The sequence below is a fragment of the Streptomyces sp. NPDC029041 genome (assembly GCF_040637515.1).
In the GTDB taxonomy this organism is placed as follows: Bacteria; Actinomycetota; Actinomycetes; order Streptomycetales; family Streptomycetaceae; genus Streptomyces.
In genome coordinates this window covers 129755-187425 of record NZ_JBEZWO010000011.1, presented here as the reverse complement: position 1 = coordinate 187425, position 57671 = coordinate 129755, and the positions used below count along the sequence as shown (strand labels likewise).

The 57671-nt window shown below is 72.0% G+C and carries 40 protein-coding genes and 1 pseudogene (1 of these 41 cut by a window edge); 23 read left to right on the top strand and 18 right to left on the bottom strand.

Features of this window, described 5'->3' with window-relative positions; translation table 11 throughout:
• The first annotated feature begins 62 nt into the window (after nt 1–62).
• The 3 genes from AB0F04_RS27825 (at nt 63) to AB0F04_RS27815 (ending at nt 4072) form a co-directional block, all read left to right on the top strand.
• Nucleotides 63–791 carry a hypothetical protein gene (locus AB0F04_RS27825; RefSeq protein WP_362045944.1) on the top strand — a complete coding sequence of 243 codons (729 nt, stop codon included), beginning with the start codon at nt 63–65 and terminating at the stop codon, nt 789–791.
• Between the two features lie 42 nt (nt 792–833).
• A complete protein-coding gene (locus tag AB0F04_RS27820) occupies nt 834–2438 on the top strand; it encodes a peptide-N4-asparagine amidase (protein ID WP_362045940.1) in 1605 nt (534 codons plus the stop codon).
• Between the two features lie 173 nt (nt 2439–2611).
• Complete coding sequence (locus AB0F04_RS27815) at nt 2612–4072, top strand: cation:dicarboxylase symporter family transporter (protein WP_362045937.1); 1461 nt, start codon at nt 2612–2614, stop codon at nt 4070–4072.
• 366 nt (nt 4073–4438) lie between these two features.
• Here AB0F04_RS27815 and AB0F04_RS27810 read toward each other — a convergent pair whose 3' ends face one another.
• Entirely contained in the window at nt 4439–4888 is a 450-nt protein-coding gene (locus AB0F04_RS27810; protein ID WP_362045934.1) for a MarR family transcriptional regulator, read from the bottom strand.
• Nucleotides 4889–4974: 86 nt separating this feature from the next.
• On the opposite strand from AB0F04_RS27810, the gene AB0F04_RS27805 reads away from it, so the two are divergent.
• Nucleotides 4975–6777, top strand: a complete 1803-nt coding sequence (locus AB0F04_RS27805) for an ABC transporter ATP-binding protein (RefSeq protein WP_362045932.1) — start codon at nt 4975–4977, stop codon at nt 6775–6777.
• 43 nt (nt 6778–6820) lie between these two features.
• Nucleotides 6821–7675, top strand: a complete 855-nt coding sequence (gene mltG, locus AB0F04_RS27800) for an endolytic transglycosylase MltG (protein ID WP_362045929.1) — start codon at nt 6821–6823, stop codon at nt 7673–7675.
• A 21-nt stretch (nt 7676–7696) separates the two neighbouring features.
• Here mltG and AB0F04_RS27795 read toward each other — a convergent pair whose 3' ends face one another.
• Nucleotides 7697–8773: an NAD(P)-binding domain-containing protein gene (locus tag AB0F04_RS27795; RefSeq protein ID WP_362046249.1), complete on the bottom strand. Its 1077-nt coding sequence runs from the start codon at nt 8771–8773 to the stop codon at nt 7697–7699.
• A gap of 172 nt (nt 8774–8945) precedes the next feature.
• On the opposite strand from AB0F04_RS27795, the gene AB0F04_RS27790 reads away from it, so the two are divergent.
• The 8 genes from AB0F04_RS27790 (at nt 8946) to AB0F04_RS27755 (ending at nt 20956) form a co-directional block, all read left to right on the top strand.
• Nucleotides 8946–9368, top strand: coding sequence for a YjbQ family protein (locus tag AB0F04_RS27790; RefSeq protein WP_344464665.1), 423 nt, complete (start codon nt 8946–8948; stop codon nt 9366–9368).
• Between the two features lie 144 nt (nt 9369–9512).
• Entirely contained in the window at nt 9513–12485 is a 2973-nt protein-coding gene (locus AB0F04_RS27785) for a SpoIIE family protein phosphatase (protein WP_362045925.1), read from the top strand.
• Between the two features lie 88 nt (nt 12486–12573).
• Nucleotides 12574–14127 carry a sugar ABC transporter ATP-binding protein gene (locus AB0F04_RS27780; protein WP_362045922.1) on the top strand — a complete coding sequence of 518 codons (1554 nt, stop codon included), beginning with the start codon at nt 12574–12576 and terminating at the stop codon, nt 14125–14127.
• A complete protein-coding gene (locus AB0F04_RS27775; protein ID WP_362045919.1) occupies nt 14124–15176 on the top strand; it encodes an ABC transporter permease in 1053 nt (350 codons plus the stop codon). Before AB0F04_RS27780 ends, AB0F04_RS27775 begins: the two co-directional genes overlap by 4 nt.
• Nucleotides 15177–15221: 45 nt before the next feature.
• Nucleotides 15222–16385: a substrate-binding domain-containing protein gene (locus AB0F04_RS27770; protein ID WP_362045916.1), complete on the top strand. Its 1164-nt coding sequence runs from the start codon at nt 15222–15224 to the stop codon at nt 16383–16385.
• Between the two features lie 167 nt (nt 16386–16552).
• Nucleotides 16553–17659 (top strand): FAD-dependent oxidoreductase, encoded by a 1107-nt coding sequence (locus tag AB0F04_RS27765; RefSeq protein WP_362045913.1) that lies wholly within the window; start codon nt 16553–16555, stop codon nt 17657–17659.
• Nucleotides 17660–17789: 130 nt separating this feature from the next.
• On the top strand, nt 17790–19193 hold the full coding sequence (locus AB0F04_RS27760) for a cytochrome P450 (RefSeq protein WP_362045910.1): 1404 nt from the start codon (nt 17790–17792) through the stop codon (nt 19191–19193).
• Nucleotides 19194–19474: 281 nt separating this feature from the next.
• Nucleotides 19475–20956 (top strand): MFS transporter, encoded by a 1482-nt coding sequence (locus AB0F04_RS27755; protein WP_362046246.1) that lies wholly within the window; start codon nt 19475–19477, stop codon nt 20954–20956.
• Between the two features lie 28 nt (nt 20957–20984).
• On the opposite strand, the gene AB0F04_RS27750 is transcribed toward AB0F04_RS27755, so the two are convergent.
• On the bottom strand, nt 20985–22076 hold the full coding sequence (locus AB0F04_RS27750; RefSeq protein WP_362045907.1) for a GDSL-type esterase/lipase family protein: 1092 nt from the start codon (nt 22074–22076) through the stop codon (nt 20985–20987).
• A 221-nt stretch (nt 22077–22297) separates the two neighbouring features.
• Between AB0F04_RS27750 and AB0F04_RS27745 the strand changes: the two genes are divergently transcribed.
• Nucleotides 22298–25726, top strand: coding sequence for an NACHT domain-containing protein (locus AB0F04_RS27745; RefSeq protein ID WP_362045904.1), 3429 nt, complete (start codon nt 22298–22300; stop codon nt 25724–25726).
• 66 nt (nt 25727–25792) lie between these two features.
• Here AB0F04_RS27745 and AB0F04_RS27740 read toward each other — a convergent pair whose 3' ends face one another.
• The 5 genes from AB0F04_RS27740 to AB0F04_RS27720 form a co-directional block, all read right to left on the bottom strand.
• Entirely contained in the window at nt 25793–28705 is a 2913-nt protein-coding gene (locus AB0F04_RS27740; protein WP_362045901.1) for an AAA family ATPase, read from the bottom strand.
• 204 nt (nt 28706–28909) lie between these two features.
• Nucleotides 28910–29914, bottom strand: a complete 1005-nt coding sequence (locus AB0F04_RS27735; RefSeq protein ID WP_362045899.1) for a (-)-alpha-amorphene synthase — start codon at nt 29912–29914, stop codon at nt 28910–28912.
• On the bottom strand, nt 29898–31199 hold the full coding sequence (locus AB0F04_RS27730; RefSeq protein WP_362045897.1) for a cytochrome P450: 1302 nt from the start codon (nt 31197–31199) through the stop codon (nt 29898–29900). The genes AB0F04_RS27735 and AB0F04_RS27730 overlap by 17 nt, the downstream gene beginning before the upstream one ends.
• Nucleotides 31200–31632: 433 nt before the next feature.
• Nucleotides 31633–32103, bottom strand: a complete 471-nt coding sequence (locus AB0F04_RS27725; RefSeq protein ID WP_362045895.1) for an SRPBCC domain-containing protein — start codon at nt 32101–32103, stop codon at nt 31633–31635.
• 74 nt (nt 32104–32177) lie between these two features.
• Nucleotides 32178–32579: a DUF779 domain-containing protein gene (locus AB0F04_RS27720; protein WP_362045893.1), complete on the bottom strand. Its 402-nt coding sequence runs from the start codon at nt 32577–32579 to the stop codon at nt 32178–32180.
• A gap of 157 nt (nt 32580–32736) precedes the next feature.
• On the opposite strand from AB0F04_RS27720, the gene AB0F04_RS27715 reads away from it, so the two are divergent.
• Nucleotides 32737–33663: an aminoglycoside phosphotransferase family protein gene (locus AB0F04_RS27715; RefSeq protein ID WP_362045891.1), complete on the top strand. Its 927-nt coding sequence runs from the start codon at nt 32737–32739 to the stop codon at nt 33661–33663.
• 6 nt (nt 33664–33669) lie between these two features.
• On the opposite strand, the gene AB0F04_RS27710 is transcribed toward AB0F04_RS27715, so the two are convergent.
• Both AB0F04_RS27710 and AB0F04_RS27705 read right to left on the bottom strand, forming a co-directional pair.
• Nucleotides 33670–35709 carry a CocE/NonD family hydrolase gene (locus AB0F04_RS27710; protein ID WP_362045888.1) on the bottom strand — a complete coding sequence of 680 codons (2040 nt, stop codon included), beginning with the start codon at nt 35707–35709 and terminating at the stop codon, nt 33670–33672.
• A 16-nt stretch (nt 35710–35725) separates the two neighbouring features.
• Nucleotides 35726–37039 (bottom strand): ATP-grasp domain-containing protein, encoded by a 1314-nt coding sequence (locus AB0F04_RS27705; protein WP_362045885.1) that lies wholly within the window; start codon nt 37037–37039, stop codon nt 35726–35728.
• Between the two features lie 210 nt (nt 37040–37249).
• Here AB0F04_RS27705 and AB0F04_RS27700 point away from each other — a divergent pair, with 210 nt between their 5' ends.
• A complete protein-coding gene (locus tag AB0F04_RS27700) occupies nt 37250–38155 on the top strand; it encodes an SDR family oxidoreductase (protein ID WP_362046243.1) in 906 nt (301 codons plus the stop codon).
• Between the two features lie 6 nt (nt 38156–38161).
• On the opposite strand, the gene AB0F04_RS27695 is transcribed toward AB0F04_RS27700, so the two are convergent.
• The 3 genes from AB0F04_RS27695 to AB0F04_RS27685 form a co-directional block, all read right to left on the bottom strand.
• Entirely contained in the window at nt 38162–40558 is a 2397-nt protein-coding gene (locus tag AB0F04_RS27695) for a SpoIIE family protein phosphatase (RefSeq protein WP_362045882.1), read from the bottom strand.
• A 55-nt stretch (nt 40559–40613) separates the two neighbouring features.
• Nucleotides 40614–40787, bottom strand: a complete 174-nt coding sequence (locus tag AB0F04_RS27690; protein ID WP_362045880.1) for a hypothetical protein — start codon at nt 40785–40787, stop codon at nt 40614–40616.
• Nucleotides 40788–41080: 293 nt separating this feature from the next.
• Nucleotides 41081–41707 (bottom strand): LysE family translocator, encoded by a 627-nt coding sequence (locus AB0F04_RS27685; RefSeq protein WP_362045877.1) that lies wholly within the window; start codon nt 41705–41707, stop codon nt 41081–41083.
• Between the two features lie 109 nt (nt 41708–41816).
• Here AB0F04_RS27685 and AB0F04_RS27680 point away from each other — a divergent pair, with 109 nt between their 5' ends.
• Nucleotides 41817–42269 (top strand): Lrp/AsnC family transcriptional regulator, encoded by a 453-nt coding sequence (locus AB0F04_RS27680; RefSeq protein WP_362045875.1) that lies wholly within the window; start codon nt 41817–41819, stop codon nt 42267–42269.
• Nucleotides 42270–42293: 24 nt separating this feature from the next.
• Here the strand turns inward: AB0F04_RS27680 and AB0F04_RS27675 are convergent, their stop codons facing one another.
• A complete protein-coding gene (locus AB0F04_RS27675; protein WP_362045872.1) occupies nt 42294–43232 on the bottom strand; it encodes an aminoglycoside phosphotransferase family protein in 939 nt (312 codons plus the stop codon).
• 182 nt (nt 43233–43414) lie between these two features.
• Between AB0F04_RS27675 and AB0F04_RS27670 the strand changes: the two genes are divergently transcribed.
• The 3 genes from AB0F04_RS27670 (at nt 43415) to AB0F04_RS27660 (ending at nt 46196) form a co-directional block, all read left to right on the top strand.
• Entirely contained in the window at nt 43415–44251 is an 837-nt protein-coding gene (locus AB0F04_RS27670) for an alpha/beta hydrolase (protein ID WP_362045869.1), read from the top strand.
• 110 nt (nt 44252–44361) lie between these two features.
• Entirely contained in the window at nt 44362–45438 is a 1077-nt protein-coding gene (locus AB0F04_RS27665) for a helix-turn-helix domain-containing protein (RefSeq protein ID WP_362045866.1), read from the top strand.
• 95 nt (nt 45439–45533) lie between these two features.
• A complete protein-coding gene (locus AB0F04_RS27660) occupies nt 45534–46196 on the top strand; it encodes a DUF5701 family protein (protein WP_362045863.1) in 663 nt (220 codons plus the stop codon).
• 6 nt (nt 46197–46202) lie between these two features.
• Here the strand turns inward: AB0F04_RS27660 and AB0F04_RS27655 are convergent, their stop codons facing one another.
• The gene (locus AB0F04_RS27655) at nt 46203–48539 is read right to left on the bottom strand and encodes a helix-turn-helix domain-containing protein (RefSeq protein WP_362045861.1); all 2337 of its coding nucleotides are present in this window, start codon (nt 48537–48539) and stop codon (nt 46203–46205) included.
• Nucleotides 48540–48594: 55 nt separating this feature from the next.
• On the opposite strand from AB0F04_RS27655, the gene AB0F04_RS27650 reads away from it, so the two are divergent.
• Entirely contained in the window at nt 48595–49353 is a 759-nt protein-coding gene (locus tag AB0F04_RS27650) for a DNA alkylation repair protein (RefSeq protein WP_362045859.1), read from the top strand.
• Nucleotides 49354–49402: 49 nt separating this feature from the next.
• Nucleotides 49403–50386, top strand: coding sequence for a BtrH N-terminal domain-containing protein (locus AB0F04_RS27645; RefSeq protein ID WP_362045856.1), 984 nt, complete (start codon nt 49403–49405; stop codon nt 50384–50386).
• Nucleotides 50387–50465: 79 nt separating this feature from the next.
• On the opposite strand, the pseudogene AB0F04_RS27640 reads toward AB0F04_RS27645, so the two are convergent.
• The 3 genes and pseudogenes from AB0F04_RS27640 to AB0F04_RS27630 all read right to left on the bottom strand — a co-directional run bounded on the left by AB0F04_RS27640 (nt 50466) and on the right by AB0F04_RS27630 (nt 53994).
• A pseudogene (locus tag AB0F04_RS27640) lies at nt 50466–51474 on the bottom strand (AI-2E family transporter).
• 95 nt (nt 51475–51569) lie between these two features.
• Nucleotides 51570–51794 carry a hypothetical protein gene (locus tag AB0F04_RS27635; RefSeq protein WP_362045854.1) on the bottom strand — a complete coding sequence of 75 codons (225 nt, stop codon included), beginning with the start codon at nt 51792–51794 and terminating at the stop codon, nt 51570–51572.
• Between the two features lie 295 nt (nt 51795–52089).
• Nucleotides 52090–53994, bottom strand: coding sequence for an SMI1/KNR4 family protein (locus AB0F04_RS27630; RefSeq protein WP_362045851.1), 1905 nt, complete (start codon nt 53992–53994; stop codon nt 52090–52092).
• Between the two features lie 268 nt (nt 53995–54262).
• Here AB0F04_RS27630 and AB0F04_RS27625 point away from each other — a divergent pair, with 268 nt between their 5' ends.
• Nucleotides 54263–57671: the 5' portion of a family 43 glycosylhydrolase gene (locus AB0F04_RS27625; RefSeq protein ID WP_362045848.1), read on the top strand. Its footprint extends 1808 nt past the window's final position; only the first 3409 of its 5217 coding nucleotides appear in the window; it begins with the start codon at nt 54263–54265; its stop codon lies beyond the right edge, outside the window.

Here is a 57671-nt window from a genome sequence, read left to right as displayed (position 1 = left end):
CGTCGCGAATCCACGGTCCGGGGCTGCGCCGACCGCCCGGGCCCCGGTGCGACCATGGAGCGATGCACACTGGCGGCGTACGACGATCGGTGGCCGCGACGGCGGTCCTCGCCTCTTTCCTGACGGCTCTGGCCGCCTGCGGCCCGGAGGGCACCGGGGGTACGGATGCCGCGGGCCGGGCGACCCGCGCCCCCGCGGCCACGGCCGCCCCGACGCGCATCCCCGGCGTCGGCGAGCGGCTCCAACGGCGGATCCCGCCCGCCGCACGTCAGGTGGTCGCGGTCTACGGCGACGGGAAGGACTCCGCCGACTCCACGGTCGTGCTCTACACGAAACACGGCTCGACTTGGCAGCGGGAGCGCGGCTGGGCCGGGCACAACGGCAAGAAGGGCTGGACCACGGACCACCACGAGGACGACGACCGCAGCCCCGTGGGGGTGTTCACCCTCAGCGACGCAGGCGGCGTGCTGCCGGACCCGGGCTCCGGGCTCCCGTACACCCGCTCCGCGGCCTTCGCCGCGCCGCGCTGGTGGCCGAAGTCGTACTGGCACGACTTCGACTACGTCATCGCCATCGACTACAACCGCGTGAAGGGCACCCCGCCGAACGACCAGACCCGCCCCGAGGGCGAGAAGAAGGGCGGCGGGATCTGGCTGCACATGGACCACGGCAGCGGCACGTCGGCATGCGTCAGCGTGCCGAAGCCGGCGATGAGATACCTGCTGCGCACGCTCGACCCGCGGCAGCGTCCCGTGGTGGTGATGGGGGACCGGTCGGACCTGGCGGCCTAGGCCTCATTGCGCGGGTGGCCGACTCCCCGTAGAACACCGCCCATGAAGAGACGGATCGTCATGTCCATGCTCGCGGGGGCGACCCTTCTGGCGGGCACCTTCCTCGGCACCGTTCCCGCCGGGGCGGCGGACCTCCCGGCCCGGCCGGCCGGTGTCCCCGCCGAGTTCGGCACCGACTGGCACGACCCGGTCACGGCCGCGCCGCCCGTCGCGAGGCCCGCCGGCAAGTCCTGCGAAGTCACCCTCGCGCAGGCGCAGTTCCGGGACTTCACCCCGTACCGCGGCACCTACACCCCGCCCGGCGGCTGCGGCGACCGCTGGGGCAAGGTGGTGCTGCGGCTCGACGGCAAGGTCAAGGGGCGTCAGTACGACCGGCTCGGCTATCTCCACGTCGGCGGCGTCGAGATCTTCCGGACGTCGACGCCGCAGCCCTCACCCGACGGCATCGAGTGGTCCGTGGAGAAGGACGTCACGCGCTACGCCGACACCTTCCGCAGGAGCCGGGACGTCGAGATGCTCATCGGGAACGTCGTCGACGACACCTACACCGGCGTCCTCGACGTCAAGGTCACCCTGACGTTCTACCCGGGGCGACCCGATCCGAAGGGCCCCGACCGGGTCCTCACCCTCGACGGCGGATCGGCCCTCACCACCCCGCGCAACAGTGAGCGCATCCTCGCCGAGGTGTACGCGACCGGCTCCGGCGGCGGCTGCGAGGAGTACTGGTACCTGACGGTGCCCGATCCGGCGCCCTATTCCTGCAAGGCCGGTCAAGGCCCCTACCGGGAGGTGCAGATCAGCGTCGACGGCCGGCTCGCCGGCATCGCGGCCCCCTTCCCGACGGTGTGGACCGGGGGCTGGTCCAACCCCTTCCTCTGGTACGTGATCCCGGGCCCGCGGGCCTTCGACATCAAGCCGATCACCTACGACCTCACCCCCTTCGCCGGGATCCTCAACGACGGCCGCCCGCACCGCGTCGAGGTCTCGGTCGTGGGCGTGCCCGAGGGGCAGAGCGGCTGGAGCACGCCCGTGAACGTCCTCGTCTGGCAGGACGAGCGGCGCGAGCGGGTCACCGGGAGGCTCACCGTACACAAGGCGGAAGACCTCTCCAACTCCTCCGAATACACGCCGGGTTCGGAGCATCGGGTGGAAACGGAGGGCGCCCACCGGCTGATGGTCGGCGGTTACGTCGACACGTCGCACGGCCGCGTCAGAACCACCGTCAGCCGCGCGCTGACCGGTACCTCCACGCACCGCTGGACCGACGGCGAGACGCGTGACGCTCTCGAAGCCACCTGGACCGACGACGAGTCGGTGACCGTCGGCGCACGCACCACGCGCACTCACCGCACGTACACGATGGACGGCACGACCACCCTCGGCGCGGGTGACCGCCTGCGCACGGTCCTGACGCTCGTCGACCGCGCCACGGTCGTCGGGACGAACGGCGGGCGGCGTACCGGGTGGTCACGGCTCGACGACTCGTACACGGGCGACGCGACCTATACGGCGAACGTGCCGCGCGACCAGCGCCACGCGGTCGGCACCACGAGCGAGCGCTACCGGCTGTACGGCTCGCGCGGCTGCTACGACCGCACCCTGACCACCGTGCAGGGAGTGCTCACGGAGGACCGGAGCCGTTGCTGAGGTGACCTCCCGGGGGTGTGTGACGGGTGTCAGGCGCGACGTTTTACTTGGCTGAAACGTCGCGGTCTTGTGCGCGATCAAGACAGCCTTCAGGGTGTCGGAAGTGGAATCCCCGTTCCGCATCACAGAAGTCCCCTCCGGCTTCTCTGTGTCCCGTCCCCCTAGGAGGCTTCGTGCCGCCGTCCGTACCGTCCCTCCCGCGACGCGTCGCACGCACCCTGCGCACCTCGCTTTTCGCGCAGGTCTGCTGCGCGCTCGTCCTCGGAATCGTCGTCGGAAAGCTGTGGCCGGACACGGCCACGGCTCTCCAGCCGCTCGGCGACGGTTTCACGCGGCTCATCAAGACGGTGATCTCGCCGCTGGTGTTCTGCGTGGTCGTCGTCGGCATCGCCAAGGCCGGTGACCTGAAGGCCTTCGGCCGGATCGGGGTGAAGGCCCTCATCTGGTTCGAGATCGCCTCCACCGCCGCCTTGGTCATCGGTCTCGTCGCCGCCAACGTCGTCGGCCCGGGCAAGGGCATGAACGTCGACCCGTCCTCGCTGGACACCGCGGCGGTGAACGAGACGACGGGCGGTGGCCATCTGCCCACGACGACCGAGTTCGTGCTGAACGCGCTTCCGCAGAGTTTCCTGGGCGCCTTCGCCGAGAACGAACTGCTCCAAGTCCTCATCCTGGCCTGCCTGGTGGGCGCCGCGCTGTTGCACCTCGGGCACACCAAGGTGCCGAAGATCCTGCCGGCGATCGAGCAGGCACAGGAGATCATCTTCGCGATCGTCGGCTTCATCATGCGGCTGGCCCCGCTCGCGGTGTTCGGTGCGATGGCCCACCTGGTCGGCAACTACGGCCTGGGCGTGATGAGGACGTACGCCAAGCTCATCGTGCTCTGCTACGTGGCCGCGGCGCTGTTCGTCGCGCTGCTCGCCATCGCCCTGAAGGCCGTCACCGGGCTCAGCCTGTGGAAGTTCCTGCGCTACATCCGCGAGGAGATGCTGCTGGCGCTCGGCACCGCGTCCACCGAGTCGGTGATGCCCCGCGTCATGCAGAAGCTGCGCCGGGCGGGCGCCCGCGACGACGCCGTGGGGCTGGTGCTCCCCACCGGCTACTCCTTCAACCTCGACGGCGCCTCGCTGTACCTGTCCATCGGCACGCTGTTCATCGCCCAGGCGGTGGGTGTGGATCTCAGCCTCGGCCAGCAGATCACCGTGGTCCTGGTGCTGATGCTGACCAGCAAGGGCATGGCGGGTATTCCGGGTTCGGCGTTCCTGGCCCTCTCGGCGACCGCGTCATCCCTCGGGGCGATCCCGGCCGGGGCCGTCGCGCTGCTGCTCGGAGTGGACCGCATCATGGACTCGATGCGCGTCGTCACGAACCTGCTCGGCAACTGCGTCGCCGTCTTCGCGGTGTCCCGCTGGGAGGGGGCCCTGGACATCGATCAGGCGAAGAGGACGCTGGACGGGGAGGGTGCTCAGGCGCCGGACGACGCCGGGAAGGGCGCCGGTGACACGGAGGACGCCCTCGTGCCGGCCGGCATCCAGAAGGGTGCCGCCGCCGGGGCCGGCATCGCGGCTCCGGTGCCGGACATCCCGGCCCAGAAGACCGAGGACCTCAAGGAGCCCGCCCCCGAGGCCGGTTGACCGAAACGGCGACGGACCGCGCCCACCGCACCGGCAGGACGAGCGGCGGCCGCGGCCCGCTGCCGTGCTCCCACCGGTCGGCTGGGGCGTGTCGGCTGTCGGCTGTGGTGCTCCCGCCGGTCGGCTGGGCCGTGCTGGTGTCCCCTGTGTTCCCGTCGGTCGGCTGGGGCGTGCTGGTGTCCCCTGTGGTGTTCCCGTCGGTCGGCTGGGGCGTGCTGGTGTCCCCTGTGGTGTTCCCGTCGGTCGGCTGGGCCGTGCTGCTGTCGGCTGCGGTGTTCCCGTCGGTCGGCTGGGGCGTGCCGTCCGCTGTTCTGCTCCCGCCGGTCGGCTGGGCGGCGTCGGTGGCCGCTGGCGTGGCTGGCGCCGTCAGCAGGACTGCACCGGCGTCCCGTCGATCAGCGTGTCCAGCAACCCTCCGAGCGCTTCGCGCTGATCCTCCGTCAGCGGGGCGAGGATTTCCTCCGCGGCCGACCTGCGTGCCGCCCGCAGCTCGCGCAGCGCGCCCCGGCCGTCGTCCGTCAGCTCGATGCGGATCACCCGCCGGTTCGCCGGGTCGGGAACCCGCCGTACCTTGCCGCTCGCCTCCAGACCGTCGACCAGTGTCGTGACGGCCCGCGGCACCACCTCCAGGCGCTCGGCCAGATCGGCCATGCGCGGCGGCGAGCCCCAGTGCGCGAGCGTGCGCAGCAGCCGGGACTGGGCCGGGGTGATACCGAGCTCGCGGTGCTCCATATGGCGCTTCTGGATGCGGTGCACCCGACGGGTGAGCCGCAGCAGCTGCTCGGCGAGCAGACCGTCGGAATCGGGCATGGTCATGCGGGAACAATATCAGGATGCCGTTCATTGTGAGTATAGGTAACAATGAGCTGTGATCCGATCCTCCGCATCCCTCGTAGGAGCCCATGCATCCCGACCGTGAAGCCTCCTGGACCCCGCCGGCCGACTCCAAGGAGCAGCCCCGGCAGGTCCGCCGCATCCTCGGCCTCTTCCGCCCCTACCGGGGCCGTCTCGCGATCGTCGGCCTGCTGGTCGGCGCCGCGTCCCTGGTCTCGGTCGCCACGCCTTTCTTGCTGAAGGAGATCCTGGACGTCGCGATCCCCGAGGGGCGCACGGGTCTGCTCAGCCTGCTCGCCCTCGGCATGATCCTCAGCGCCGTCCTCACCAGCGTCTTCGGGGTCCTGCAGACGCTGATCTCCACGACGGTCGGCCAGCGCGTCATGCACGACCTGCGCACCGCCGTCTACGGCCGGCTCCAGCGCATGTCCCTGGCCTTCTTCACTCGCACCCGCACGGGTGAGGTGCAGTCCCGCATCGCCAACGACATCGGCGGCATGCAGGCCACCGTCACCTCCACCGCGACCTCCCTGGTCTCCAACGTCACCAGCGTGGTCGCCACGATCGTCGCGATGATCGCCCTCGACTGGCGCCTGACGGTCGTCTCGTTGCTGCTGCTGCCGGTGTTCGTGTGGATCAGCCGCCGTGTCGGCGACGAACGCCGGAAGATCACCACCCAGCGTCAGAAGCAGATGGCCGCCATGGCCGCCACGGTCACCGAGTCGCTCTCCGTCAGCGGCATCCTGCTCGGCCGCACGATGGGCCGCTCCGACTCGTTGACCAAGTCCTTCGCCGACGAGTCGGAGAAACTCGTCGACCTGGAAGTGCGGTCGAACATGGCCGGCCGGTGGCGCATGGCCGTCATCACGATCGTCATGGCAGCCCTGCCCGCCGTCATCTACTGGACCGCCGGCATGGCCCTCCAGCTGGGCGGCCCGGAGGTTTCCATCGGCACCATCGTCGCCTTCGTCTCGCTCCAGCAGGGCCTGTTCCGCCCGGCCGTGAGCCTGCTGTCGACCGGGGTGCAGATCCAGACGTCGCTCGCGCTCTTCCAGCGCATCTTCGAGTACCTCGACCTGCCGATCGACATCACCGAACGCCCCGACCCGGTGCGCCTCGACCGGATCAAGGGCGAGGTCCGCTTCGAGAACGTCTCCTTCGGCTACGACGGCAAGGGCGGCCCGGTCCTCGACGCGATCGACCTCACCGTCCCGGCCGGCGGCAGCCTCGCGATCGTCGGCCCGACCGGGGCCGGCAAGTCCACCCTCGGCTACCTCGTGCCCCGGCTCTACGACGTCACCGGCGGCCGCGTCACCCTCGACGGGACCGACGTCCGCGACCTCGACTTCGACACCCTGGCGCGCGCGGTCGGCGTCGTCTCGCAGGAGACGTACCTTTTCCATGCCTCGGTCGCCGAGAACCTGCGCTTCGCCAAGCCCGACGCCACCGACGAGGAACTCCACCAGGCGGCGAAGGCGGCGCAGATCCACGACCACATCGCAGCCCTGCCCGACGGCTACGACACCGTCGTCGGCGAGCGCGGCCACCGCTTCTCCGGCGGTGAGAAGCAGCGGCTGGCCATTGCCCGCACCATCCTGCGCGACCCGCCGGTCCTCATCCTCGACGAGGCCACCAGCGCGCTGGACACCCGGACCGAGGCGGCCGTCCAGGACGCCATCGACGCCCTGTCGGCCGACCGCACCACCCTCACCATCGCCCACCGGCTGTCCACCGTGCGGGGGGCCGACCAGATCGTGGTCCTCGACGCCGGGCGCGCGGTCGAACGCGGTACGCACGAGGACCTCCTGGAGGAGGGCGGCCGGTATGCGGCACTCGTACGCCGGGATGCCCAACTGGAACCGACAAGATGAAAATATGCCGGGTTTCTGGCGATATGCCAGTTACCGTGCCCGCATGGAGAAGAACACTCCGCCACGGAGCACGATTCGACTGACGCGCCGGGGCCGCATCGCCCTCGTCGCGACCGGAGCCGTCGTGGTCGGTACCGCCGTGGCGGTGCCGTTGCTGACCCTGCGGCCCGGGACCGAGGAGAAGAGGAGCCGGCCCGCGACCCTGACCGTCCCGGAGGGCCGTCGCGCGAGCCAGGTCTACGCGGCCGTCGACAAGGCCCTCGCCCTGCCTGCCGGCAGTACGCGGAAGTCCCTGGACAAGGCCGCGCTGAAACTGCCCAACGAAGCCGAGGGCAATCCGGAGGGCTACCTCTTCCCGGCCACGTATCCGCTCCAGGCGAAGACCACTCCGGACAAGCTCCTCGCGCTGATGGTCGACACCGCGAACGCGAAGTTCAACGGTGCGCCCATCGCGGCCGGGGCGCAGCGCAACGCCATGAACGTGTATCAGGCCGTCACCATCGCGAGCATCGTCCAGGCCGAGGCCGTCACCGGGGCCGACATGGGCAAGGTGGCCCGGGTCGTCTTCAACCGCCTCGAACGCGGGATGCCCCTGCAGATGGACTCCACCATCAACTACGCCCTCAACCGCTCGGCCCTCCGTACGTCCGAGAGCGACACCCGGATCGAGAGCCCCTACAACTCCTACCAGCGCATGGGCCTGCCGCCCACGCCGATCGGCAGCCCGGGCGAGGAGGCGATGCGCGCGGCCGTCAACCCGACCGCGGGCGACTGGCTGTACTTCGTCACCGTCCGCCCGGGCGACACCCGGTTCACGGCGGACTACCGGCAACACCAGCGCAACGTCGCGGAGTTCAACGCGCAGAGCAAGAAGAGCGGGACCCGGGCGGCCGGGTGACAGCCCTGTGGCGCCGCCCGCTCATGCCGCGGCCGGCTCGCGCTCGAGCAGTCGCCTGATGTCCCGTACGGCCGCGCGACCGGCCCGGTTGGCTCCGATGGTGCTGGCCGAAGGCCCGTAGCCGACGAGGTGGATGCGGGGGTCGGCGGCCGCGTGCGTGCCTTCCATGCGGATGCCGCCGCCGGGGGCGCGCAGCCGTAGCGGAGCGAGGTGGTCGATCGCGGGGCGGAAGCCGGTGGCCCAGAGGATGACGTCGGCGTCGAGGCGCCGCCCGTCCGCCCATTCCACACCGGTGGGAGTGATCCGGTCGAACATCGGCTGCCGGTCCAGCACTCCGTCCTCGATGCCCTGCCGGATCGCGTCGTTGAGCGGCAGCCCGGTGACCGAGACGACACTGCGGGGCGGCAGTCCCCGTCGTACCCGCTCCTCGACGAGCGCCACCGCCGCGCGGCCCGCGTCCTCGTCGAAAGGCCCCTCCCGGAAGACGGGCGGGCGCCGCGTGACCCAGGTGGTGGCCGACGCGTGCGAGGCGATCTCCAGCAGGTGCTGGGTGCCCGAGGCGCCGCCGCCCACCACCACGACCCGCTGCCCGGCGAACTCCTCGGGCCCGGGGTACTGCGCGGTGTGCAACTGCCGCCCCCGAAAGGTCTCCTGGCCCGGATAGCGCGGCCAGAACGGCCGGTCCCAGGTGCCGGTCGCGTTGATCAGCGCCCGTGCCGACCACACGCCGTCCGAGGTCTCCACGATCAGCCGTCCGTCCGGCCCTTCGCGCACGGCCCGTACGTCCACCGGGCGCCTGACCCGCAGGTCGAAGGTCCGCTCGTAGCGGTCGAAGTAGGCGCTGATCACCTCGGCCGACGGCCGGGACGCGTCCGCGTCCGTGAGCTCCATGCCCGGCAGCGCGTGCATGCCGTGCACCTTGCCGTACGTCAGTGACGGCCAGCGGAACTGCCAGGCGCCGCCGGGGCCGGGGGAGTGGTCCAGCACGACGAAGTCGCGGTCCGGCTCGAAACCGGAACGCCGCAGGTGATAGGCACCGGCGAGACCGGCCTGACCCGCGCCTATGACGACTACCTCGACCTCGCGTGTGTTGTTCACATTTCTACTAACCGTGGCGGGGTGGTGGATCTTCCCGTCGCGGATCTTGAGGCCGCCGCGGATCTTGAGGTCGAGGCCGTTCGGTTCCCCGGCGGCCCGCAGGATGGCCTCCGGATCACCGCCGGCCCCGGGGCTGCCCACCGGAAGTCTGCGCGTGCGTCACGATGGGGGCATGTCAGATGTCTTCACCACCCGCGTCCTGAACGTCAGCACCGGTGCCGCCGAGAGGGTCCTCGACATCACCGGCGACTGCGAGTCCTTCCTGCGTGAGGCGGCGGCCGGCCGAGACGGCCTGCTCAACGTCTTCGTGCCGCACGCGACGGCCGGCATCGCCGTCCTGGAGACCGGTGCCGGCAGCGACGACGATCTCCTGGCCGCGCTGCACAGCCTGCTGCCCGCCGACGACCGCTGGCAGCACCGGCACGGCAGCCCCGGCCACGGCCGCGACCACGTCCTGCCCGCCCTCGTGCCGCCCCACGCGACCCTTCCCGTGCTGGGAGGGCGGCTGGAGCTCGGCACCTGGCAGTCGGTGTGCCTGGTGGACACCAACAAGGACAACCCGGAACGTAAGGTGCGCCTGAGTTTCCTGGGGTGAGCACGGTCCCGCCGCCCCGGCGCCCGGCGGTGGGACCGGCGTGACCCGGGCGCGCCGTGACGCCCGCCCGTAATGCCCGTATCCTCATCAATGCCAGATTCTCTTCCGAGCAGCGGATTATCGCGGGCGCAAGTGAGGCGAAGCGTGGTTCGGTCCGGCGAGGAACCCAGGCCGGCGGGGCGTGCGACGAACGGCACGGGGCCCGCCAGTCTGCGTGAGCTCTTTCTGCAGGGTGAGCCCGTCGAGGCGGGCGTGCGGACGTCCATCCTGAACTCCTGGCAGCGCTGCCGGTCCCTGGGGCTGTCGCCGGACACCCTCGACCTGCCCTACCGGGAGGACTTCGACGCGAGCGGCCGGATCGTCCGGGCGGCCGTGCCGGTCCTCGACCGGCTGCAGTCCACCTTCGCCGGCAGCCAGGTCAACATCTCGGTCGCCGACGTGAACGGGACGGTCCTGCTGCGCCGCTTCGGGGACCCGTCGATGGCCCGGAGCCTCCCCGCCATCCAGGTCGTCCCGGGCTTCGTGTTCGCCGAGCAGGTCGCCGGCACCAACGGCATCGGACTGGCCCTGGCGGAGCGGCAGCTCATCCGCGTCTACGGCGCCGAGCACTTCGCGCAGCGCTCCCAGCAGAACGCCTGTGTGGCGATGCCCGTCCGGGACCCGCTCAGCGGGCGCATCGAGGGCGTCCTGTGCCTCGGCTATCCGCGTACCTTCGAGCGGCCCGCGCTGGGTGTCGCCATCCGCCGGGCCGCCGAGGGCATCGAGCGGCGGCTGCTGGGGCAGAGCTCCGCGCGCGAGCAGGCCCTGCTGCGGAGGTACCTGGCCACCGGGGCCGGGACGGCCGGTCCGCGCCGTGGCATGGCGCTGGATGCGCTGGCGAACCAGTTCCACCCCCGTGACCAGGAGATCCTCCGCGCGACGGCCGCCGAGCTGATCTCCGGTGCGCAGCGCGGCGCCGTCGAGGTGACCCTGCCCGACGGCCGGCGGGTGACGCTGGTGAGCCGTCCGGTGACGAGCGGCTCCGGGGTGCGGGGGTTCGCCATCGAGGCCCTGCTGCCGGACTTCCCGGTGGGGGAGCCGCTCGTCATACCCCACCAGACGGACGAGCTGTCCGGACCCGGCGCCTTTGCCGCCGCCCTCTCCGCCAAGCGCCCGGCGCTCACCCTTCCGGCCGGGCATCTCACCGCATCCTCCCGTCCCGTCGTGCCGCCCGACGGAGACGGTGCAACGGCGGGCCCGGGCGGCACCGACGGGCTCCGCGCGGCCACGGGTGCCGAGAGCGCCGTCCCTCTCCGCGCGGCCACGGGTGCCGAGAGCGCCGTCCCTACGGACGGCGATCCGCCCCCCGCCGTGCGTGGCGCGGCGGACCACCCGCCGAGCGTCGCCGCGGGCGGAGGGTCCGAGGACGCCTTCCCCGCCCGGGGCCTGGTGATGCTGGGGGAGCCGCAGGTAGGGGCCTATGCCCTTGCGGCGCGCCGGCGTCTGGAGTTGCTGTCCGAGGCCAGCACCCGCATCGGTACCACCCTGGACGTGCGTCGCACCGCCGAGGAACTGGCCGAGACAGCGGTCCCCGGACTGGCCGACTTCGTCACCATCGACCTGCCCGACGCGGTGCTGCGCGGCGAGGAGTCCGCCGACCCGCTCGCCGACCTGCGCCGCACCGTCGTCCACGGCATCCGTGAAGGCCTGCCCTTCACACCGGCCGGCAAGCGCATCGACTTCGGCCCGGCCACACCTCAGCTGCGCTGCCTCAGCAGCGGTGAGGCCGTGCTGGAACCGGACCTGAAGGCCGCCGAGGGCTGGCTCTCCCAGGACCCCGAGCCCACCGCACGGCTGCTGGCCCACGTGCACTCGCTCATCGCCGTGCCCCTGCTCGCCCGCGGTGTCGTCCTGGGCGTCGCCTGCTTCTACCGCGCGGAGGGCTCGTTCGGCGACGACGACCGCTCCCTCGCCCAGGAACTGGCCTCCCGCGCCGCCCTGTCCGTCGACAACGCCCGGCGCTACACCCATGAACGCACCATGGTCCTGGCCCTCCAGCGCCGTCTCCTCCCGCACGGCCTGCCCGACCAGGACGCCGTCGAGGTCGCCCACCGCTACCTGCCCGCCGAGTCGGACGTGGGCGGTGACTGGTACGACGTCATCCCCCTGCCCGGCGCCCGGGTCGGTCTCCTCGTCGGTGACGTCGTCGGCCACGGCATGCTCTCCGCGGCCACCATGGGCCGGCTGCGCACGGCCGCCCGCAGCTTCGCCGAGCTCGACTTCCCGCCGGACGAGGTCCTCACCCACCTGGACAACCTCGTGGGCCGCCTCGACCGGGAGGACCCCGACGGCAAGGGCGCCGGCGTCATCGGTGCGACCTGCCTCTACGCGGTCTACGACGCGGCGGCCCAGACGTGCCTGATGGCCCGCGCCGGCCACCCGCCCCCCGCACTCGTCCGCCCCGACGGCACCGTGACGTACCCCGACCTGCCGGCCGGCCCTCCACTCGGTCTCGGGGGCCTGCCCTTCGACGCCGTCGAGGTCGGTCTTCCCGAGGGCAGTCAGCTCGTGCTGTACACCGACGGGCTCATCGAGGACCGGCACCGCGACGTCGACGTGGTCCTGGAGCAGTTGCGCGAGGCCCTGGCCCACCCCGGGCGCGCCCCCGAGGAGACCTGTCAGGCGGTCCTTGACACCGTGGCGCCCGCACACCCGCACGACGACATCGCCCTGCTCGTCGCCCGCGTGCACGCGCTGGACCCCGACCGGATCGCCACCTGGGAGCTGCCCGCCGACCCGGCCCTCGTCGGCGAGATACGGACATCCGCCGTACGGTGGCTGTCCGGCCGGGGGCTCGAGGAGACCGGGTTCGCCGCGGAGCTGATCCTCAGCGAGCTGATCACCAACGCCGTCCGGCACGGCGCCGAGCCCATCCGGGTGCGGCTGCTCCACGACCGGAGCCTGATCTGCGAGGTCTCCGACGCCAGCAACACCGCACCGCACCTGCGCCGGGCGGCCAGTACGGACGAGGGCGGCCGCGGTCTGTTCCTCGTCGCGCAGCTGTCGCAGAGCTGGGGCACGCGCTACCTGCCCGAGGGCAAGGTCATCTGGGCCGAGTGCGGGCTCGACGCTGTGTGAGGCGACCATCGGCGGGGCGCCGGGGAGGCCACTCCCGGTCGGAGCCGCAGCAGGCTGGAAAATGCCCGGAATGCTGTAATTTGATCGAGTGCGCGACGTTCCTGACACGCCCCCGGAGACGGCTTCGCCCTTCGGGCCGGAACCCCTGGTCCGGATCCGCGGACTCAGCAAGCGGTTCGGCGGCACCGTCGCGCTGGCCGGGGCCGACCTCGACGTCCACCCCGGCAGCGTCCTGGCCCTCCTCGGGCCCAACGGCGCCGGGAAGTCCACCCTCATCAAGATCCTCGCCGGGGTCCACGACCCCGACGCGGGGCAGGTCACCGTCGCCGGGGAACCCCTCGGCAGCCCCACCGCCACCGGGGCCATGTCCTTCATCCACCAGGACCTCGGCCTCGTGGAGTGGATGACGGTGGCCGAGAACATCGCCCTGACCACCGGATACGGGCGGCACCGGTCCGGGCTGATCTCCTGGCGGCGCACCCGCGCACGCTGTGTCGAGGCCCTGCGGATCGTCGCCGCACACCTCGATCCGGACACGCCGGTCTTCGATCTCGCGCCGGCCGACCGCTCGCTGGTGGCGATCGCCCGGGCCCTGGCCGCACGCGCCCGGCTCATCGTCCTCGACGAGCCGACCGCCCGCCTGCCCGCCGCGGACTGCGACCGGCTCTTCCGCGTCCTGCACGACCTGCGCGACCGAGGGCACGCGGTCCTCTACGTCAGCCACCGCCTGGACGAGGTCTACCGGGTCGCCGACGCCTTCGCCGTCCTGCGCGACGGCCGGCTCGTCAGCCACGGCCGGCTCGCCGACCGCAGCCCCGCACATCTGGTTCACGACATCGTCGGTGAAGCGGAGGAATCGGCCGCCCACCGCCCTGCCGGACCGGCAGCCGGTGCACCGCCCGTCCTGACCCTCGACGGCGTGCGTACCGCCCGGGCGGGGCCCGTGACCTTCGGCCTCGCCGCCGGCGAGGTCCTCGGTCTGGTCGGTCTCTCCGACGCCGGGCACATGGACCTGGGCCGCGCTCTCGCCGGTGCACGCCCCCTCCTCGACGGGCGGGCCGTGCTGTGCGGACGGCCGTACCACCCCCGCACGGTCGCGGAGGCCGTCGCCCTCGGGGTCGGCCTGGTGCCAGGCGACCGGCTGCGGGAGGGCTGCCTCGCCGAGCTGACCGTGAGGGAGAACCTCCTGGCCAACCCCCGCGTGGGAGGCCCGCCCGCACCGCGCTGGATCGGCCCCCGCGGCGAACGCGCCCGGGCCGCCGCCCTCATGGACCGCTTCTCGGTGCGCCCCCGCGACAGCGAGACGCCCATCGCCACGCTGTCCGGCGGCAACCAGCAGAAGGTCATGCTCGGCCGCTGGCTGCGGACGGATCTGCGGCTGCTGATCCTGGAGGAGCCGACCGCGAGCGTCGACGTCGGCGCCAAGGCCGCGATCCACCGCCTGCTCCACGAGGCGCTGGAGTCGGGCCTCGCGGTGCTGCTGCTGTCGACCGACTCCGAGGAGGTGGCGGCCGTGTGCCGGCGCACGCTGGTCTTCGTGCGCGGAACCGTGACGGCCGAGCTGAGCGGCCCCGCCCTCACCGTCGCCGGACTGACCCGGGCGGCCTCGGCCATGCCCCCCTACCCGGCCGGGCACCCGTGACGCCCCCGCCCCGGCGCCGGCCCGGCGGCCACCACATCGGCGCCTACGGCCTGCTCGCCCTCACCGCCCTGCTCTACCTGGCTTTCTCCCTCGCCCTGCCGGACACCTTCCCCACGCTGGACACCGTCGACTCGATCCTGTCCACCCAGTCGATCCCGGCCGTCCTGGCGCTCGCCGCCATGGTGCCCATCGTCACGGGCGCGTTCGACCTCTCCATCGGCTACGGCCTCGGCCTGGCCCATGTGATGGTGCTCCAGCTCGTCGTCCACGCGGGCTGGCCCTGGCCGCTCGCCTGCCTCACCGTGCTCGCCGGAGGGCTGGTCGTGGGCGTCCTCAACGGCGTCATCGTCGAGTTCGGCCGCATCGACTCCTTCATCGCCACCCTCGGCACCGGCAGCATGATGTACGCCGTGACCGGCTGGATCACCGACGGCGGCCGGATCGTCCCCGGCCCGCAGGGCCTGCCGCCCGCGTTCACCGACCTCTACGACTCCTCGTTCCTCGGTCTGCCGGTCCCCGCCTTCTACGTGCTCGCCCTCGCGGCCGTCCTCTGGCTGGTGCTGGAGCGGCTCCCGCTCGGCCGGTACCTGTACGTCGTCGGGTCGAACCCGCGCGCAGCCGACCTCGTGGGAATCCCCACCCGCAGGTACACCGTCCACGCGTTCGCCGCCTCGGGCCTGATCGTCGGCTTCGCCGGGGTGCTGCTCGCCGCCCAGCAGCAGATCGGCAACCCGAGCGTCGGCCTGGACTACCTGCTGCCCGCCTTCGTCGGCGCCCTCCTCGGCTCCACGGCGATCAAACCCGGCCGGCCCAACGCCCTCGGCACCGTCGTCGCCGTCGCCGTCCTCGCCGTCGGCCTCACCGGCATCGCGCAGCTGGGCGCCGAATTCTGGACCGTGCCGCTGTTCAACGGCGGCACCCTGCTCATCGCCGTGGGCCTGGCCGGATACGCCGCCCGCCGCCGGCTGCGCGGCGGCGCGGCCCGCGACACGCCCGCCGCGCCGCCCCCGTCCCCTCCCGAACGGGAGGGCGGCACGGCCCCGCCCTGACCCTACGGCTCGCCCCGCCGCGTCGATCCCCTCACTGGAGCTCCCGTGCACCACATCCGCAAGGCCGCCCCCGCAGTCCGCGCCGTGCGGCTCGCCTCCTGCGCCCTGCTGGCCACGGCCGCCGTGCTCACCGGCTGCGAACGCGGTTCCTCCGACGGCGCCGACGAGAGCACGACGGGCCCGAGCGGCTGCCCCGCCGTCCTCACCCGGGCCCGGGAAACCGTGGCCCGGGCGGAGCGGACCGACATCCCCTGGGGCGGACCCACCAGCGGCCCCCGCGCGGTGTCCGGAAAGACCCTCGTCTACGTCGCCCAGACCATGACCAACCCCGGTGTGGCGGGCGCGGCGAACGGAGTGCGCGCCGCCGCCCGGGCCATCGGCTGGAACGTCCGGGTGATCGACGGCGGCGGCACCCCGGCCGGTATCCAGGCGGCCATGAGCGAAGCCGTCGCCCTGCGGCCCTCGGGCATCGTCATCGGCGGTTTCGATCCCGACTCGACGGCCCAGCAGACCGCCCGGGCCAACGCCCAGCGCATCCCGCTGATCGGCTGGCACGCGGTCCCCGACCCCGGCCCCAGCAGCCGGCCCGACCTGTTCACCAACGTCACCACCCGCGTCGAGGACGTGGCCCGCATCAGCGCGCAGTGGATCATCTCCGACTCCAACGGCCGCGCCGGGGTCGTGCTCATCACCGACGCGTCGATCCCCTTCGCCCGGAACAAGTCCGACCTGATCCGCGAGGAACTGGCCGACTGCCAGGGCGTGAAGCTGCTCTCGGTGGAGAACATCCCGATCCCCGACGCGAGCAGCCGTACCCCCCGGGAGATCTCCTCCCTGCTCTCCCGCTTCAAGGACCGCTGGACCCACTCCGTGGCCATCAACGACCTGTACTTCGCCGACGCGGCCCCCGCGTTCCGCGCGGCCGGCGAGAAGGGCTCCGGTCCGCCCTTCAACATCGGGGCCGGGGACGGTGACCCGTCCGCCTTCCAGCGCGTCAACAGCGAGCAGTACCAGGCCGCCACCGTGCCCGAACCGCTGTCCCTCCAGGGCTGGCAGATCGTCGACGAGTTCAACCGTGCCTTCTCCGGCCGTCCCGACAGCGGGTACGTCGCCCCCGTGCACATCGCGACGGCCGACAACAGCGAAGGGGCCACGGCCTGGGACCCCTCGGGCTACCGGGAGGCCTACCGCGAGATCTGGGGGAAGTGACGGGCGTTCAGGTGCCGATCCCTTCACGGAACATGCACGGAACCCCGGGATTCCTTTAAGTCTCAAGCGCTACTGTCGCGTCAGTCGAGTGGCCGCCGGGGGTCGATCCGAGCGGGGCCCGTCCGCGGCGGCCCTCGCTTCCCCCGACCCGGCACAGGAGACTCGGTGTGTTCGACGGCGACGTAGTGGTGATCGGCGGTGGCTATGCCGGTGTCCGGCTGGCCAGGCGGCTCGACGGCACGGCCCGGGTCACGCTGGTGGACCGCAAGGAGGTCTTCTTCCACCGCGTCGCCTCCCTGCGCGCCGGGGTGCACCCCGCATGGACGCACACGCCCTTCATCCCCTACGACCGGCTGCTGCGGCACGGCCGCCTGGTCACCGGCAAGGCCCTCCGCATCGACACCGCCGAGCGGCAGGTCGTCCTCGCCACCGGCGAGCGGCTGCGGTACGACGTGGTCGTGATCGCCACCGGCGCCGACTACCCCGAGCCGGCCCGTTTCACCGGCACCACCGCAGAGGAGGCGGCCACGTCGTTCGCCGAGCACCAGCGCGACGTGGCCACGGCCGAGCACGTCCTGGTCGTCGGCGGCGGCCCGGGCGGCGTCGAACTCAGCGCCGAGATCCGCCTCGCCCGCCCGGACGCCCGGGTCACCCTCGCCCACTCCGGGTCCGAGCTGCTCGGCTCGGCGGGCCACGCCCGCCCGGGGCGCAAGGCCCGGGCCTGGCTGGAGTCCCACGACGTCGAAGTGCTGCTCGGCTCTTTCATGTCGCCCGGCACCGACTTCGGCACCTACCGCGACGCCCGCGGCACGATCGTCGAGGCCGACCTGTCCTTCTGGGCGACCGGCACCACCCCCAACACGCTCTGGCTGCGCCTGGCCGGACACGGCGCCTGGCTCAACGCGGCCGGCCGTGTGAAGGTCGACCGGACGCTCCGGGTGGCGGGCCGGCTGGACGTGTTCGCCGTCGGCGACGTGAACGACGTCAGCGAACTCAAGGTCACCCCCGCCGCCCTCGCCCAGGCCGACACAGCCGCCCACAACATCCGCACGTACCTGCAGAGTCCGGGCAGGCACCGCAGGGAACCGCGCCTCTACCGCCCGACCCGGCGCACCCCGCTCATCGTGCCCTTCGGGTCGGCCGACGGACTGACCGTGCTGCCCGTGCCGGGCGGCGAATCCGCCATCCTCGGCAGCCGTACCACCACCCTGGCCAAGGCGAAGAGCCTCATGACGCCCTACATGCGCCGCCAACTCGGGTACACGGCCGCCTGACCCGGACCGGCCCGTCCCCGCCACCCACCCCGGTCGTTACCCGCGAGTTCGGCCTGGGGTAGGGTCCCCACCGTTTCGGTTACCGGCTGATGGTGTGCCGGTACAGGGCGTGTCGGAGGGTGGCAAGAGGATGGAATCCCAGCGGGATGACGGCGGATCCGTGGACCTGCACGACGCAGGGCTGGAGACGCTCGCTCCCGAACCGCTGCTGACCAGGGACTACGAGACGCGTCCCGCGCTCGTGTACGAACGGCTGCGGCAGCAGCACGGCCCCGTCGCGCCGGTCGATCTGCTGGGAGTGCCGGCCTGGCTGGTCCTCGGCTACCGCGAATCGCTCCAGGTGCTCCAGGACGACGACGGCTGGCCCAAGGGCCTGGAGAACTGGCGGGCCCGCACCGAGGGCAGGGTGCCGGCCGACTGGCCGCTCGGACCCTCCCTGGAGGTCAACCACATCCTGATCCAGGGCGGCCCCGGTTACCGGCCGCTGCGCACCGCGTGGGACGTCGCCCTCAAGCCCTTCCAGGACCCCCGCCACCCCCAGGCCAAGCGCCTGAAGGCCGCCGTCACCGCCTACGCCGACGAACTGATCACCCTCGTCGGACAGGGCGGCAGGACGGGGGTGGCGGACCTGTCCGCGCAGTTCTCCCGGCCGCTGCCCCTGATGGTGGCCAGCCATCTGCTGGGCTTCCCCGGCTCGCAGGGCGACGACGCGCTGATGGACATGTGGCGGGTGCTCGACGCGGGCCAGGACGCCGAGGCCGCGCTGGAGCGCCTGCTGGCGACACTGGCCGAACTGGCCGAACTGAAGCTGCAGAAGCCGGGCGATGACTTCCCCTCGTACCTGCTGGCCGCCCACCCGGACCTCTCACTCGACCAGCTCGCCCGCGAGCTGTTCATGCTGCTCGGCATGACGTCCGACCACGTCGGCATCCTCATCTCCAACACCGTCGTGGAGGTCATCTCCGGCGAGGGCAGCGTGCGCGCGAGCCTCTCCGCAGGGATGGTCAGGGAGAGCATGAACCGGGTCGTCATGCGCAAGCCGCCGCTGGTCAACTTCGTCCCGCGCTTCGCGGCCCGCGACACTCCCCTCGGCAACTACACGATCCGGGCCGGTGACCCCGTGTGGGTCTCCCCGGGCGCCGCCCACGCCGACCCGCTCTTCGCCGACCACGTCGCCCCGGGCACCACCATCAGCACCCGGGCCCACCTGTCCTGGGGAGCCGGACCACGACAGTGCCCGGCACGGGAGCTCGCCTCGGCGGTCGCGGCGGCCGGGGTGGGGCGCCTGTTCGAGCGGTTCGACCACCTCGACCTCGCCCTGCCCGCCGACCAACTGCCGTGGCGATCCTCGCCGTTCATGCGCGGTCTGCGGTCCCTGCCCGTGCACTACGAACTCGCCTCCGCGCCGCCCCCGCGGCCCTGGGCGGACGACCCCGCACCCGGGGTGGCCGAAGAGGTCCTGCCGGACCCGTCCGCCCGGCAGCGCTCCTCGCTGTGGCGGTATCTGACGGGCCTGATCCGCGGCGGCCGCTGAGCCGCGGGACCGAGCCGAACGCCCGGGCCGCATCGGCGTTCCCCCACGGGCCCGGGACAGGGCGCGATCGCCGCGCGGCTGTGCCCGCCCTGCGGCGACGGTCCGCACTCACCTGACGGCGATCACCCCCCACACCGGCCGCTGCCCGGGGGGACGGAGATCGATTGGTGGGGTGCGGAGGCCGGGCGTACGGTCGAACGGTGGACACCGCAGGCAGCAGCCCGCAGCCGGCTTCACCACAGGCGACCACCACCAGGGAATCCGGTGGTGGCGGCAACACGATGGCACTTCTCGTCATCGCCTCGTGCCAGTTGATGGTGGTCCTCGACATCACCATCGTGAACATCGCGCTGCCGCACATCCAGAGTGCGCTGGATTTCTCCACCACCAGCCTGTCCTGGGTGGTCAACGCCTACACCCTCACCTTCGGCGGTCTGCTGCTGCTCGGCGGCCGGGCCGGCGACATCCTCGGCCGGCGGCGCGTCTTCATCTTCGGCGTGCTGCTCTTCGCGCTCGCCTCCCTGCTCGGCGGATTCGCCCAGAACTCCGGCCAACTCCTCGGCGCACGCGCCCTGCAGGGCGTGGGCGGCGCCATCGCCTCCCCGACCTCCCTCGCCCTGATCAGCACCACCTTCCGCGAGGGACCGGAACGCAACCGCGCCTTCGGGGTGTTCGCCGCGGTCTCGGCCGGCGGCGGCGCGATCGGCCTGCTCGCCGGCGGCATGCTGGTGGAGTGGCTGGACTGGCGGTGGGTGCTGTTCGTCAACGTGCCCATCGGCCTGCTCATCGTGCTCGCCACCCCGCGCTTCATCAGGGAATCCGAACGCCACCCCGGACGCTTCGACATCGCCGGCGCGCTCACCTCCACCGCGGGCATGGTGCTGCTCGTCTACGGCTTCATCAGAGCGGCACAGGAAGGCTGGCGGGACGCCCTGACCCTCGCCTCGTTCGCCGGGGCGGTCGTTGTCCTGGCGGTCTTCATCATGATCGAGCGGCGTTCGAAACAACCCATCACGCCGCTGCACATGTTCGCCGACCGCAACCGTGCGGGCACCTACGGCATCATGCTGTGCCTGGCCGCCGCCATCTTCGGCATGTTCTTCTTCCTCACGCTCTTCGTGCAGGACGTGCTCGGGTTCAGCCCGCTCGCGGCCGGACTGGCCTTCCTGCCGGTCAGTGCGGTCATCGCCGTCGGAGCCGGACTGGCCTCGCGGTTCCTGCCCGTCTACGGGCCCAAGCCGTTCATGGTGGTGGGCGCGATCCTGGCGGCGGCGGGCCTGGCCTGGCTGACCCTGACCGACGTTCACTCCACCTACGCGGGCAGCGTCCTCGGCCCGATGCTCGTCTTCAGCCTGGGCATGGGCATGGAGTTCGTGTCGCTGACCCTCATGGCGCTGTCCAACGTGGCCACGCCGGAGACCGGTGCGGCCTCCGGACTCCTCAACGCCACCCAGCAGGTCGGCGGCTCCCTCGGTCTGTCCATCCTCGTCACGATGTTCGGCACCGCCAGCACCAACGAAGCGAAGCAGCAGGTCCCGGATTTCCTCCAGCAGGCGACCCCGGCCGAGCGCATCCGCTTCCAACGCACCGGCGAACTGCCCAAACCCTGGTCCGACGAGATCCTCACCGCCGGTGTCTCGGCCGCCTTCATCATGGCGGCGATCTTCACCGCCGTGGCCGCGCTGATCGCCCTGCTCGTCATCCAGGTCCGCCCCTCCGACCTGGAACGCCTCAAGGGGGGAGCGGGCCCCGGCCCGATGTGAGGTCCGCCCCCGCCGCCCGGAGCCCCCGCTACGAACCGATCCGCGCCGCGATGACCGGCGCCAGCCGGTCGGCGATGACCCGGTGTCCCCGGTCGTTGGGGTGCACCGCGTCCGTCAGGTCACCCGACGCCAGCCAGCCGGTCGTGTCGACGAAGGAGACCCGGGCGTCTCCACCCGCGACGGCGGCCTTCACCGCGGCCTCGGTCTGCGGGACGAACCGCCCGCGGAAGGTCTCCAGAGCGAAGATCCACGCCTGCGGATACGCGGCCCGCACCTTGCGCAGCAGGCTGCTGTACCCCGACTGGAACTGCGCGGCGCTCACCCCGTGCCCGACATCGTTGGTGCCGAGGTTGATGACGACCGCGTCGGCCCGGTAGCGGGAGAAGTCCCAGTCGGGCGTCGCCACGTTCGGGTTGAGCTTGGTGAACTGCCGCTCCAGCCCGACGCATCCGTCTGCCGCGGCGACCAGACACGCCCCGCCCTGCGCGATCTGCGTGTGCTCAGCGCCCAGCCGCTCCCCGATCAGCCAGCCGTACGCGGTACGGGCGTTCTGCGAGCTCGTCGTGCCCACAGTGATCGAGTCGCCGACGAACTCGATCGTCCTGGACGGGGCCGGCGGTGCGAACGTCGTCGCGGAGCCGTCCAGGACCAGGCCCTGGAAGACGGCGTCGCCCTTGTACGACCCCGCCACCACCTGGTAGTTGACCTGGAGGGTGTGGTTGCCGGGGGACAGGGCCGTGGGGGTCAGGTTCACCGTCCCCTTGACGTCGTCGTAGAACCGTACGGGACCGTTGTCGATCCGCGCCCACAGGTCGATCGTGTTCCGCTGCTTCAGCTTGACCGTGCGGCCGGTGAAGCCGACCCGGTAGTAGGCGCCCGCCCAGTAGGGGGTGTAGGCGGTGGCCGAGCTGGTGGTGTCCCAGCGGCCGACGAACTTGATGTTCGGGTCGCCCGGCTGCCCGGGGGCGGCGGCGTTCACCGTGGTGCCGGTGGAGCCGGTCCGCACAGCGGCGGCCCGCGCGGGCGAACCGTCGGCCCAGGAGAGCAGGCACGCCATGAGCGCGGCCGCGAGGAGGGCCGGCAGGGCGCGTCTCGGGACGGTGTGGGGGGAGGTCTGCACGGGGTTTCCCTTCACGTGGGGGTGGTAGGGGAGCGCTCCCATAGGCAGCCGTTCGAGGGAAGCAGTGAAACGGTTCAGCGTCAAGGGCGCGGCGCTGAGGCAAGCCGAGGGGCGCGGCACCGCCGCCATACGCCCGGGTGGCGGGTGCCCATGGCGCTTCCGTCGGGTGAATCTGAGGTCGCCGGTGCCCGGATCACCGCTCGCGGCGGAACCCTCACAGGGTGAGCGAAGGAGGAGTACCGCCCCGGCGGCTCGGACGAGCGCTGCTCGACGGGCTCGGTGTCCGCGGCGCCCTGCACCGGCGCCGGCTGATGCGGCAGGGTTACGACCGGACCAGGACCTGGCGGGTCCGCAAGAACGGCACGTACGTGGCACTGCTGGTGCTGACGTTCACCGGGGCGCTGGTTCTGCTGTTCCTGGTCGTCACGGCGCTGATCAGCCTGCCGCAGGAGAAGAGCTTCGACTCGCCCGTCCGGTGGATCAGCAGGCAGTGCAGCGGTGACGACAGTTTCAGCTGCGCTGTCCTGCAGTCGCTGTTCATGCCGTTCCTCACCCTCGCCCTGGCCACCGTCACCTATCTGTTCTTCCGCTTCAGCCACGTGCGCCGGGCGTACGTGCGCAAGGCCCTGGAGGACCCCCACGAACTCGTGGAGACCGCGGGCGGCATCTTCGGCCGGGTCGTCGGTCGCGACCAGCTCTGCTCCGTCCTCATGGAGGACCTGCGCGACCGCCGCTTCCGCCGTACACACGTCGTCGTCGGCGGCATCGGCACCGGCAAGACGGCGCTGGTGGTGCTGCTCACCCAGCGGCTCGCCGAACGCGGGGCCGTGCCGGTACCGCTGCGGCTGCGCGCCGCCGACCAGGATCTGGACTTCCGCGAGCTGGCCTTCGAGCGCTTCTGCCGGGAGGTGCAGGGCCACATCCGGTCCGCCGCGGAAGCGGAGAAGGTGTGGCGGCGGCTCAGCCAGCAGGGGCGGATCGTGGTGCTCGCTGACGGCCTGGACGAGGCGCTCACCGCCGCTGACCTGACGGAGGAGCGCGACACCATCATCCGGCTGGCCATCCGCCGGGCCAACGAGGAGGGGCTGCCGCTCATCATCACCTCCCGGCCGCACGACTCACTGCGCGGCATGGAGGCCTCCCTCACCGAGCTGGAGCCGCTGAGCGAGGAGGCCGCCCTCACCTACATCTCCTCCGGGGGCGCCGGAGAGGACCGCCAGCGGCTGGACTGGATCGTCGAGCGGGCCGGCATCGCGGAGGCCCCGACCTATCTGGAGATCGCGGCCGAACTGCACGAGCAGGGCCTGCTGGAGCGGGCCCTCAGCGTCCCCACGGAGGAAGAGGCCGTGGAGACCCGGGGCGGCGACCGGGCGTCCTTGCGGTTCCATCTGTTCGAGACCTGGCTCAGCGCCCTCATCAGCGGCCGCTTCCGGCCGCACCTGCCGCTCTCCCCGGAGGAGCGCCGCTCGACCGTCCACTACCTGTCCGCGCTCGCCTGCGTGGGTCTCGCCCTCGACACTTCAGAGGTGCGGTTCGCCGACGTCGTCGACGAGCAGGACCCCGCCAACTCCCGCTTCCCCGAGATCGTCCGCGAACTGGCCCGCAGGGTCGGCGACAGCGGCATCGACCTCAGGCTCGCCGCCCACTGGGGCGCCCGGATGGAGCTGGTCGAGCTCGGCGGGGACCGCGTCCGCTTCCAGCACAGCGTCATCCAGGCCCAGCTGGGGGCCCGTTTCCTGAACGCGGTGATCCACCCCGACGTCCCGGACGAACCGCGCGAGGGGTCGTTCTTCCCGGCGGCCCTGCGGAGTCCGGGCCGGGAGCTGCTGATCGCCATGGTGCTGCACTCCCGGCTGCCCGACGGCGCGTGCGTCCACGACGAGCCGGGCGCGGTGGGCCCGGACGGGACCTGCTGGTGCCCGGTGAGCGCGGCCCGCGACCTCCTGATGGAAGCCGCCTGCCAGGCGCAGTCGGTCCGCGCCTGCGGACAGGGCGACGACGACAAGCAAGAGGCGCGCCCGCTCTTCGGCCGCACCCTGCACAGCAAGGCCCTGGAGCTCTACGCGGCGGCCCTCGAGATCGACAGCGTCGACGCCGAGCCGGAGCAGCACCTGATCGCCATGCGGCTGTGCACCTCCTGGCCCGAGCTGCGGGCCCGCGACCCGCACACCCTGCGAACCGCCAAGGCCCTGCTCGTGACCCGGTTCGGCGAGGCCATGCGCGGTGTCGCCCAGCGCCAGACCCTCCGGCCCGCCTACCTGGAACTGTTCGAGATCGCGCGCCTGGAGCCCTCGTACGCCGTCCGTCTGGCCATCGCGCAGGAGATCGGCGCCGGCGGCGACCTCGCCTTCGGGGCGCTCCAGCCCAGGCTGCGCGGACCGCAGGTGGTCGAGAGCGGGCGGGTGGAGCGGGAGTCCGACTGGGCGGAGGAGATGTGGGGCGGTCAGCAGCCCGAGGTCGTCGGCGAGCGCGAGAGCCGTCGCCGCAGGCAGGGCGAGGGGCAGGTCGCCCGTATGAAGAGGGAACTGAAGGAGCGTGAGCAGCAGCGGCGTCAGGAACGCCGGCGGGAGCGCGAGGACCGCGAGGCCGAGGAACGGCAGTGGCGGGACAACACCCTGTGCGCCTGGCTGGTTCCGCTGCTCGTCGGCTCGGTCACCACCCACCGGCACCAGGACACGCCGTACGCCTTCCTGGAGAGCTGGGTGCGCCGCGTCGGCATTCCCGAGGACAGCCCGGACGCGCGCGCCCGACTCGACCTCAACGTGGAAGTGGCGCTCGCCCAGGGCTTCAAGTACGCGGCGAACCGGCGGCACCGGCATCCGCACGCACGGTCCGAAGCCCGCGAGTACCTCAGCGAGCAGGCCTGGGACATGCTCAAACGCACCCGGTTCTGGTTCACCCGTCTGACACTGCTGCACGCGCTGACCCTTTGGGACCTGCCCGACGGTGCCACGGCCTCCCGCCCCTCGAACGGCCACGGTTCCGACCCCGCCCAGCAGGTCCGTCAATGGCTGGCCCGGCCGGACGGCGAACCGGAGCATCCCTTCGTGACGGCGGCGGGGAATCTGTGCGTGTGGGCGCTCGAGACCCGGCAGCCCGAACGGTTCCTGTGGATCGACGAGTCGGGCGTCGCCGCACACGTCGGCTCCCAGACGTCCCGGGGCGAGGCGCGCAAGCACAACCTCTGGATCCCGCCCTCCACCGGCTGGAGCGCCCTCCACCCGAGTGCCCAGCAGCTCCTCGCCGACGTGCTGCTGCTGCTCAATCTGGCCGAACGCGGCGACTGGCCCACCGACCGCATCCGCCGACTGCAGCACACCGCCCGCCCCGACCTGCCGCCCTGCCTCACCCTCGACCGCAGTCCGCTCGACCCCGGCCGTACCACCGTCCGCACGGCCTCCTCCCAGGCGGGCTCCAACTGCCGCGACGACTGCGCCTTCGAACTGTGCCCGTACCCGCCCAAGGGTCTCGACGGCCAGCGCGTCGAACTCGGCGAGGCCTTCTGCCGCGCCCAGGCCACGCTCCTGTCCCACTCCCGCTCCGGCCTGCACCCCAAGGCTTCCTGGCAGCGCCGGACGAGCATCGCGGAGCTGCGGGCGTTCTGGGAGTCGATGGGGCATCGGGCGCAGCACAACTCCCGGCCGCGGTGAGCGGGCGACCCACCGACGCGCGGACCCGGCCGGGACACCCGGCGGCCCGCCCGTGGCGGGCATCTGTCACGGCCGCGGCCGGGGGAACGTCTCCAGCGCCGCGGCCAGGCCCGCCGCGTCCGTGCCGATCTTGCGGTAGACGGACGAGAGCAGCTGCCGCACGCCCTCCTCGGTGAGGTGCAGCTGCTCGGCCACGACCGCCGAGCCCTGACCCCTCACCGTCATCTCGGCGGCCCTGCGCTCCTGCGCGGTGAGTGTGTCCGTCTGCGGGTAGCGCAGGGGCAGCGGTCGCAGTCCGGCTGCGGACAGTTCCTTCCTGGCCCGGGCGGCGAGGCCCTCGGCGCCGCAGTGCACCGCGCCCTCCAGACCTTGGTAGAGCCGGTCGGCGGCCTGGTGCAGACGGCCGTCGCGGGCCAGCGCTGCACCGTGGCCGACCAGGGCACGGGCCAGTTCGTACGCCGCGGGCGACTGTTGCAGATGGTCGACGGCCTGCGCGTGCAGATCGAGCCCCGCCTCACCGCCCGTCACCTCCGCCTGCGTGTGGAGCGCCTGGCCGATCGCGGATGCCGCACCGAAGTCCCGGGCCCGCTTCACCGCGTCCCGGGCGTGGCGCACCGCCCGGTCGGGGGCGCTGCGCGACAGGGCCGAGGCCAGCCCCAGCTGCCAGCAGCACCACGCGGGGTTGCGCCATTCCCTGCCCTCCAGCCACTCCCCGACGTCGGTCAGCAGGGCGGCCGCCTCCTCGGTCCGGCCCTCCGCCAGGAGCAGCTCGGCGTAGACGGTGCGCGGGTCGGGGTAGATGACGGCGTTGGGGATGACGTCGCCGTAGCGGTACGAGTCGGCGAGCCGGCGTGCCGCCACGACGCGGCCGCGGGCCAGGAGCGTCTGGATGAGGATGCCGACGGCGAACCACTGGGCGGGCACCGCGCCTTCCACCCGGTCGGCGATGCGCAGACCCTCCCGCACGAGGTTCTCGGCCTCGGCCAGACAGCCGCGGCGGTAGCGGATGTATCCGGAGAGCGTCTGCCCCAGTGCCAGGTGGGAACCGCGCCACCCCTTCGACTCGCACTCGGCCATGCCCTTCGCGAACAGTTCCTCGGCACGTCGCGGCTGGTCGCAGTACATGAACACCAGCGCGACCGAGACGGGCACCTCGAAGCCGTGGTTCTCATGGGTCCAGCTCAGCCCGCCGTGCAGGGCCTTCTCGGCGTACGCGAGGGCCTTCTGACGGGGCTCGCCGCACATCATCGCGTCCCAGGCGCGCGACCCGAGGATGTAACGCTCCTCCAGACCACGCCCGGGCAGGCGGTCGGCGAGCCGGGCCAGCTTCCGCGAACGGCCCGACGAGTCCGGCTCGTCCGTACGGAAGGCGCTCCACACGAAGTGGTCGGCCTGCATCCGCAGCCGGATCCGGGGATGCGCGGCAGCCCGGCGCGCCTCGTCCGCGGCCACCGTCGCGGCCTCCGCCATCCGGTCGGTGTGGGCCAGCGCCTGGGTCAGCCGGTACACCATCGAAGCACGCAGCTCGGGGTCGATGCCCGGCTCCGCGAGCGCCTGACGCAGATGCGTCACGGTCGCCGTCGGCTCGATGAGGAAGGTGGCGCAGGCGAGTTCGTGCAGCAGCGCGGCGCGCTCCTCCGGCATCGGTGGCTCCTGCAGGGCCCGGTCCAGCAGCCGCCGGGCCGCCTCCGGGGCGCCGGAGTGCAGCGCCTCCCGGGCGGCCTCCCGCAGACAGGCCACGGCCTCGGCGCTGCCTTCGCAGGGGACTTCCAGCAGATGGCGGGCCGCGGCGGCGGGGCCGAGCCCGGCCGCCCGGATGGCCTCCGCGGCCGAGTTGTGCAGTCCCTCCCGCAGGCTCGGCCCGATGGACCGGTAGATCGTGGTGGCGATCAGCGGGTGGAGGAACTCCAGATTCCCTCCGGGCACGTCGCCGTCGGCCAGCACACGGGCGCCGCGCAGCTTCTCCGTGGCCTCGGCCGCCGCGGTGCTGCCGATCGCGGCGATACGGGCGGCCAGTTCCGGTGCGATGGCCTGCCCGAGGACGGCCGCGGCGTAGGCGAAGCGGACGGTGCTGGGGCCGAGCCCCTGGAGCCGCTCGATCAGTCCCGGCCCCTTCACCGCGGCGGCCAGGTCGCGCATGGCGGGCAGGTCCTCGCCGGTGCCCCTCAGATTGCGTTCGCCGAGCCTGATGGAGAGTTCCACCGCCTCGAACGGGCTTCCCCCGGTGACCTCCCAGCATTCCTCGCAGAACGCGTCCTCCGCCTCTTCGCCGACCTCGTCTCGGACGATCCGGGCCACAGCTGTGGCACTGAGCGGCGCCAGGGTGAAGGGACGACTCCCCAGGTCGCCGGACGGGGAGCCGAAGGCCGCTGCCTCGAGCGGCAGTTCGTCGGGCCGGAAGGCGACCACGATCAGCATCGACAGGTCCAGCGCCCGTGGCGCGAACGAGGCCAGCCAGGTCAGCGACTCGACGTCGGCCCAGTGCAGATCGTCCAGCAGCAGCACCACCGGCGCCTTCGTCACCGCCAGGCGCGTCATCACCCAGTCGAGACCGTCCCGGACCCCGGTCGGGTCCGGGGCATGGCCGTTCGGCGCGGCGACCAAACCGAGAGCGGCGGCGACGATGTCGTACCAGCCGCCCAGGAAGGTACGGAGCTCTTCTGCGTCCATCGACGCCAGCGCGGGCTGGACGACCTGTCGCACCAGGTGGAACGCCAGCTCCTGCTCCTTCTCACCGCCTTGGCCCGACAGTACGGTGAACCCCAGGTCCCGGGCCCGGGCGCGGGCCTCGGTCAACAGGGCGGTCTTGCCCATCCCGGCCGGACCGGTGAACGCGAGGAGTCCACCGCGCGGTGCCTGGGGCACGCCGTCCACGGTGTCCCGCAGGCCCCGCAACCCCGAGTCCAGTGCGCGGAGCTCCTTGCGGCGCTCGAGCAACGGCCGGGTCTCGGGCGTGGGTTGCCGCAGCTCGTTCGCCATGTGCCGTACCGCTTCCTGTCGTCGGTCATCGGGAGGCAGCGCGAGCGTACGCCTCCCGATGGACACCGTTCCGGAATCCGGAACGAGCACGACGAAGAAGGGTGAATGACCTGCTACAGCCGCGTGAAGTGCGGGCCGGGCGGGTACCGTGGCCCGAATGGGCACCCGCCCCGCCCCCTGACGACGTTCCTCCTCAGGTCCTTCTCACCGCAGGCCCAAAGCCGCCGCGTCCGCGTACCGCGGCACGGTGCGGGACCAGTAGTAGCAGCCACGGATCCAGCCGGCCATGCCGTCCACGTAACCGACGCCCGAAGGGCTCAACTCGGGTTCGATCTCGGCGTAGAGGCCCTCGAACTCGCGGATCGTGCGGTTGATCTGCTGGATGGCCAGGGTGACGGCCACGGGCAGGGGGCACCGGTGGGCCCGCTGGTAGGCGAGCGCCAGGTTGATCATTTCGCCGGACCGCTGCTCCTTGACCGCGGAGAAGAGGTCGGGGATCCACACCGCGGCGTCGGCCGACAGCCGGCTCAGCTGCCGCATGACCGGGTGGTGGAGTTCCGCGGAGGTCAGCTCGCACGGCTGGGCGGCCTCGCACAGCGGGTGGAAGGGCTCGACGCCCGCGGTGAGGGACCGTATCGACGTGCACAGCCCGGAGCGCGGGGGTGAGGGGTGGGGCTGGGCCACCGACTCGTACAGCAGCCCGTGCACGTACTCGCGGCTCTTCCAAGCCCAGCGGGCGGCCTGGGCGGGGGTGCACCGTGCGCGGACCTGCCGGTAGAGGTCGGACAGGGCCGCGCCCAGCGGAGTGCTGGGCGGTGCGCCGTCCCGCAGGATCGCGATGCTCTCGCCCAGCATGGGGAGCAATCGGCCGGGCCGGTGCCGGCCGACCTCCTCGGCCCGGTCGTCGAAGACGAACTGGTAAGCGATCTGGTGAGCGACGAGCTGCAGGAGGCCGGGATCCGCGTCCGGGCTGTTGTAGGAGGCGAGTTCGGCCGGGCGCGTGTGGGAGATCATGGTCTGGACGCCCGGTTCGTCGCTCAGCCCCGTCGCGCGCAGCCACTCGTCGACTCCCGCCCTGGCGGCCGCTTCGTGCGGACTGCGCCGGAACGGGAAGGGCATGTAGAGGTGAGCGTCGATCAGCTCCACCAAGGTGGACGCGGGAAGCATGTCCTGCGCAACGGCCGCCCTTTCCTCATGCGTGGTGGACACCGTTGTCACCGTCCCTCCGGGTCTTCTCCGTCCCGTACGCCGCTCGCACGGCGCCGGGGGTGAGGGCGAGGCCGTGCGGCGCGGTGCCGCCCGGTGCGTCCGCCCGTGCTGTGCAGATCATCGTCAGGGACCTCGGTCCCAGCGTCGCCCCGGGGCGCGGTGACGGGACACGCCCGGCCGGATGCCGTAGCCGCCAGCGGCCGGCCACGGTCGCCAGCGCCACCGTCATCTCGGCCATGGAGAACAGGTCGCCGATGCACTTGCGGTTGCCGGCCGCGAACGGGATCAGCGCCCCCTGCGGGCGGGCGGCGGCCGCGCCCTCCAGCCAGCGCTCGGGCCGGAACGCCTCGGGGTCGGGGAACGAGGCGGGGTCGTGGTGCAGGAGGTAGGGGCTGTACAGGACCGTGGTCCCCCGCGGCAGCCGGCGTCCGGCAAGCTCCGTCTCCCGGGTGGTGACCCGCGTGAAGAGCCAGCCGGGCGGGGAGTGGCGCAGCGTCTCGGTGAGGACGGCCCGGGTGTAGACCAGACGCGGCAGATCGTCGGCGTCCGGTGACCGGCCGGCGAGGACGGTGTCGACCTCGGCGTGCAGCCGCCGCTCCGCCTCCGGGTGCCGGGCCAGGAGACTGAAGGTGGAGGCCAGACACATCGAAGGGCTCTCGGAACCGGTGAGCAGGAGGGACACCAACTGGTCGTGGACCTCCCGTTCGGTGACCGAGGGCCCGCCGTCCGCGTCCGCCGCGGCGTTCAGCAGGAGCCCCAGCAGGTCGTCGCGGGGAGTGCCCCGGCGGCGCTCGTCGATGGCCGTGCCGATGAGCTCGCGCACCCGCTCCACGGCCCGCCGGTAACGGCGGTTGGCGGGTGTGGGGAGACGGAAGAGGGCGTCGACCGGTATCACCGTGCGCACGAACAGGCCCCGGACGATGACGGCGAGGCAGTGCCGCACCTCGTCGGTCGCGGCGGGACCCAGCGAGTCGGACAGCAGCAGCCTGCTGATCAGCCGGGTCGTCAGACCCAGGGTGGCGGCACTGACATCGACCCGTTGCCCGCTGCGCCAGTCCCGGCACAGCGACGCGGCCTCCTCGGCCATGACGCCGATCTGCGCGGCGACGCCGACGGGGCGGAAGGCGGGCTGCAGCAACCGGCGCTGGCGCCGGTGCTCGGCATGCGGGCAGGTGACGACGCCCTCACCCATCAGTGCCCGAAGCCTGTCGTACTGTGGTCCGCCCTTGTCGAACGTGCGGGTGTCCCGGAGCATCCGGTGGACCAGTTCGGGGTGACACACCATCCACGCCCGCCGGGGGCCGAGACGTATCTCGACGAGATCGCCGTGCGAGGGAAGAGAATTCAGAAAATCCAGCGGCCGGCGGAACAAGGCGATACCGTGGCCGAGGGATGGGAATATGCCTGGAGCAGTACCAACCGTCCATGCCTGCTCCGATTCAGGAACGCAGCCGTTCATGGAATTCCACCTGCTTCAGTCGACCTGGAAAACGGTGACGTTTCACCGATGCGGCGCTTGCCCCATGTCCTGCCCAGTTCGATGGGCGGCCGACTTGGTGAACCCTTTCTCCAGGGGGGCGCACGGGTGCACGGGGCAGGCGCTGGGTGCATCACTTCTGCAGCACGCCATGCCCCGGTCCGTCTTCTTCCGCAGCTGAGGCCTCTATGCGAGCCCTCGCATCTTTTCCGTGTACATGCATCCGGAGAAGAATGCCGTTTCAGGCGGATCCTTGACCTTCCACGAGCCGGCCCAGATTCGCCAGCGCCGTGCGCGTGCCCGTCTCGTTGTCGGCGGCCGACACGGCGTCGGGGATGCCCTCGTGCACCATCAGCACGTCGGTGCCGCCGCCGTCCGCGTCGGTGAGCGTGGTCGTCAGCGTCATGACGCCGCCCAGCGCCGGGTCGACGGTCTCGAACTCCAGCACCTCCACCACCCGCTCGTCCGGCACCAGCCGCGCGAAGTGCCCGTGGTAGGTGTCGGTGTGCGCGGCCGACTTCCCGGAGGCGTCCGGTGCTTCATAGGTGAGCGAGACACGGAACCTGCCGCCCTCGCGCCCGTCGAACTCGTGCACCTCGCCGCTCATGCCGGCCGGCACCCGCCAGCGTGCGATCGCCTCCGCGCTCACCAGCGCCCGGTAGACGGCGGCACGAGGAGCGTCGACGTGACCGGAGACCCGGGATGTGTACATGGGGCCACCTTAGGCGCCGCCCCCGGGGGGACAGGGCCGCGGACGCGGGCGGGCGGTCCGCGATCCGGAGCGGCTTAGACGTGGTCCGCCCCGGTGGGCAAGGGCGGTTCCGATGCGAGGCGGCGCAGTTCCTCGTCGGTGAGGAGGCGGGAGCGCAGGAGGAAGCGGACGCCCTCCGGGGCCTCCAGAGAGAAGCCGCTGCCACGGCCGGGGACCACGTCCACGGTGAGATGGGTGTGCGACCAGTACGTGAACTGGTCCGCGCTCATCCAGAACGGCGTATCCCCGGCCACCCGCCCGAGCAGGACGTCCGACGCGCCCACCCGGAACTCGCCCCGCGGGTAGCACATCGGGGCGCTGCCGTCGCAGCAGCCGCCGGACTGGTGGAACATCACCGGTCCGTGCGTTCCCGTCAGCCGCCGCAGCAGTTCCTCGGCGGCGGGGGTGAGTTCGACACGTCCTGTACGCACGGCCATGAGCCCTCCTTGCGGCGACGGTGGGTCGGGGACCGGTCCGTATCGCGAGTCCTCCAGTATCCCCCCGCAGCAGCGGCGAGGGCCATGAGGCGGGAGCGGCCACGGCCCGCCGAATCGGCGTGGCAACCCGACCGGTGGCACTGGTTGAATGCCGGGCGTGACCGACACCGACACGCACCGGTCCGACCGCTGGGCCGGGTACTTCGCCCGACGTGGGTATCCCCATGTCCGGCGGCTCGCCGCCGGAATGGAGGGGACCGTCTACCGGCTCCGTGACGGGACCGTGGCCAAGGTCTGGGACCGGCGCCCTCCGGAGGACTTCGGCCTCACCCGACGGCTCTACGCCGATGTCGCCGCGCACGCCCTGCCCTTCGGCACTCCGGAGATCCTCGACGTCGAGGAGCACGACGGAGTGCTCGTCAGCTACGAACGCGAGCTCGCAGGGCGCCCGTTGCGCTCGGACCAGGACGGCGGCGAGCCGCCCGCCCGTGACCTGCCCCGCAGCGAGACCGACGCCCTGCTCACCGTCCTGCGCGCCCTGGCCTCCGTCCCGGGCAGCGAGGCCATGCGGCGCCTGGTGATCCAGGGGGACGACCGGCCGCTGTGGCAGAACCACTCCCGCTTCCCCGACGCGCTCGCGGCCCTCGTGGAACGGGCCGTCGGCCGGAACGGGGACGCCCTCGCCGCGCGGGTGCCCGGACTCGCGGACGCCGTGTCCCGCACGGCCGCCGCGCTGCGGGCGATGCCCGACCGGGCCGACAGCCTCGTCCACGGCGACCTGGTGCCGTCCAACATCCACATGGACGAGGACGGGCGCCCGGTCGCCGTACTCGACTTCGGGTTCTGCACCACCGCCGGCGACCCCGCCTTCGAGGCCGCCGTCACGGCCGCCGTCTGGGACATGTACGGACCCCACGCGGCGCACCACACCGCCGAGCTGACCCGTCTCTTCGCCCGGGAACTGGGCCATGCCGAAGAGGACCTCGTCCTCTACCGGAAGGCGTACGCCCTCATCACCTACGACCTCTTCGGCACGGGCCCGCACGACGGGCACTTCCGCTGGTGCGCCGCCCTGCTGCGGTGAGGCGGACTACAGCAGGTCGCGGGGGACCTTCTCGTTCCAGGTGCGGGAGAACACCCGTCGGTCGGACTCGTAGGCGTCGAGGGCCGCGTCGACGAAGAAGTCCGTCTCGTCGCATGTGAGCCGGGTGTGGGTGACCACCTTCACGTCCCAGTCGTCCCGCGTGAACCTCATGGTCCACGTGGTCTCGCCGCCGACCGAGGTGAAGTCGTCGGCGACCGCCGTGTAGCGCTCGTGGGCGCGGCGGCCGGCATCCAGACCGATGTCCTCGAAGCGGACCGTGCCCTGGTCCTTCACGATGTCCAGCTCGGAGCGGTAGTCGACCAGGTCCCGCTTGACCTCCCAGCGCTGCTCCCGCGGCGTCACCTGAGTCGTGGCCAGAGGGACGGTGCCCTCGGGTTCGCCGAAGGGTGACGAGGGCACCTCGTCGGGCTCCTCCACCGGCCGCACGGGCAGGGTGAGCGTGCTGGAGTGCTCGTGGACGCTCAGCAGGGCCGGCTTCGGTGCAGGCCAGGCCAGCGGCCAGTAGGACGTCGACAGGGACAGCCGGATGCGGTGGCCGGGCGGGAACGCCTGCGCCACACCGTTCAGCGGGATGGTGGCCCGGTAGCGCCGCCCCGGCTCCAACGGTTCCGGAGCCTCCGTGCTGTCACGGCGGGTCAGGTTCAGGATGCCGTAGGAGACGCGCGTCGCGGCGCCGTCCGGGCTCACGTCGGACAGCCGCGCGGCCACCATGGCGACCGGCTCGCTGACCGACAGGTCGAGCTCCACGCTCGGCGAGCCGAGGATCTCCAGCGGCTCGGTCAGCGGCTCGCTGTCGAAGACGAGGGAACCGCCGTCCTCCTCCCGCTGGTCGTAGGGCAGGTCCGGGGGCGCGTTGTAGGAGGCCCACTTGCCCGCGAACTGGCCCACGGACAGAGGCGAGCGCACGGTCATCGCCGCCCCGCCCTCGGACGTCTGCGCGGCCGCGTCCCGCGCGGGCCCGATCGTGTGCCGGGTGAGCGGGTGCGTGACGGGCCGGATGTGCGGGGACGGCCAGTCCGGCTCGCCCACCCAGCGGCCCGGCCGCTCCTCGTAGGAGGTGGAGGGCGGCACGCTGTCCTGCATCCACGCCTGGAGCATCGGCCCGCCCATGACGCCGTTGTCGACGCCCTTGAGCCAGTGGTCCCACCACCGCACGAGCTCCTGGAGGTAGCCGATCGCCGGGCCGGGCTCCCCGAGGTGGGGGAACTTGTGCGACCAGGGGCCGATCAGCCCCTTGCGGGGCACGTCCAGGTTCCCGAGCAAGCGGGTCACGGCATTGGAGTAGCCGTCCGCCCAGCCGCTGGAGGCCAGGACCGGACACTGCACGCTCGTGTAGTCCTCGCACACCGAGGCGTGCCGCCAGTAGTCGTCGCGGCGCTGGTGCCGCAGCCACTCCAGCACCCACGGCTCGGTGTTCTCCAGCCGCTCGTGCCACATCTCGCGCCAGCGCTCGCCCACCACGGCCGGGTCGGGCGGGCAGGTGCCGTAGGCGAACATGGTGCCCGCCTCGGCCAGGTTGTCCGACAGCAGCGCGCCGCCCATGTAGTGCATGTCGTCGGAGTGCCGGTCGTCCGTGAAGGACGCGATGGCGATGGCCTTCAGGCTCGCCGGCCGGCGGGCCGCCACCTGCAGCGCCGCGAACGCGCCCCAGGAGATGCCCATCATGCCCGTACTGCCGTCGCACCAGGGCTGCTCCGCCAGCCAGGCCAGGACCTCCTCGGCGTCCGCCTGCTCCCGTTCCAGGTACTCGTCGCGCAGCACACCCTCGGAGTCACCGGTGCCGCGCAGGTCGACGCGGACACAGGCGTAACCGTGACCGGCGAGGTAGGGGTGGTGGATGGAGTCCCGTACGGCCGTCAGATCGCGCTTGCGGTAGGGGATGTACTCCAGCACCGCCGGCACCGGCTCCTGGTCCGAGGAGGTGGGGCGCCAGATGTGCGCGGAGAGCCGGACCCCGTCCGACATCGGGATCGTGACGTGCTCTTCTTCCTTCGTCTCGTACGGCAGGTTGGTCACGTAACGCATGGAACTGACGTGCTCCTCACTTGCGCGCGGCGTCGTTCTCGGCCGGGGCGTCCTCGAAGGCCAGGCCCAGGGCGGCCACGCAGTGGTCGAACTTCTCCCGCAGCTCGGCCTCGTCGGCCCCGCCGGTGTAGATGTGCGCCAGCTCGTAGCTGTAGCTGTCCTGCCCGGGCAGCTCCGAGAGCCTGTCGCCCTGTTCCGGGATCACCTCGATGCGCACGCCGGGGGTCTCCCGCTCGATGCGGGCGATCTCCTCGGGGCCCGGCACCCGGCGCACGACGCCGTCGGTGAACCAGCGGTGGTACCACTTCGCGGCCATCGCGTACTCGCCCTCGCGGTGCGGCATGTGCGGGTCCTCGCCGAGGGCGAGACGGACCATGGCGTGGTGGTTGGGTACGCCGTCGACGTACCGGAACAGCTCCGCGTGCGACTGGGAGTGCCGGGGGTTGATCTCCAGCAAACTGATCTGCCGGGTCCGCGGGTCGTAGAAGTACTCGATGCTGAAGGTGGCCGAGTCCATCCCGATCCGCCGCATCACCCGCTCGCTGACCTCGTGCAGTTGCGCGATGGCCGGGGGCGGCAGCATCGAGGGGTACTGGTGGCGCAGGAAGCAGGAGGAGTCCGGGTACTGGATGGAGTCCAGGACGCCGTAGACCGTCACCTCGCCCTGGTGTACGTAGCCCTCGACGGCGACCTGGACGCCTGACATCGCCTCTTCCGCCAGACAGACGCGGCCGCCCACGCCGTTCATCTCGGGTGGCAGGTCGATGCGTTCGAGGATGTGCTCGAAGGGCCGGCCGATGCGGGAGATGCCGTCGCGGATCTCGGCGACGGCCTTGCCGAACTCCTCCTCGTCGTCCACTCCGAAGGCGAGTTCGGAGGAGTACGAGAGGGCGGGCTTGACCCACATCGGGAAGGTCAGCCCGTCCGGCGGGCGTGGCGGTTCGGCCGACAGGTCGACCTGTCCGAACCGCGGGTGCCGGTCGGTGGCCTTCTGCTGCTCCAGCCGGCTCCAGTACTTGTGCTCGCACTTGACCACGGACTCCAGGCTGGTGCTGCGCGTGCCGTAGCGTTCGCTCAGCATCGGGACGAGCGTGCTGACCGGGAAGTCCCAGTAGCCGACGATCGCGTCGATGCTGCCGTCGAACGCGTCGAGCACGCCCTGGGCCTTGTCGAGCAGTGCCGGCAGGTCCACCTCACCGACCTGGAGCTCCTCGATCGTCAGCAGCTGGTGAAAACGCAGCTGGTCGGCTCCCGGGACCTGTTGGAGCGTGGGCAGGTTGGCCTCGTCGAGCCCGATCACGAAGACGTTCTTCACCGTCTCGTCAGACACGGCTCTCCTTCCGACGACGAACGGCCCGAAGGCCGGCTTGCAAGATCGTCGGAGTACCCCTCGTGCCCTCCGGCATTCCGCTCCGGGCACCGGGCCCCGCTCGGACACGAGGGGACATGCCTGCCGCCGTGGTGGGAACGCGGGGCGGGCAAGGACGGCGTGGCCGGCGAGCCGAGCCACGCCGTGGACGACACCGGCAAAGGGGAAGATGTGCAGCCCGAGCAGGAAAAGTCCGCACCCCAGGTCGTGTCCGAGCCGGACCCGCCCTACGACTCCGACAAGCAGCCGAGGCCCGGCATCGAGGCCGATATGCGCACCGAGCCGCGCTACCGGGCGAGCCGTTACCGGGCCAGCGGGAAGCTGGAGGGGAAGACCGCGCTGATCACCGGCGGCGACTCCGGCATCGGCAGGGCCGTGGCGCTGCTGTACGCGCGTGAGGGGGCCGACGTCGCCGTCGTCCACCTGCCGGAGGAGCAGGTGGACGCCGAGCGTGTGCGCGGCGAGGTGGAGGAGCAGGGCAGGCGCTGTCTGCTGCTGCCCGGCGACCTCACCGACCCGGAGTTCTGCCGAGCGGCCGTCGAACGGACGGTGGGGGAACTCGGAGGCCTGAACATCCTGGTGAGCAACGCGGCCTACCTCAACAGCAAACTGGAACTGGAGCAGTTGACCGCGGAGGACTTCGACCTGACGTTCAAGACGAACGTCTACGCGTACTTCCACCTGCTCATGGCAGCCCTGCCCCATCTCGGGCCCGGCGACGCGGTCATCGCCACCGCGACCGAGGAGGCCCTCAAGGGCAGCACCACGATGATCGACTACGCCGCGTCCAAGGCGGCGCTGATCACGCTGACCAAGTCCGTCGCGACGCATCTGGCCAAGCGGGGGGTGCGGGCCAACGTGGTCGCGCCGGGGCCGACCTGGACGCCCCTCAACGAGGCGGATCCGCACATGCCGCCGGACGGGCTCGCCCACATCGGCAGCGAGGCCCCGCTGGAGCGCGCCGCCCAGCCCGAGGAGATCGCGCCGACGTACGTCTACCTCGCCTCCGACGCCGACTCCAGCTACACCGTCGGCGAGGTCATCGCGGTGACCGGCGGCATCGTCGACACGCGGTAGCCCGGCTCACACCCCGGCGGGCAGGGGCTGTTCCGCCCAGATGGTCTTGCCCGTGGCCGTCTGGCGGCTGCCCCACCGCTCGGCGAGCTGGGCGACGAGCAGCAGCCCCCGCCCACCCTCGTCGAAGACCCGGGCCCGGCGCAGATGCGGCGCGGTGCTGCTGCCGTCGGACACCTCGCAGATGAGGGTCGCGTCGCGGATCAGTCGCAGCTCGATGGGTGCGCCGCCGTACCGCAACGCGTTGGTGACCAGCTCACTGACGATCAGTTCGGTGGCGAACTCCGCCTCCGTCAGGCCCCATTCGGCCAGCTGCTCGCCCGCCATCTTGCGCGCCCGGGCCACGGCCGCGGGGTCCGGTGGCAGCTGCCAGGTGCGGACCTTCCCGGCGTCGAGCGCGGTCGTCCGCGCCAGCATCAGCACGACGTCGTCGGCGGGCCGGCCGGTCAGCAGCGTGCGCAGCACCCGCTCGCAGGTCTCGTCCAACGCCTCGGCGGGGCTGCTCAGCGCCTGGCGCAGCAGGGCAGTGCCGGCCTCGATGTCGTACCCGGGCGCCTCGAGCAGGCCGTCGGTGTAGAGGGCGAGCAGGCTGTTCTCCTCCAGCTGGATCTCGGAGGCCTCGAACGGCAGGCCGCCCACGCCCAGCGGCGGCCCGGCCGGCAGGTCCAGGAACCGTACGCCGCCGTCGGGCGTGACCAGCGCGGGCGGCGGATGCCCGGCGCGGGCCATGGTGCAGCGGCGGGACACCGGGTCGTACACGGCGTACAGGCAGGTGGCGCCGACCTGCCCCGGCGTCTCCTCCGCCCCGCGCACCTGCGGGCCCTCCTCCCGGTCGAGCCGGATGACGAGGTCGTCCAGCTGGGTGAGCAGCTCGTCCGGAGCGAGATCGACATCGGCGAGCGTGCGTACCGCGGTCCGCAGGCGGCCCATCGTGGCCGACGCGTGGATGCCGTGGCCGACCACGTCGCCCACCACCAGGGCCACGCGGGTACCGGACAGCGGGATCACGTCGAACCAGTCGCCCCCGATGTCCGCACCGGCCCCGGTCGGCAGATAGCGGTAGGCGATGTCCATCGCCGCCAGGTCCGGGAGCCGCTCGGGCAGCAGGCTGCGCTGGAGTGCCAGTGCCATGCGGCGCTCACGCGTGAAGCGGCGGGCGTTGTCCACGCTCACCGCGGCCCGGGCGACGATGTCCTCCGCGAGCAGCAGGTCGTCCTCGCTGAACGCGTCGGGGTTGCGGTGGCGCAGGAAGTGCACCATGCCCAGGGTCACGCCCCGGGCGCGCAGCGGCACCATCATCACCGAGTGGATCAGATACCTGGACACGGTCGCGGCCCGGGCGGGGGAGGACTCGAGCCACTCCAGGAGATCCGGATCCCCCGGCCGGTGCCGTGAGCCCCGCTCGGCGGCCAGGGTCCGCAACGGCAGCGTCCCCACCGGGTAGCGGATCGCGCCGCCCGGCGCCACCACCGACTCCGGGCAGCCTTCCAGTACCGACCGCTGCGCGCTGCGCCGCAGCACGACCGGGGTGTCCGGCGGCAGCGGTCCCGGCTCGTCACCCCTGGCCACGGATTCCAGCAGATCCACGGTGACGAAGTCCGCGAATCCCGCGGTGACGGCCACCTCCGCCATCTCCTCGGCCGTCCGGGTCACGTCCAGGGTGCTCCCGATCCGCAGACTCGCCTCGTTGATCACCGCCAGCCGCCGCCGCGCCCAGGACTGCTCCGTCGTGTCGAACACGGTGGCCGACATGCCCTGGACCGTGCCGGTCTCGTCCTTCAGCGGTGAGAGGAACATGGACCAGGCGTGCGGCCGGATCTCGCCCGGGGCCTTGCCGTGCTCCTCGTGGAAGATCATCTCGCCGGTGCGCAGGACCTCCCGCTGGAGGCGGTCATAGGTGTCGAAGGGCGGGTTCGGCTCGATCTCCCACAGGGTCAGGCCCCTCATCTCCTCCTCCGGCCTGCCCATCACCTCCGTCATGAGGTCGTTGGCGCCGACCAGCCGGGCATCCCGGTCGTAGACCGCCACCGGCACGGGGAGCTGGGCCAGAGTGAGGTCCCACAGCGGCGGGGGCCGGTGCGCGGCCCGCGGGTACGCCGGCACGGTGCCGGTCACGAGCCAGAGCCGCCGGCCCTCCGCGTCCCGCAGCGGTGTCCCCCGCAGCCGGACCACGACCCGGTCGCCGTCCCGGTGCAGCAGCGCCACCTCGCCGGACCACGGCCGGCCCTCGGCCACGTGCCGCCGCGTCGATTCGGGGAGATCGGTGGTGAGCAGATCGGTGACGGGCCGGCCCACGAGGTCGGCGGGTTCGTGTCCGAGCAGGCGGCGGGCACCGTCGCTCCACACCATGATCACCCCGCCGGCGTCGACGACGACCGCCAGGTCCTCCGGTACGCGTCCCTGCACGGTGCCTCCGGGTGTACCGCACCTGCCTACTCGGTCCCTGCACCCGATTGTCCCGCTACCGGCTCGCTGTGGCTCGTCTGCGCGGAGGCGCCACTGTGACCAGCGCGTACGGCCGGACCGGCCGCTCGAACCCCTCGACGCGGCTCCGAGCCAGGCGCACCGCCCGCTCCGGCTCACCCGCGACGATCGTCTTGATCCGCGGCCCGGGCTCCTCGACGTGACCCGCCATGTCCGGCAGGCGGTCGAGGAACAGGCACCGGATGCGGGTGGCGAGGCGTCGCGGTGGACGAGGGTGTCCTTCGGGCAGGGACGGTGAGCGACGGCGCGGACCGCGCGGCGGACCCGGAATCCCAGGTGACCAGGCCGGTGGCGGCTGCCCGGCGGGGGCCGCGCTGCCGCGGCGCCGTCGGAGCCTTCCGGTCCGCCGCCGTGGCGCGGCGCGCGGCCTGGACGGCACCCGGGCGCTCCCGCTCTGCAGGCAAGGGACCGGGCCACCACGGCCGGCGGGCAGTGGCGGGCCCCTCAGCCTGCCAGGCGTTCCACCAGCAGGAGCCCGCCGATGGCGATCATCATCGCCCCGGACGCCCGGGTCACCGCCCGGGCCGCGGAGGGCCTGGTCCTCAGAACCGTGCGGGCCAGGACACCGACGGTGAGGTAGACGACGGCGCAGGCGGTCATGTGCAGTGAGCCGAGCAGGCCGGTCTGGCCCGCGACCGGCCAGGCGCCCGCGGGGTCGATGAACTGCGGGAACAGGGAGAAGTAGAGAAGCAGCGCCTTGGGGTTGAGGCCGCTGATCCCGATCCCTCGGAGCAGGACCCGGGCACGGGAGGTGCCCTCGGCGTCCACTGCCGCCGCGGGGGCTGTCAGGGCCGCGGGCTGCCGCAGCACCCCCCAGCCGAGCCACACCAGATAGCAGGCGCCGGCCACGGTCAGCCCGGTGAGCAGCGTCGCCGAGCTCGCCACGATCACCACCAGTCCCGCCACGGCGAGCAACGTGTAGCCCGCGTACCCGGCGACCAGCCCGGCCACGGCCGGCACGACCGACCGGTCCCGCAGACCGGCGGTGATCGCGTAGGCCCAGTCCGCGCCGGGGGTGAATACCAGCAGAAGATCCACCGCCAGGAAGGCCGCCAGCGTGGTCGTGTCCATCGATCGTTCCCTCTCACGCCTCTGTGTGAGAGGAAGGCTAGGTCGGATCTGCCCGAAAGTGTTCCCTTCTTTTCTCCTTGATCGCGGAATCCGGGGCAGAATCTTCCCCATGGATGCCATGGACCGGAAAATTCTTACCGAGCTGCAGCTGGACGGCCGTCTCACGGTCACCGAGCTGGCGGCGCGCGTGCGACTGAGCGTCTCGCCCTGCCACCGCAGGCTGCGCGACCTCGAACGCGACGGTGCGATCCGCGGCTACCGCGCGGTGGTGGATCCGGCGGCCGTGGGCCTGAACTTCGAAGCCCTCGTCTTCGTCACCATGCGCCTGGAGGACGCCGACACGGTCTCCGCGTTCGAAGAGGCGGTGGCCGCCGTCCCGCACGTGCTCCAGGCCCAGCGCCTGTTCGGCGACCCCGACTACCTCCTGCGCGTCACCGCCACCGACCTGACCGCCTTCCAGCAGCTCTACGACCAGCAGCTCGCCCGGCTCCCGGGCGTCCAGCGCCTCAACTCCACCCTCGTCATGAAGCACGTCGTCGACGACCGCCCGCTGCCCGGGTGAGGAAAACCCCGCGCGCCGCCGAACTCAGCCGCCCAGCCCTCCGGCGAACGGCATGGACCTCCACTGCTCCACGGCCGGCCGGAGCGCGTCGACCAGCAGGGGCAATTGCGGCGCGAGGGCGAGACAGGCCACCGCGCGGGACATGCCCACCGCGTTGACGACCCGCAGGACCTCCCGGTCCAGCCGCCGCAGACCGAGGCGCCCGGCGGCGGCGTCGTACGCGGCCTCGCACTCGGGGCCGAAGGCCGACAGGTCCCACTCGACCGGCCCGAGGGTGGTCAGTTCGAAGTCGGAGTACAGCGCGCCGCCCGGGCCGGAGACGATGTTGGCGGCCGGGGCGTCCCCGTGGATCGGCTGGAACTCGATCCCGGGGAACACCGCCTCGAAACCCGCACGTGAGGCGACCACCGGCTCCAGCACCTCCCACTCGCGCCGGGCCCGGTCGAGGTCGGACGGTTCCAGGAGATCGGGGCGCCCTTCCAGCACGGCGAGCCCCTCGGTGACGAACCGCGGTTCGGCCGCCGTCAGGAACGGCAGTTCGCCGGGGAAGGCACGCAGCGCGGCGTGCAGGTCGGCGACCAGCCCGGCGTGGTGCACGTAGTCGGGCTCATCGCCCTGGTCCAGCTCGACGAACTGCCAGAACGTCATCGAGAAACCGTCGCGCCGCACGGGCTCCCTCGGCACGAGCGGACTCGGCGGAATCACCGGGTGCCCCTGATCCGCGAGCCAGCCCACCACGTCCAGCTCCCGGCGCTGCCGCGCGGCCTGGGAGTCGGCGTCGGCGTACGACGGCAGCACGGTCGGCACCCTGACCACCACCGGTGACGGAGCCAGGTGCACCACGACGGAGAACACGTCGTAGATCACCCTCGCGTCGGCGACGTCGAGCCCCAGATCACGCCCCGTGGCCACCGCGGCGGCGAGGGCACGGGACGTACGGACGGACATCTGATCAGGCGTCATCAACCCTTCCATGGCGGCGATGGTGTCACGCGGGGCGCAGCAGGGCACCCGGTTATGGCGCACGGCCCGCGTGTGCGCCCCAGGTCAAACGTCCGTGCGCCGTCAGGCAATCGGCGGGCCCGTGCCGGTCCTAGCGTGGCCGTGTCCCTTGCACCAGACGCTCGGAAACGAGGAAGCAGCACATGCCGTACATCACCGTGGGCCAGGAGAACTCCACCGCCATCGACCTGTACTACGAGGACCACGGCTCCGGTCAGCCGGTCGTCCTCATCCACGGTTTCCCGCTCGACGGGCACTCCTGGGAACGGCAGAGCGCCGTCCTGCTCGACGCCGGCTACCGCGTGATCACCTACGACCGGCGCGGTTTCGGGCAGTCCTCCCAGCCGACGACCGGCTACGACTACGACACCTTCGCGGCCGACCTGAACACCGTGATGGAGACCCTCGACGTGCGGGACGCCGTCCTCGTGGGCTTCTCGATGGGTACCGGCGAGGTCGCCCGGTACGTGTCCCGGCACGGCACGGACCGGGTCGCCAAGGTCGCCTTCCTCGCCTCCCTGGAGCCCTGCCTGCTCAAGTCCGACGACAACCCCGACGGCGTCGCTCCGAAGGAGTTCTTCGACGGGGTCGTCGCCGCGGTGAAGGCCGACCGGTACGCCTACTACACGGACTTCTACAAGGACTTCTACAACCTCGACGAGAACCTCGGCACGCGGATCAGCGAGGAGGCCGTCCGGCACAGCTGGGACGTCGCCGCGGGCGGCGGCTTCTTCGCCGCGGCCGCCGCGCCCGCGACCTGGTACACCGACTTCCGCGCCGACATCCCGGCGATCGACGTGCCGGCCCTGATCCTGCACGGCACGGGCGACCGCATCCTGCCCGTCGAGGGGACCGCCCGCCCGTTCCACAAGGCGCTTCCGGCCGCGGACTACGTGGAGATCGAGGGCGCACCGCACGGACTGCTCTGGACCCACGCCGAGGAGGTCAACTCGGCGCTGCTCGCCTTCCTGGCCAAGTGATCGGATTCTTCCTCCGATTCTTCCTGGACCCCGCCGGGACGGCGTGGTGACATCGGCAAGGCCGGCAGCGGATCCCCTGCCGGCCTTGCCGATGTCCAGGGGGGAATGCAGTGTCCGTCGTCCTGTCCACCGCGTCGCTGCCGGCGGCCGACCGGGGGGAGCGCTGGCACCACGCGGTGTCCCGGACCTTCATCCCGCTCGATGTGCGACTCCTCGAGGACGATCCGTCGCCCGGCAGCATCGTCAGCCACCGGCTGGGTTCCTTAGGGGTCTCGCAGGTGCAGGCGGGCCCGCAGGTCGTGACCCGCAGCAGGCGGCTGATCGCCCAGGACGGCAAGGAGTTCCTCATCCTCACCCTGCAGCGGCGGGGCAGCGCGCTCAAGGAGCAGGACGGGCGGGAGGCCCGGATCGGGCCGGGCGACTTCTCCCTCTCCGACTCCTCCCGGTTGTTCCGGAAGAAGGTGCAGAACGCGTTCTGCTTCACCTCCTTCCACTTCCCCCGTGAGGATCTCCGGGTACGTGACGAGGACCTGCGGGCGATGACCGCCACGGCGTTCTCCGCCCGGGAAGGCAGCGCCGCCCTGGTGGGGACCTACTTCGCCCGGCTGGCACGCGAAGCGGAGCATCTCGACGCCTTCGCCGGGCGCCAGTTCGCCGCCACGGCGCTCGATCTGCTGGCGCTGCTGATCGACGAGCTGAGTGGCCGCTTCGTCGCCCAGGCCCCGGAGACCGCCGCCGCCACCCTCGTGCGCGTCAAGGACCACATCGCCCGCCACCTCGCCGATCCCGGCCTGGCACCGCCCGCGATCGCCGCGGCGCACTTCATGTCGGTCCGCTACCTGCACAAGCTGTTCGAGTCGGAGGGCGTGACGGTGGGGGAGTGGATCCGGACGCAGCGGCTGGAGCGGTGCCGCCGCGATCTCCTGCGCACACCGGCCCGGGGGCAGGGGATCGCGGCCGTCGCCAGACGCTGGGGCTTCACGAGCCCCAGCCACTTCAGCCGTGCCTTCCGCGCGGCCTACGGGACGACGCCCCGCGAGTGGCAGCTCCACGGGCTGTCCGGCAAGGGGGCGGGAGGCGACGGGCCGCCGCAGCTGCGGGGCGGGAACGTCCCGGGAGGCCTGCTCGTTGCCCATGAGTCCGCCGGGGCCGGGGTTCGCCCGGACCCGAGTCCACCTGCGTCCTAGTGCGCTGACGTCCGAGTTCACCCACGTTCTGGTTCGCTCACGCCCGAGTTCACCCATGTTCTGGTTCGCGCCACTTCGCCGCCCCAGGGAGCATCGTGCCTGACACCACGCCCGACCCGTCCACCGTCCTGCCCGCACTCCCGGCCCTGAGCGCGCAGGCCGAGAGGCTGATCGCGCTGGGGGTGCACGAGACCGGCGGGCTGTCCGCGGACGAGGTCCGCGCGTTCGCCGCGCGGGCCGGGACCGATGGCGACGGCGCCCTGCTTGCCGTACATCCCGACCGGGTCCCCGCCTCGGCTCTCGCGCCGCTGCTCCGCCGCGACGGCAAGCCCGGCTTCGTCGTCGTCGACATGCCCGACGTCGACGAGTTCGCGCCCAGCGGCCTCGACCTGCCCGACGCCCCGCTCTACCTGGTCACCGGCATCGACCGCGGCGACCACCTGGCCAACTGGTCCCCGGACGAGGCGCTGCCCGCCCTGACCAAGGAGGACCGCACCCCTCTGGTGCTCACGGAGGGCCTTCACTGGGTGCTCCAGCAGCCCGAGGCCCTGGAGCGCAACCTCTGCTTCATGACCATCGGCTCCCGGCTGCGCAAGCCCAACGGCACGCCGGACGCCCGCACCCCGGCCCTCTGGATCAGCAACGGCACCGGCAGGGACGGCCGCGAGCGCCGCAACGCCCCCAAGGTCGGCTGGTGCTGGTGGAACAACCGGCACACCTGGCTCGGCTTCGCCTCCACCACGGGCCGCAGAGGCTGAGGCCCGTCACTGCGTGAACCGGGTGAGCGGCGCAGGCCGGCCCGCGGCCAGTGCGGCGAGCCCCGCGAACGCCTCCTCCCGCACGTCCGCGGGAGCGTGGCCCTCCATCGCGAGCACGGCACGGTACTCGGCGGCGGCCTCGGCCCGCTCGCCGAGACGGGCCAGCGCATGAGCCAGATGCAGATGGACCTTGCCCGCCTGCTTGTGCCACCCGCGGGCGTCGAACTGCCCGCGGACGGACCGGAGCACTTCGACGGCCTCCTCCCACCGCTCCTCGTCGAGATGGACGAAGGACACCGCGTAGAGGGCCGTCAGGGCGGTGAACTCCCGTACGTTGGGCGGAATCCGGTCCCTGTGGCGGGGGTCCGCGAGCGCGTCCATGACGTCCCCGCAGGTTTCCACGGCCGCCTGCGCGCGTCCCGCCCCGCGCAGCACCCGGATCATCCCGCAGGAGACCTGGAGGTACCCGTTGACGTCGTCCGCCGCCGTGAACAGTTCCGCGGCGCGCAGATAGTGGTCGGCGGCGAGCGACAGGTCGTCGTCGGCGTCCCGCAGCCAGCCGAGATACGCGTGGGCCCATGCGTGCTGGAGGACGTCCCCGGCCGTCCGGGCGAGACGCAGCGCGCTCGTGGCCGCCTCCACCGCCTCCTCGTGCCGGCGTGCGCAGGCCCAGTACGCCCAGGCCAGGTAGTTGCGGTGGGTCGCCTCCAGCGCGGCGTCCCCGAGGGAAGCCCCGGCAGCGGCGGCCCTCTCGTAGATCTCGACCCAGTGACCCCAGGACACCCAGTGGTCGGAGAACCAGTGCATGGCCTCCGCGACCTCGACCACCCGCCTGTGCTCGCCGTGCGCAGCGGCCTCACGGTACGCGGCGAGCCAGGTGTCGCCCTCGGCCCTGATCCAGCGCGCCGCCTGTTCGCGGTCCTCCAGGGCGACCAGCCGGGCGGGGTCCGCGGGCGGCATCCCGTAGTCCGGCTCGTACCAGCGGCCGGCGAGGACGGCCGTGTCCAGCAGCCAGTGGCGCAGCCGGGACCGCGCGGCGAGCGACCCGGCCTCCCCGTCCGCCGGCCCGTCCTCCGAACGGCGACGCGCAGCCGCGTACAGGCGCAGCAGGTCGTGCAGGCGATAGCGGCCTTGACGGGACGTCATGAGCAGTCCGGCTTCGAGCAGTTCCTCCAGAAGGTCGTCGGCCTCCGGCAGGGGGACGTCCGCGAGCACGGCGGCGGAAGCGGCGCTGAAGTCCCCGCCCGGCAGCAGCGACAGCAGCCGGAACATCCGGGCGGCCCCGGGGGCGAGTCGGGAGCAGGACAACGCGAAGGCGGAGTTGACCTTCAGGTCGCCCGCGCTGAGCGCGTCGAGCCGGCGGTCCTCGTCCGCGAGCCGGCCGGCGAGCCGCTCCAGGCTCCAGTTGGTGCGGGTGGCGGCCCAGTTCGCGGCCACCCGCAGCGCCAGCGGCAGATGGCCGCACAGCTCGTTCACGACGTCCGCGGCCCCCGGCTCGGCGTCCACCCGTCCGGCACCCACGACGGCACGCAGCAGGGCGGCGGACTCCCGCGGGCTCAGCACCCCGAGCGCGACGCGTCGTACGCCCTCCAGGCCGGTGAGGGTGCGTCGGCTCGTCACCACCACGAACAGCCGCCCCGCTCGCGGCAGCAGTGGCCTGACCTGCCCCTCGCTGCCCGCGTTGTCCAGCACCAGGATGGCGCGCAGCCCCGCGGCGATGTCGTGGTAGCGGGCCAGCCGTTCTTCGGCGGTCAGCCGGGCCAGCTCGGCGTCCCCGACACCCCACGAGCCCAGCAACCCGGAGACGGCCTGTTCCGCGGACAGCGGCCGCTCGTCCAGACCCCGCATGTCCACCAGGAACGTCCCGTCGGGGCAGGGCGAGGCGGGCTCCTCGGCCAGCCGAACCGCCAGCGAGGTCTTGCCACTTCCGGGCGGGCCGGACACCACGGCCACCGGGGGCGCGATCACGGTGCCCTCGGCGGCCTCCCGTGCGAGCGCGCGCAGCTCGGTGAGCTCCGCCTGCCGGCCGACGAAGTCCCGCACGCCTCTCGGCAGTGTGTGGGGCGAAGCCCGGACCGGCTCGGCGGGCCGCGCCCCGGACCGGGCCGCGCGGGCGGCGGCGAGGAGGTCGGCGTGCGCCGCCTCGTCCAGGTCCAGGCCCTGGGCGAGCGCGGTGACGGTGCCCCGGTGCGGACGCCGGCTCCGGCCCCGCTCCATGTCGCCGATGGCCCGCCCCGAGACACCCGACGCCTCGGCCAGTTCCTCGATCGTCAGCCGGCGACTCTGCCGCAACGCGCGCAGCAGCCGGCCGAACGGCGCCGTGATCCCCACCCCAGTGCCCACCGCGCGATGATACGGCCAGTGGAGGAGGGAGCGACGTGACGGAGGGATCGAAGTCATGGACGTGGCAGTCGCCGCCGGGGATCTCCTGGCGTCTCTGGCCGTGCGCGGCGACGCGGATGTCGCGGCAAGGACGCAGCGCTACTTCCCTCAGGAGATCCGCGCCCTGGGCGTGAGCAACGCCTCCGTCGCGGAGCTCGCCTACGACTACCTCCGTGAGCGGCCCGACATCTCCCCGGCGACCCTCCTGGCCCTGACGGAAGAGGTGCTGTCACGCGCAGCGCACCACGAGGAGGTCCTGCTGGGGTTCGCGCTGCTGCACAAGGTCGCGAGGACCGGGCTGGGCGACGAACTCCTCGACCGCTGTGCGTACTGGCTCGAAACGTATGTCTCCAACTGGGCGCAGTGCGACGACCTGTGTCTGAAGCTGCTGTACCCGTTCTTCCGCGGGCACCTCGACCGGATCCCGCGGACGCGGCGCTGGGTCGCGTCCCGGTCTCCCTGGGCGAGACGCGCCGCGAACGTGGCCGTCGTGAAGTTCGTCCGGAGAGCCGTGGGGCGGACGGTGTTCGAACTGCCCCTGTCGCACGTCTTCGACAACTGCGTCCGGCTCATGAACGACGAGGACGTGTACGTGCGGAAGGGTTGCGGATGGCTGCTCAAGGTCACCGCCGAGGTCCATCGGGACGAAGTGGCCGCGTTCTTGCGCACCTGGCACACCCGAATGGCCCGCGATACCTTCCGCTACGCGGTCGAGAAAATGGATCCGGAAACGCGGGCTTCCCTGATGGCGCTGGGCAAGAAGACCCACAGGTGAGATCGGCGAACCGGTCGGTGGCAACCGTCCAGCGAGAAAGAAGTGCGTCGTGTTACTCCTCGAAGCGCAGCCCTACGTCGGTCATCACTGCGAATCGACATCCCTGGTCAACCTGCTCCGGCACTACGGGATCGACGTGTCGGAGTCGCTCGTCTTCGGCCTCGGCAGAGGTCTGTCCTTCACCTACTGGCGCACCAAGCAGATGCCGGCGCCGTTCCTCGGCGGCCGGATCAAGCCGGATCGACTGACCGCCCACCTCACCGAGGCGCTCGGCCTTCGACTGACCGTCAGGGAGACCTCCTCGCAGAGGCGGGCCCGCGAACAACTGCTCCGGGACCTCGACGCGGGGACCGTGGTCGGTCTGAAGCTCGACCGCTTCGACCTCGACTACTCCACGGACGACTACCGGTTCGCGGCCCACTATGTCGCCTGCGTCGGCTATGACGACGACCGGTTCGCCCTCGTCGAGACCAGGCCGCTGGGACTGAAGTGGGCCTCCGGCGCGTCCCTGGCGCGTGCGCGCAGCGCCCGGGGCCCGATGAGCTCCCGCAACCTCTCGTTCACCATCGCCCCCCCGAAGGGCCCGCTGCCCGATCTCGGAGAGGCCGCCCGCCGGTCCGTCAGGGCGGCGGCGGAGAGCTTCCTGAACCCGCCGATCTCCAATCTGGGATTCAAGGGAATGCACAAAGCGGCCGACCTCATGCCCGGCTGGATCGACGGCCTCGAATCCCCGGAAGAGGCGCTCGCCGAGATCTCCACGATCATGGAGGAGGGAGGAACCGGCGGCGGTTTCTTCCGCACTCTGTGGGCGGACTTCCTGGCCGAGACCGCAGAGCTCACCGGTGCGGGGGAGTACGGCGACCTTTCGGAGGCATACCGCGTGGTGTCGAGGAAATGGACCCGTGTGGCGGCACTCCTCAACGAGGCGGGAACCACCCGGGGCCGGGCCCCCCTCGAACGCGCGTCGACGCTGGTGCATGAACTCGCCGAGGAGGAGCACCGCCTGATGCGGCGGCTCTCGGATCCACCCTGAGCCCTGGCGGCTCTCTTCGGGTCTCGGGGAAGTGGTGGAAGAACGCGGGAGAGGCACGCGCTGGGCGCCCGCGAGGCGCTCAGACGGCGTCGCCCGTACGGTCACGCAGTGCCTGGTACACGGACCACACCACGGCCACCAGCGGTACGGCCACCACCGCGCCGATCACCCCCGCGGCGACGGCCCCGCCGACCACCGCCAGGGCGACCACCACCGGATGCAGTCGCACGGCCCAGCTCATCACGACGGGGTGCAGCACGTGGCCCTCGATCTGGCCGATGATCACGACCAGCGCCACGACGACCAAGGCGATGAGCGGCCCCTTCGACGCCAGCGCGACGACCGCCGCGACCGCCAGGGCGATGGGCGAACCGATCAGCGGGATGAACGCCGCCAGGAACTCCAGCAGGGCCAACGGTGAAGGTCCGCCAGGCGGCGTCGGCTCCGACCGCGAACCGGTGCCGGGCCCGGTCGGGGAGCTGGTCGCACAGCCACTGCCACTGCCTGTCGCCGGAGTGTGTGAAGAAGACCGCGCAGAACAGGGCCAGCGCGAGCACGGTCAGCACCTCGACCAGCCGGCTCGCGCCGCTGAGCGCCGTACTGATGAGGGCGGAACGGTGCTCCGACAGGAGTGTGCCGATGCGGGACTGGAGATCGTCGAACGCGTCCGCGGGAAGCCGGAAGGGTGGCTCCTCCAGCCGCCGTTCGATCCGGTCGATCCCCGCCACGAACTCCTTCTCCAGCCCGGTCCGCTGGTCCGCGACGGTCTCACCCACCAGGGCCAGCGTCCCGAGGACGAGGGCGATGCCGCCGATGAGGGCGGCGGCCACGGCGAGCGGCCGGGGCATGAAGCGGGCCAGCAGACCCGCCACGGGACGGAGCACCGCCGTGATGACGAGACCGAGGAAGACGGCGACGGCGACCCGGTGGAACTGCCCGAGTACGGAGAAGGCGAACCGGACGACGATGCCGACCGCGATGAGCCGCCACGCGTACGCGGCCGCGGTCCGCAGCACGCCCGGCACGCGCGCCTCGGCGTCGTCCGGGCGCGGCAGCGCCGAGTCGGGCGGATCGGAGGGCGTCGGCATCTCATGCCCGTACCACCCACCGGACGCGGAACCGCGGAGCAGACCCGGAATTCCCCCGAAGGCCGGTAGGGGGCCTGAGGAGAGGGCCTTTCCGATCAGTCCATCTGGTCGCTGCCGCGTTCGAGGACGCGGCGGGCCGCCTCGGCCTCTGCCGCCGCGGGCGACAGTTCGTCGAGGGTGTCGAGCTCGTCGTCCGCTTCCAGTTCCCGTTCCCAGGCCGCCGCGAGGCGTTCCTGCTCCTGGCGTGGCCTCGCGCCGATCGTTTCGCGGTGGTCCGGGTCCAGAGCTGCCAGGAAACGTCCGAGCGGGTCCGTGGGCATACGGGGCTCCTTGTCGTGGAGAGGGGGCGCGATCTGCCCAGCATGGCCGAACCGCTGCGACTCGGCGCCTCGACACAGCCGGGGAACACCGCGTTGGCCCCCTGCCTGCCGGTGCCGGGTCCGTCGCCGCTCCGGGCACGTCGGAGGGCGAACCCGTGCGGCGACCCTTCCGGTGGAGCAGTTCCTCTCCTGCGCGATCGCCGGCATGAGGGTGGACCGTGCCCGTCGACGCCCGGCCTTCCCGAAGCCCGTCCTGACCAGCACGTTCCGGCCTGACTTCGGGTTCAGCGTCTCCTCAGCCCACCCGGATCACCGTGTAGGTCTCACCGTCCCGGGGCGGGCGCTTCCATGAACGGGTGACGAACGTGTGCAGCCGTCCGTTCACCAGGGCATGGCGCGGCAGACGGGCGCCGAACTCCCCGGCCACCGCCGCCAGCAGCGACCGCTCCACTCCGGCCCCGTCCTCCTGGGCACCGAAGAACCGGTTCGGGTCCAGCGCCGCCGGTATCTCCCCGCTCGAACGGATCTCTCCGTCCGCGTACGTGAAGGAGTACTGCTCGGCGCCGTCCCGCGCCACCGAAAGGTGGAAGAACGGCTCCCTGTGTCTTTTCCTCAGGCCGCTCCACACCACCACGGCGCGGGTTCCCGCTGCGGCGGACGCGGCCGGGGAGACCAGCCGCCGGATGTCGAACGGGGCCGGATCGCCGTCGAAGGCGAAGCTCCAGCCGGGGCCGGCGCGGCCGACCGCCATGAGAGCCCTGTCGTCGTAGGAGGAGAACTCCCTGCGGCCGCGCACCCATGCCGTGCGTGCCTCCCACCAGGTCATGGGTGCGCTCAGCGCGCTGCCGCCCCCGTCACCGGCCCTGTCGGCGAGACGCCCGGCCAACTCCTCCGGCTCCACCCCCTCCACCAGCACGAACCGGTAGGACGTGCGGTTGTTGCCGGGGTCGGGTTCTGCGAGCCACGCCAGGCCGCCCGGGTCGAGCCCGGCCGACGGACTCGGCGTGTCCCCCGACTGCCCGCCCCTCGGCGTGGACAGCAGCTCCCGGCCCCGCTCCGGGGTGAGCAGCGGCCCCAGCAGGGGGTCGGCGAGCCAGCCCAGGGGCGCCAGGTGATCCGGCCCCAGCGGCTCCCACCAGGACACCGCGTCGATCAGTGTCCGCCACGCCCCGTCGGTGTCGCCCCAGCGCGCCGACTCCCGGGCCCGCTCGACCGCCTCCCCGAACGGTCCGGCCGCCGTGTACCGGTACGTGCCGTCGCGCATCCGGTCCAGCGTCGCGTGGGCCAGTGACACCACGTCCTCATCGGCGCCCCGCAGGTGGAACAGTGAGCCGGAGTCGTCGCGGTACGAGTGCGCCGCGTGCTCGGCGACCAGTGGCGGCAACAGCTCGGTCGCATAGCGCCGATCCTTCACCAGGTCGTCGAAGGAGACCATGGAGGTCTGCCCGAGCAGGCGGCGGATCTGGTCACCCAGCCCGGCGGCCCGCGGTCTGCCGTACCCCTTGGCCTCGTCCAGCATCTGCAGAGCCCGCTCCCAGCCGCCGCGCAGCGCCTCGGTCCGGGCCTCCTCCACGTGCGCGTCCAGCGTGCGTGTCGTGTCGTTCACGAACTCCGGGGCCTGCGCGCCCCCGTGCGACCGCAGGTTGTGGAACTCCCGGTACGCGTCGAGCATGAAGGCGGCGAAGCTCGCGTGCCGCTCGGGCGCCTCGGCACGCCAGCTCGCCCACGTGTACACGGCCCACTCGCCGTCCTCGTCCACGTCGTCGGGGTCCATGAGGACGTAGGTGGCGTCGGACTCGACGTCGAGCTGCAGCCCGCGCCGCCAGATGTCGGCCTCCCGCCGCTCCTCGGGCCCGGCGTCCTCGTCCGGATACTCCTCGAACGTGTACGCGAGTCCGGACGCGTTGTCGTGCCAGCGTGCGGACTCGGTCCCCGCCAGCAGCCACACGAACCCGCCGGCGTGCCGCCACCCGTCGGTGACCGCGAGGAACTCACGGTACGACGGGGGCATCCGTCGGCCCAGGCGCTGCTCCATGGCCGCGATCCGCTCCTCGGACGCGGGCGGGAACCCCAGCCAGCGTGCCTGCAGTGCGGCCTCGTCGTCCGCTGTCAGCGTCTCGTCCCCCGGCAGGGAATCCGCCCACTCCCCACTCCACCGGAGCAGGAAGGACCGCCAGTCGAATGCCGTGGTGTCCGTCATGGGCCCGATGCTGTCACCCGCCACTGACAACGCTCCGCCACCTGCCCTGCCCAAGGGGGAATCACCGCGCAGGAGTTGTTCGACCCATCGGACATTGTTCGGAACCTCTTGACGCTGCCCCGACCGTCGGCTGAGACTCTCGCAACACGCGTTCATCTGCGCGTAACACAGGCCCACGGCAAGGAGTTGCCGTCGCCTCGCCATCCCCGCGCTCACCGCTCCGCCCTGTCCGTCATCAGCCATGCCTCAGCAGAGGACCCCACACGACATGACGCACGTCGCACGACTTCGCAGCCGCGCGAGACGCCTGGCGGGCCCCCTCGCCGGGCTGACCGCCGCGTCGATGCTGCTCGCCCTCGCCGGCCCCGCCGTCTCCGTGCAGGCGGCCCCGGGGGCACCGGCGCCCGAAGCGGCGGACCCCACCGAGGGACTGGCCCTGTGGTACAAGCTCGACACCGGTACCGGCGCCACCGTGACCGACGCCTCCGGCAACGGCCGCGACGGCACGCTCAGCGGAACCGCCGACTGGTCGGCCTCCGGTCAGGGCCTCGCCTTCAACGGATCGGACACCTACATCAAGGTGCCGGACGACGTCATGAAGGGCATGAACGCGATCACCGTCTCCCTGGACGTGCTGATCGACTCAGCCCAGAGCACCCCCTACTTCCTCTACGGCTTCGGCAACACCAGCGCGGGCAGCGGCAACGGCTACCTGTTCACCACGGGCAACTCCTTCCGCACCTCCGTCGCGACGGGCAACTGGTCGACCGAGCAGACCACCAAGCCCTCCGACTCCCACAACCTCACCCGCGGCGTGTGGAAGCACATCACCTACACCCAGACCGGATCCAACGGCGTGCTCTACGAGGACGGCGTCGAGGTGGGCCGCAACACGTCGGTGACCACCACGCCCGGGGCCATCGGAGCAGGCATCACCAAGGCCAACTACATCGGCAAGTCCGTCTACGACGCCGACAAGCTCTTCAAGGGCCGGATGCGTGACTTCCGTGTCTACGACCGGGCATTGGCCGGCGCCGAGGTCGAGCAGCTCTCCCTCCCCGTCGCCACGCAGGGCGTCGCCGCCGACAAGGAGGCCCTGAGCCTCGGCGACATCAGCGGCGTCACGACCGACCTGGACCTGCCCAGGACGGGCCCGGCCGGCGGCTCCGCCATCAGCTGGACCAGCGACAACCCGTCGGTGGTGTCCGCCACCGGCAAGGTGACCCGCCCCGGGGCGGGCTCACCGGAGGGCCGGGCCACGCTCACGGCGACCCTGAAGAAGGGCACCGTGACCGCCACCAAGACCTTCGACGTCACGGTCCGCCCCGCACTCGACGACGACGCTGCCACCCGCCAGGCCGCCGAGGACCTCACGGTCCACAACCTCGACGACGCCCGCGGCAACCTCACCCTGCCCGAGAGCGGCACGTACGCCACGACCGTCACCTGGTCCTCCGCCAAGCCGGAGGTCGTCTCCGCCGACGGCGAGGTCCACCGACCCGCGCACGGCGACGGCGCCACCACCGTCGACCTGACCGCCACCGTCACCAAGGGCGAGGCCCGGGCGACGCGCGTGATGACGGCCAAGGTGCCCGAACTGCCCGCCGCGGCCCCGCTCAAGGGCTATATGTTCAGTTACTTCACCGGCGAGGGCACCTCCGACGGCGAGCAGCTCTACGCCGCTCTCAGCAAGGGCGACGACCCGCTGCACTGGCGCGAACTGAACGACGGCAAACCGGTCCTCACCTCCACCCTCGGCGAGAAGGGCCTGCGCGACCCGTTCATCATCCGCTCCCCGGAGGGCGACAAGTTCTACCAGATCGCCACCGACCTGAGGATCTACGGCAACGGAGACTGGGACGCCTCCCAGCGCACCGGCAGCAAGTCCATCATGGTCTGGGAGTCCACCGACCTGGTGCACTGGACGAACCAGCGCCTGGTCAGGGTCTCGCCCGACAGCGCGGGCAACACCTGGGCGCCGGAGGCGTTCTACGACGCCGAGCGCGGCGAGTACGTCGTCTTCTGGGCGTCGAAGCTGTACGACAACGCCGACCACTCCGGCGACACGTTCAACCGCATGATGTACGCCACCACCCGCGACTTCCACACCTTCAGCGAGCCCAAGGTCTGGATCGACCGGGGCTACTCGGTCATCGACTCCACGATGGTCCGGCACGACGGCACGTACTACCGCCTGTCCAAGGACGAGCGGAACAACACCTCCTCGACCCCCAACAGCAAGTTCATCTTCCAGGAGAAGAGCGACTCGATCCTGGACCCGTCCTGGACCCCGGTCGCCGAGGGCATCGGCAAGGGCGCGATGAACGCCGCCGAGGGGCCGCTGGTGTTCAAGTCCAACAGCGAGGACAAGTGGTACGCCTTCCTCGACGAGTTCGGCGGCCGCGGCTACATCCCGTTCGAGACGACCGACCTCGACTCCGGCACCTGGACCCCCTCCGCCGGCTACGACCTGCCCGCAAAGCCCCGGCACGGCACCGTGCTGCCGGTGACACAGGCCGAGTACGACCGGCTGCTGCGCGCCTACCAGCCCGACCAGATCGTGAAGAGCGTCGAGAACGTCTCGGTGAAGACCGCGATCGGCCGGGCGCCGGTGCTGCCGGCCACCGTGATCGCCGAGTACGCCGACGGCGTCAAGCGGCCCGTCTCCGTCGACTGGGAGGACGTCCCGGCGTCGAAGTACGCCCAGGCCGGCACCTTCACCGTCACCGGCAGCCTGCCGGGCGGCGCCGCGATCCCGGTTCGGGCCGAGGTGACCGTGTCCGGCGAGGGAACGGACGTCCCGGCCGACCTGCTGCTGCACTACGCCTTCGACGAGACCGGTGGCACCATCGCCCGTGACTCCAGCGGGCACGGCCACCACGGCACGTACGTCCGCACACCCGACTTCGGCACCGGTGTCGAGGGCGGCTCGTTCAAGATGTCCGGCGGCTCCGACTCGCCGTACGTGAAGATCCCCAACGGCGTGCTGAAGGACGCCGGCAGCGTGACGGTGTCGACCTACGCCAAGTGGAAGGGCGGCAGCAGCTTCCAGTGGCTGTTCGGGCTCGGGCCCGACAGCGACAGGTACCTGTTCGCCACCCCGTCCAACGGCGGATCCAGCCTCTACTCGGCCATCACCAAGGCGAGTTGGTCGGCGGAGTCGAAGCTGACGGCCGGCTCACAGCTCACCCCCGGCCAGTGGCGGCACGTCACGGTCACGCTGGACGGCGCCACCGGCACGATGATCCTCTACGCCGACGGCATCGAGGCGGCCCGCACGACGACCACCATCAAGCCGTCCGAGCTGTACGACGCGGCCAAGGACCACAGCGGCTACATCGGCCGGTCCCTGTACGCGGCCGACCCGTACTTCGGCGGCGAGGTCGACGACTTCCGGATCTACGACCGGGCCCTCACGGGCACCGAAGTCATGCGACTCAGCGGCAACACCGCGGGCATCGCCAGGGCGACGCACCCGGCGCTCAAGGTCGACGCACTCATCGACAACGCGGCCGGCACGATCACCCTGCCGATGAAGGCGGGCACCGACCTCACCGCGCTCGCACCGGAGTTCACCCTCGCCGAGGGCGCGGCGATCAGCCCCGCCTCCGGCAGCGTGCGCGACTTCACCAAGCCGGTGACGTACGAGGTCACCGGGTCGGACGGCAAGAAGCGCA

Coding starts and splice junctions, on each gene's coding strand:
- AB0F04_RS27825 (WP_362045944.1), top strand. CDS start 63: ATGCACACTGGCGGCGTACGACGATCGGTGGCCGCGACGGCGGTCCTC.
- AB0F04_RS27820 (WP_362045940.1), top strand. CDS start 834: ATGAAGAGACGGATCGTCATGTCCATGCTCGCGGGGGCGACCCTTCTG.
- AB0F04_RS27810 (WP_362045934.1), bottom strand. CDS start 4,888: ATGACCATGCCCGATTCCGACGGTCTGCTCGCCGAGCAGCTGCTGCGG.
- AB0F04_RS27805 (WP_362045932.1), top strand. CDS start 4,975: ATGCATCCCGACCGTGAAGCCTCCTGGACCCCGCCGGCCGACTCCAAG.
- mltG (WP_362045929.1), top strand. CDS start 6,821: ATGGAGAAGAACACTCCGCCACGGAGCACGATTCGACTGACGCGCCGG.
- AB0F04_RS27790 (WP_344464665.1), top strand. CDS start 8,946: ATGTCAGATGTCTTCACCACCCGCGTCCTGAACGTCAGCACCGGTGCC.
- AB0F04_RS27760 (WP_362045910.1), top strand. CDS start 17,790: ATGGAATCCCAGCGGGATGACGGCGGATCCGTGGACCTGCACGACGCA.
- AB0F04_RS27755 (WP_362046246.1), top strand. CDS start 19,475: ATGGCACTTCTCGTCATCGCCTCGTGCCAGTTGATGGTGGTCCTCGAC.
- AB0F04_RS27740 (WP_362045901.1), bottom strand. CDS start 28,705: ATGGCGAACGAGCTGCGGCAACCCACGCCCGAGACCCGGCCGTTGCTC.
- AB0F04_RS27730 (WP_362045897.1), bottom strand. CDS start 31,199: ATGGTGTGTCACCCCGAACTGGTCCACCGGATGCTCCGGGACACCCGC.
- AB0F04_RS27725 (WP_362045895.1), bottom strand. CDS start 32,103: ATGTACACATCCCGGGTCTCCGGTCACGTCGACGCTCCTCGTGCCGCC.
- AB0F04_RS27720 (WP_362045893.1), bottom strand. CDS start 32,579: ATGGCCGTGCGTACAGGACGTGTCGAACTCACCCCCGCCGCCGAGGAA.
- AB0F04_RS27710 (WP_362045888.1), bottom strand. CDS start 35,709: ATGCGTTACGTGACCAACCTGCCGTACGAGACGAAGGAAGAAGAGCAC.
- AB0F04_RS27690 (WP_362045880.1), bottom strand. CDS start 40,787: ATGGCGGGTCACGTCGAGGAGCCCGGGCCGCGGATCAAGACGATCGTC.
- AB0F04_RS27685 (WP_362045877.1), bottom strand. CDS start 41,707: ATGGACACGACCACGCTGGCGGCCTTCCTGGCGGTGGATCTTCTGCTG.
- AB0F04_RS27680 (WP_362045875.1), top strand. CDS start 41,817: ATGGATGCCATGGACCGGAAAATTCTTACCGAGCTGCAGCTGGACGGC.
- AB0F04_RS27675 (WP_362045872.1), bottom strand. CDS start 43,232: ATGACGCCTGATCAGATGTCCGTCCGTACGTCCCGTGCCCTCGCCGCC.
- AB0F04_RS27670 (WP_362045869.1), top strand. CDS start 43,415: ATGCCGTACATCACCGTGGGCCAGGAGAACTCCACCGCCATCGACCTG.
- AB0F04_RS27650 (WP_362045859.1), top strand. CDS start 48,595: ATGGACGTGGCAGTCGCCGCCGGGGATCTCCTGGCGTCTCTGGCCGTG.
- AB0F04_RS27635 (WP_362045854.1), bottom strand. CDS start 51,794: ATGCCCACGGACCCGCTCGGACGTTTCCTGGCAGCTCTGGACCCGGAC.
- AB0F04_RS27630 (WP_362045851.1), bottom strand. CDS start 53,994: ATGACGGACACCACGGCATTCGACTGGCGGTCCTTCCTGCTCCGGTGG.